The sequence below is a fragment of the Streptomyces sp. NPDC004788 genome (assembly GCF_053601115.1).
Genome location: NZ_JBSGBF010000037.1, coordinates 1 through 57239, shown reverse-complemented (window position 1 = coordinate 57239; position 57239 = coordinate 1). Strand labels below are relative to the sequence as shown.

Genomic DNA, 57239 nt, shown 5'->3' with positions numbered 1-57239 from the left:
GGAGGACTCCGTCCTGGTGGGGGTGGAGGCGGTGGCGGCGGGGGTGTTCACAGGCTCTGGGCCAGACGGTGGTAGGCCTGGTTCCAGCGCAGCTCGCGCGTGAAGCGCCGGACGGTGGTGTCCTCGTCGATGACGGCGAGTTCGGTCCGCAGCATCTCGGCGAGGTCCTCGATCTCCTCGCCGCCGAGGGCGGTGGTCAGGACGGTGTGGTGCGGTGCTCCGGCCGTCAGCCATGCCTCGGTGGAGGTACGCAGGTCGGGGCGCGGGCGCCAGACGGCCCGGGCGACGGGGAGCCGGGGCAGCGGCTCGGGCGGGGTGACGACGTCGATGTGGTTGGCGACCAGGCGGAACCGGTCGCCCATGTCGGCGAGACCGACGACGACGGCCGGGCCGGGATCCGCGTCGAAGACGAGACGGACCGGGTCCTCGCGTCCGCCGATGCCGAGCGGGTGGATCTCGCAGCCGGGGGTGGCCGTGGTGAGGGAGGGGCAGACCTCCAGCATGTGGGCGCCGAGGATGAGTTCCTGGCCGGGCGTGAGGTCGTAGGTGTAGTCCTCCATGAAGGAGGTGCCACCGGGCCGGCCGTGGGCCATCGCCTTCAGTGTGCGCAGCAGGGTGGAGGTCTTCCAGTCTCCTTCGCCGCCGAAGCCGTAGCCGTCCGCCATCAGGCGCTGCACGGCGAGCCCGGGGAGCTGGCGCAGGCCCCCGAGATCCTCGAAGTTGGTGGTGAAGGCCCGGAAGCCGCCTTCCGTGAGAAAGGCCCGCAGGCCGGCTTCGATACGGGCGGCGTAACGCAGGGATGCGTGGCGCTCGCCGCCGGGCCGCAGCTCCGGGGCGAGGGCGTAGAGGTCCTGGTACTCCTTGACGAGGGCGGTGACCGTGTCCTCGTCGGCGGCGTCGACCGCGGCGACGAGGTCGTTGACGCCGTACGTGTTGACCGAGACCCCGAACCGCAGCTGCGCCTCGACCTTGTCGCCTTCGGTGACGGCGACGTCGCGCATGTTGTCGCCGAACCGGGCGAGTTTGAGGGTGGTGAGTTCGGACCGGCCGACGGCGGCGCGGGCCCATCCGGCGATGCGGTCGACGACGTCGGGGGTGGAGACGTGGCCGGCCACGGTCTTGCGCGGGACACCGAGGCGGGTCTGGACGAAGCCGAACTCGCGGTCGCCGTGGGCGGCCTGGTTCAGGTTCATGAAGTCCATGTCGATGGTGGACCAGGGCAGTCTGCGGTTGGCCTGGGTGTGCAGGTGCAGCAAGGGCTTGCCGAGGGCGTCGAGGCCGGCGATCCACATCTTGGCCGGGGAGAAGGTGTGCATCCAGGCGATCAGGCCGATGCAGCGGTCGTCGGCGTTGGCCTCCAGACAGATCGCGCGGATGGCGGCCGCGTCGGTGAGCACCGGCTTCCACACCAGGCGCACGGTCATCTGGGGCTGGTCGGCGAGGGTGGCGCAGATCGCGCGGGACTGGTCGGCGACCTGGGCCAGGGTGTCGTCGCCGTAGAGGGCCTGACTGCCGGTCAGAAACCAGATCTCACGGTGGGGCTGGGCGGGCGTCATGTCGGGTGTGCTCCTCGGAGGTGCGGAGGCGGAGAGGTCGGGCCGAAGGAGAGGCCGCGGGGGCGGAGGGTGGCCCGGTCAGGCGGTGGTGGCCCGGGCGGTGTTGCGGATCCGTCGCAGGCGGTGCAGGAGGAGGTCCGCGCCGGTACCGAAGTGCTCGGACAGGGCGCGGTACTCGCCGAACAGCGCGTCGTAGGCGTCCGCCCGCGCGGGGTCGGGCACGTACGCGTGGCGCTGGACGCCGCCCATGACGGCGGCGGCGGAACGTACGTCGGGGTAGGCGCCCGCGGCGACGGCGGCGTGGATGGCCGAGCCGAGCGCCGGCCCCTGTTCGGAGGTGCCGACGGATACGGGGCGGCGGAGCACGTCGGCGTAGATCTGCATGAGCAGGGCGTTCTTCCGCAGTCCTCCGGTGACGATGAACTCCTCCACGGGGATCCCGCCGTCCTCGAAGGTCTCGACGATCAGCCGGGTGCCGTAGGCGGTGGATTCGAGCAGGGCCCGGTAGACGTCCTCGGGCCGGGTGTCGAGGGTGAGGCCGGCGATGACTCCGGAGAGGTGGTGGTCGACCAGGGGAGAACGGTTGCCGTTCATCCAGTCCAGGGCGACCAGGCCGTGCGCGCCGACCGGCTGGTCGGCGGCCTTGCGGGTCAGGAGCTGATGAAGATCCTCGCCCGAGGCCTGCGCCTCGGCGCGGTAGTGGTCCGGTACGCCCTGCCGGAGCCACCAGGCGAAGATGTCGCCGACCGCGCTCTGGCCGGCCTCGTAGCCGTAGGCGCCCTCGACGATGCCGCCGTCGACGACTCCGCAGATGCCGGGGACCTCGGCGAGGGTGGCGCCGTTGAGGACGTGGCAGGTGGAGGTGCCCATGATGGCGAGCATCCGGCCGTTCTCGACGGCGCCCGCCGCCGGTGCGGCCACGTGGGCGTCGACGTTGCCGACGGCGACGGCGATGCCCTCGGGGAGGCCGGTCCAGTGCGCGGCCCGGCCGCTCAGTCCGCCGGCACGGGAGCCCAGGGGTGACAGCGGGTGCTCCAGGCGCGTGGCGGGGAAGTCGGCGAAGTCCGGGTGGAGCCCGGCGAGGAACCCGGGCGAGGGGTAGGCGCCGTCCTGGTGGATGCCCTTGTAGCCGGCGGTGCAGGTGTTGCGGGACTCGCTGCCGGTCAACTGCCAGACGATCCAGTCGGCCGCCTCGATCCAGCGGGCGCAGGCGGCGTAGACATCCGGGTCCTCCTCCAGGACCTGCAGGGCCTTCGCGTACTGCCACTCGGCGGAGATCTTGCCGCCGTACCGCGCGATCCATTTCTCCCCGCGGGCGTGAGCGAGGGCGTTGATGCGGTCGGCCTGCTCCTGGGCCGCGTGGTGCTTCCACAGTTTGGGCCAGGCGTGCGGGCGGTCGGCCCACTCGGGCGTCAGGGCGAGCGGGGTGCCGTCCGCGGTGGTCGGCAGGACCGTGCAGGCGGTGAAGTCGGTGGCGAGGCCGATGACGCGGGCGGGGTCGACCCCGGCGTCGGCGAGCGCCGCCGGAACGGCGGTGCGCAGGACGTCGCGCCAGTCCTCGGGGTGCTGCAGGGCCCAGTCGGGGGGCAGGGCGGCTCCGGTGGAGGGAAGGCGGTCCTCGATGACGGCGTGACGGTACTCGTGGACCGACGAACCGAGTTCGGCGCCGTCCCGGACCCTGACCACGACGGCGCGCCCGGAGAGGGTGCCGAAGTCGACTCCGATGGTGCATGCCTCGGGATGGTGCCGGGCCGCGAGGCCGGAAGGGGCGTGTGGGGTCACGATGCGATCTCTCTCGTCCAGGAGCAGGGGTCAGAGGAGCACCCTGATTGTTAACGCTCACAATCGCGTGCGACAAGAGCTGGGTGCAGTTCTTTCGAACATCGGCCAAGAAATGAAAGCCCGGGGAGGTGAGCGTTCACGTGCATACGAGAAGGGGGCCCCGGCGTCGCGACCGGCCCGGCAGGATGCGGGGCGGTCGATCCGGCGGGCGGGGCGGCCGGTGGGGTGTGACAGTCCGCGGGGCGCCTGCGCGAGAACCGGGACGCGCCCGCCGCCGGACCGCGGACAGGAAGCGGGCCGCCGGCGGCCGGGAGGTGGCGGCGAGAGCCGCCCGTCGTGTCAGGCCTCGTGCGGAGGGCGCGTGCTCGCGCGCATGATGAGCTGCGGTTCCACCAGGAGGTGCTCGGGCTTCCGGGCGCGACCCTCGATGTGGTCCACCAACAGCCCGATGCTCCGGCGCCCGATGGCGGCGAAGTCCTGGCGGACCGTCGTCAGCGGCGGAGGGAAGTACTCGGCCTCCGGGATGTCGTCGAAACCGGCGACGGCCACCTGACCCGGTGTGCGGATCCCGCCCTCGCGCAGCGCCCGCAGGACGCCGAGCGCCATCTGGTCGTTGGCGACGAAGACGGCCGTGACCGGTGTCGCCCCGCGGCGGGCCAGGGCGAGTCCGGCGAGTTCCTGTCCCGCCCGGTACCCGGACAGCGGGCTCCAGTCCCCCGTCAGGACGCGCGGAGGCCGGATGCCGCTCTCCTCCAGGACGGCGCGCCATCCCGCGGTGCGGGCCTCGCTCTCCAGCCAGTCGTCGGGACCCGCCACGTGCCAGACGGTGCTGTGGCCGGCGGCGAGCAGGTGCTCCGTGACCATGCGGGCGCCGAGCTCCTGGTCGAGGGAGACACCGGGCAGGTCGAGCTGATGGCCGCCCTCGACGGTGACCACGGGGAAGGGCGCGTCCAGCTCGGCGAGCGCATGTACGTGCGAGCGTTGCGGGGTGATGGCGACGACGCCCTCCACGCCCCAGGACGCGAGGTGGTCGATGGCGTCCTTGAGCCCCTGCCCCTCTCCGCTGCGCAGACTGACGGTCGAGACGAGGTAGCCCTGCTCCCTGGCCGCCCCCTCCAGGCCGGTCAGGGTGCTGGCAGGCCCGTACAGGGCGGTGTTGACGGCGATGACGCCCAGCGTCCTCGTACGGCGCGTCACCAGGGCGCGTGCGGCGGAGTTGCGGCGGTAGCCCAGCCGCTCGATGGCCAGCGTGACCTGCTCGCGGGTGGCCGCGCGCACGTTGGGATGACCGCTCAGCACCCGGGAGACGGTCTGGTGGGAGACCCCCGCCTCTCGTGCGACATCGGCCATCGTCGGCGGGCGGACGTCTCCTGCGGGATGCGCCACGTTCGCCTCCCTTCTCCCTGCTTACGGCTGTGTGTCGATGCGAGAAAAACCTTAGCGTCTCTCGTACCACGCCATTGTGAGCGCTAACAACTGAACCGCAAAACCGTCCTCGACCGGTACTCCTCGCCGGGTCGCAGCACGGTGGACGGGTCACCGGGCCGGTTCGGGGAGTCGGGGAAGTGCTGGGTCTCCAGCGCGATGCCGGCGCCCGACCGGTAGGGGGTACCGCTCTTGCCGAGGACCGTTCCGTCGAACTGCCCCGCGGTGTAGACCTGGAGCCCGGGCTCCGTGGTCAGCACCTCCATGCGGCGGCCCGTGGACGGTGCGTGGAGGACGGCGGCCGGGTGGAGCGTGTCGTCGTTGCCGTACGGGTGCGGGCTCAGTACGAAGTTGTGGTCGTACCCGCCGCCCGCCTCGGACCGGGCCTGGGCCTCGGCGATCCTGAGCGGCCGGCGGAGGTCGAACGCGGTGCCGGTGACGGGGCGGTGGTCCCCGTAGGGGATGAGTTCCTCGTCGACCGGTGTGTAGTGGTCGGCGTGGACGGTCAGTTGATGGTCGAGGATGTCGCCGGCGCCCTCGCCTTCGAGGTTGAAGTAGGCGTGGTTGGTCAGGTTGACCGGGGTGGCCGCGTCGGTGACCGCAGCGTAGGAGAAGGAGAGTTCGCTGTCGCGGCCGATGAGACAACTGACGGTGACGTCCAGGTTTCCCGGGAACCCCTGGTCTCCGTCGGGGCTGCGGAGGTGCAGGAGCACACCGGTCCACTCCGCGGTGTGCACGCTTTCGGCTTCCCAGAGCCGGGCGTCGAAGCCGTCGGCCCCGCCGTGCAGGCAGTGGCCGTTCTCCTGTGTGGTCAGCTGGTACGTCTTCCCGTCCAGGGAGAACCGGCCCCGCGCGATGCGGTTGGCGTAGCGGCCGACGGTGGCGCCGAAGTACCGGGCGGCGGCCGTCTGAGCCGGGTCGCGGGGAGCGAGGACGACGTCGGCCGGGGTGCCGTGCCGGTCCGGCACCCACAGCCCGTGGAGGCGGGCGCCGCGGGTGTGCACCTCTGCCGTGAGTCCGCCGGGAAAGCCGAAGGTCCATCGTTGCCCGGCATCCGGGTCGGTGTGGCAGACCGGTGGGCCGCCGGTGAACGGCGGAAGGGAGGACGGGGTCATGGAAGGTCCTTGTCCGGAGTGCGACACGGCCGGGAAAGGAGGTGGAAGGCCCCGCTTTCCCGGCCGTGATCGCGGTGGTCGGTGGTGAGTGGTCCGCTCGGGACCCGGCCTGCCCGGGAGCCGGCCTGCCCGGGAGGTCTAGTGCGCCGGGCGGGAGCCGCCGAAGAGCCGTTGGAGGAGGATGAAGACGAACAGCAGGCCGCCGATGACGATGCGCGTCCACCATGAGCTGAGCGTGCCCTGGAAGCTGATGATGGTCTGGATCAGGCCGAGGACCATCACACCCAGCGCCGTTCCCAGGACGAAGCCGGAGCCTCCGGTGAGCAGCGTCCCTCCGATGACGGCGGCCGCGATGGCGTCGAGCTCCATGCCGACGGCGTGCAGGGCGTAACCGGACAGCATGTAGAAGGTCAGCAGCAGGCCGCCGAGGGCCGAGCACAGGCCGCTCACGGCGTACACCGCGATCTTGGTGCGTCCCACCGGCAGGCCCATGAGACGGGCCGAGGACTCGTTGCCGCCCAGGGCGTAGACGGTGCGGCCGAAGCGGGTGTGGTGGAGGACGACGAAGGCCAGCGCCAGCACGACCAGGGCGATGACCACGGCGGGTGAGACGAACAGGCCACCGGGCAGGAGCACCCGCGTCTGGGCGATCCGCGTGGTCGTCGGGTCCGTGATGGAGATGGACTCGGTGCTGATCATGTAGCAGAGGCCGCGGGCGAGGAACATGCCCGCGAGGGTGACGATGAACGGTTGGATCTCGAAGGCGTGGATGACCCAGCCCATGAGGGCGCCGCCGCCGGCGCCCACGAGCAGGACCACGGGCACCGCGAGGGCGAGCGGCAGGCCGTTCTCCTGGACGAGCCAGGCCGTCAGCATGGTGGACAGGGCCACCATGGAGCCGACGGACAGGTCGATCCCGCCGGTGAGGATGACGAAGGTCATGCCGATGGCGACGACGAGCAGGAAGCCGTTGTCGATGAGGACGTTGAGCAGGACCTGCGCGGAGAAGAAGCCTTCGTAGTTCAGGGAGCCGACCGAGAACATCGCGACGAGCAGGGTGGCCGTCACGATGAGCGGGAGGCGGGTGGCGTGCCGTACCGAGAACCGGTGGAGCGGCTTGGTGAGGGAACTGAGGGTGGTGCTCACGGGTGGACCTCCTGCCGGCGGGCCGCCACGTCGGCGGCGGGGGCCGGCTCCGGCGTGACCGGCCCGCGGCTGCCGCGCTTGCGGGAGAGCCGCGCGCGGAACGCGGGCGACTGGACGAGACAGACGACGATGACCACCAGGGCCTTGAACACGAGGGTGGTCTCCGGCGGTACGCCGAGGGTGTAGATCGTGGTCGAGAGGGTCTGGATGATGAGGGCGCCCAGGACCGTGCCGCCGAGGGAGAAGCGGCCGCCGGTGAGGGCGGTGCCGCCGACGACGACGGCGAGGATCGCGTCGAGTTCGATCCAGAGGCCCGCGTTGTTGCCGTCGGCGCTGGACACGTTGGAGCTGATCATCAGGCCGGCCACCGCGGCGCACAGGGCGCTGACCACGTACACGGTGACGAGGAGTCCGGTCGCCCGGATGCCGACGAGCCGGCTCGCCACCGGATTGCCGCCCACCGATTCGAGGAGCATGCCGAGCGCGGTCCGCCGGGTGACGAGGGAGGTGACGGCGACGAGGGCCGCGGCCAGCAGGACGGCGAAGGGCAGGGTGAGCCAGTAGCCGCCGCCGATCATCTTGTAGGCGGGGCTGGACACGCTGATGATCTGGCCGTCGGTGATGAGCTGGGCCACGCCGCGCCCGGCGACCATGAGGACCAGCGTGGCGACGATGGGCTGGACGCCGAGCCGGGCGACGAGGAAGCCGTTGAGCAGGCCGATCGCGGCGGCGACGCCGAGCGCGATCACCAGCGCCGTGAGGACGGTGGGCAGGCTTCCGGGGTCCTGGGCCGTGGCGATGTGCTCGCACGCGAGGGCCCCGGCGATGGCCACCGTCGAGCCGACCGAGAGGTCGATGCCCCGGGTCGCGATGACCAGCGTCATGCCGAGCGAGACGAGGATCAGCGGGGCGCCGAACTGGAGGATGTCGACGAGGCTGCCGTACAGGTGTCCGTTCTGGACGCGGACGGCGAGGAAGTCGTGGGTGAGCGCGACGTTTCCGAGCAGCAGGGCGGCGAGGACGGCGGCGGGCCAGAAGAGGGGGTGTCCGGTGAGCCGCCGGGTGCCGGGCGCCCGGGCCGGGCGCGTTCCGGCGCCGGTGTCGTCAGGTGGGGTCATGAGGTGGCTCCGGTGGCGATGGTGCCCAGGATGCGGTCGGGCGTCAGGGTCGTGTCGTTGGGGAGGGTGGCGACGAGGCGGTGGTCGCGCAGGACGCCGACCCGGTGGCTCAGCCGCAGGACTTCCTCGAGTTCGGCGGAGATGTAGAGGACCGCCGTGCCCTCCGCGGCGAGGCGGGTCACCAGGCGCTGGATCTCCGTCTTCGCGCCGATGTCGATGCCCCGGGTGGGTTCGTCCAGGATGAGCAGCTCGGGATCGGTGAGCAGCCACCGGGCGAGCAGCACCTTCTGCTGGTTGCCGCCGCTGAGGTTGCGGACCTGGGCCTCGGGGGCGGCCGGGCGGATGTCGAGGACCTCGATCCACCGGGCGGCGATCTCGTCCTGCCGGGTACGGGAGAGGGGCTTGGTCCAGCCGCGTGCGGCCTGGAGGGCGAGCACGATGTTCTCGCGGACGGTGAGTTCGCCGATGAGGCCCTCGGCCTTGCGGTTCTCCGAACAGAAGGCGATCTTGTGGGCGATGGCGGTGCGCGGGGAGCGCAGCACGGCGGGTTCGCCGTGGATCCGCAGCTCGCCCGCGTCGGCGTGGTCGGCGCCGAAGAGCAGCCTGGCCGCCTCCGTGCGTCCCGAGCCGAGGAGTCCGGCGAGGCCGATGACCTCGCCGCGGTGGATGTCGAGGTCGTACGGCTGGACGGCGCCGGCCCTGCCGAGTCCGCGCGCGCTCAGCAGGGGGACGTCCGCGGCGCCGGGGGCGGCGGCGGTGCCGGTCTGGGAGGTCTCGGCGAGCTCGTCCAGGCTGCGGAGTTCGCCGCCGACCATGCGGTGCACCAGGGTGACGGGTGTCAGCTCGTCGATCCGGTACTCGCCTTCGAGGCGGCCGTTGCGCAGGACGGTGACCCGGTCGCACAGGTCGAAGACCTGGTCGAGGAAGTGGGTGACGAAGAGGATCGCGACGCCCCGGTCCCGCAACCGGCGCACCAGGGCGAACAGTTGGGCGACCTCGTCCCGGTCGAGGCTGGAGGTGGGTTCGTCGAGGACGAGCACCTTCGCCTGGACGTCCACGGCGCGCACGATCGCGACGAGCTGCTGCACTGCGATCGAGTGCGCGCTCAGCGGCGCGCGGACGTCGAGGTCGAGTTCGAGCTCGGTGATGAGCTGCTCCGCGCGCGCGTGGAGGGCCGACCAGTGGACGAGTCCCAGGCGCCGGGGTTCACGGCCGATGAGGATGTTCTCGGCGACGGAGAGGTTGGGGCACAGGTTCACCTCCTGGTAGACCGTGCTGATCCCGGCATGCTGGGCTTCGAGGGGTTCGGCGAACCGCCGCTGTTCCCCGTCGATGGTGACGGTTCCGGCGTCGGGCGGGTGGACCCCGGTGAGCACCTTGATGAGGGTGGACTTGCCGGCGCCGTTCTCGCCCATCAGCGCGTGGACCTCGCCGGGGAAGAGGCGCAGGGCCACGCCGTCGAGGGCGAGGACGCCGGGGAAGGCCTTGCGGATGTCGCGGGCTTCCAGGACGGGCCGGCCGGTGGTGGCCGGTGTGCCGGGGGTGGGTGTGCGGGGGGTGGGTGGGGCTGCCATCCGCCCTCCTCTCCTGAGGTTCCGGGGGCGGCGCGAGGGCCGCCCCCGGTGCGTGCGGGCGAGGGGTCAGTACTGGCGGCTGGGCAGGGCGGCCTCGGCCTGGTCCTGCGTGAAGACGCCTTCCTTGGTCTCGACGCGGCGCGGGACGTCCTCGCCGGCCGCGACCTTCTTGGCGAGCTCCATCAGCTGGTCGCCGAGGAGCGGGTTGCACTCGACGACCACGTTGATCTTCTTGTCCTTCATGGCGACGAAGGCGTCCTTGATGCCGTCGATGGAGATCACCTTGATGTCGGTGCCCGGCTTCTTGCCCGCCTCCTCGATGGCCTGGATGGCGCCCAGGGCCATGTCGTCGTTGTGGGCGTACAGGACGTCGATGTCCTCGTGGGACTTGAGGAAGGCCTGCATGACCTCCTTGCCCTTGGCGCGGGTGAAGTCCCCGGTCTGGGAGGCGACGACCTTGAACTTGGGGTCGCCCTTGATGGCCTCGGCGAAGCCCGCCTTGCGGTCGTTGGCGGGGGCGGAGCCGGTGGTGCCCTGGAGCTCGACGACGTTGACCGTGTCGGAGGTTCCCGCGTACTCCTTCACGAGCCACTTGCCGGCCTCCTGCCCCTCCTTGACGAAGTCGGAGCCGAGGAAGGTCCGGTAGAGGGAGGTGTCCTGCGAGTCGATGGCGCGGTCGGTGAGGATCACGGGGATGCCCGCGTTCTTGGCCTCCTTCAGGACGGTGTCCCAACCGGACTCCACCACCGGCGAGAAGGCGATGACGTCCACCTTCTGCTGGATGAAGGTGCGGATCGCCTTGATCTGGTTCTCCTGCTTCTGCTGCGCGTCGGAGAACTTCAGCTCGACGCCGGCCTTCTCGGCCGCCTCGCGGATGGACTTGGTGTTGGCGGTGCGCCACCCGCTCTCGGCTCCCACCTGAGCGAACCCGATGACCAGCTTGCCGTGGGAGGAGCCCTTGCCGGCGCCGCCGGGGCTGCCGGTGGTCGCGGGCTCGGTGGTGCAGGCGGTCAGCATGCTGCCGGCCAGGGCGGCGGCGGCGATGACGCGGAGGGCTCTGTGGGCCATGTCGTGGTTCCTCTCGGGACGTGCGTCGTACCAGGCGGGGCCCTGAAGGCGATGGGCACCGTGAAGGGTGGCTGCGCAGGGGTGGTTGAGCCGGGCGAGGCAGGACGAAGCGTGAGCCCCGACGGCCGGCGAGCTGGCGGACGCGACATATTGTGAGCGTTAACAGAGCGGTTACTCAAGGGCTCGTACGGCCGTTACCGGTTCTTGATGCGCAGGAGGGGGCCGACGACGGGGCGCGGAGAGGCCCCCCGGAGCCCAGAGAAGCGCGCGGTTATCGAGGGAACTTGGCTCTCCGGGCCCCCTGCGACCTGGGCCGGATCACAGGGGCCCACTGCCCACAGGCCCCATACGGCAACGTGACACGGAGCGTCGACACCCCGAATTTGTGAGCGCTAACACTCATGATCAACCGCCGCCCGTTCACATGACGCGCCCGAGGCGTCAGGCGTACGACCGCAACCAGCGCAGCTTTGCCGCCTCGTGGTACGGGCCGCCGCCCTCGTGGTCGTTGAAGTCGTAGACCTCGATGGCCTTGTCGGAGCCGCCCCAGGCGTTGAACGCCGCGAAGACGGTCGACGGCGGGCAGGTCTCGTCCTCCAGCGCCGCCGAGAACAGCGCGGGTGCCCGACCGCGGGCGGCGAAGTGGACGCCGTCGAAGTACGACAGGGTGCGCAGGGCGTCCTCGGTGCGGCCGCGGTGCGTCCTGAGGTAGAGACCGATCTCGCGGTACGGGTGCCGGTCCGTCAGCCTCGTGGCGCGGGGGAAGTCGCACAGGAACGGCACGTCCGGCGCCACCGCGACCAGGTCCGGCACCAGACCGCCCACGGCGATGGTGATGCCGCCGCCCTGACTCCCGCCGAGCGCCACGGTCCGCGAGGCGTCCGTCAGCGGGTGCGAGCGGGTCGCCTCCACCGCGCGTACGGCGTCGGTGAACACCCGCCGGTAGTAGTAGTTCTCCGGGGCGTCGATGCCCCGGGTCATGAAGCCGGGATACGCCGGAGCGCCGCCCACCGGGTCGGCGGTGCCGCCCCCTCCGCCCCAGCTGCTGCCCTGCCCCCGGGTGTCCATCACGAAGTGTGCCCGGCCGCTGGACGCCCACAGCAGGCCCTCGTGGGGAAGACCGCGCCCGCCGCCGTAACCCATGAACTCCACGACCAGCGGCACCGGTTCCTCGGCCTCGGCCGGCAGCCGCAGCCAGCCCTTCACCGGGTGACCGCCGAACCCGGCGAACGTCACGTCGTACACCCGGACCGTCGACAGTCCTGCGTCGACCGGCTCGAAGCGGGCGTCCAGGTCGAACTCGCGTGCCTCCTGAAGCGTCTTGGCCCAGAAGGCGTCGAAGTCCTCGGGCGCGACCGAGTCGCTGTGATACTCGCGGAGTTCGTCGAGGGGGAGGTCGAAAAGGGCCATGCGGAGCCGCCTTCGGTAGGTGGGATGACCGACCACACCGTACGTGGGAGCGCGCCCAGCCCACCAGGGCGTCGCGGCCCGGGCATGCGGCCGGCGTCGGGCATACGGCCGGCGTCGGGCATGCGGCCGGCTTCGGGCATACGGCCGGCGTCGGGCATACGGCCGGCGTCGGGTTCTGCCGATTCCTGCCTGTGGTTCTGCCTGGAGACGGAGACGGCCCGCTGCTTGGCTGTTCCGTGCGGGCGGGAACCCCGGCAGCCGGCTACCGCGCAGGTGCTCGGCGTCCTTTTCCCGACCGCGGCTGTCCCGGAGTCAATCCCCCTGAGCGGAGAGAAATTGAGCGTGGTGTTGACGACCGCCTCCGTGCCGGACCAGGACAAGGTCGCGTACTGGAACGATGCGGTGAGCAGGACGCTGGTGCCGATGGAGGTCACCCCTCGGGGTGACGGGCCGTTCGACGGCCGGATCGCCACGTCCCGTCTCGGGTATCTCCAGGTCTCCACCGTGGAGGCCGACGCGAAGCGGGTCAGCCGCACGCCGAGACTGATCGCCAGGTCGTCCGAGGCGCTGGTGGCGGTCGGTGTCCAGATATCCGGAACGGCCACCTTCGTCCAGGACGGCCGGCGGGCCGAGGTGGGTGAGGGTGACCTGGTGGTGTACGACACGAACCGGCCGTACTCCTTCGACTATCCGCAGCGGTTCACCACGCACGTCTTCCAGCTTCCGCGCCGCACACTGGGCGTGCCGGACAGCGACATCCGACAGGTCACGGGCAACGCGATCGGCACCGGGGACGGTTTCGGCGCGATGCTGCTCCCGTTCCTCGCCACCCTGGCCTCCTCGCCTGCCGACGGCTACCCGCCGACCGTCGCGGACCGCCTGGCCGGCAACGTCGTCGAGTTGTTCGCCACCCTGATCGCCGACCGGGCCCATTCGGGCGGCACGGACACGGGCGCACCGAGCCATCTGGTGCTGCGCGTCCGTGACCACATCAACCGGAACCTGGGCGACCCGGACCTGTCACCGGAGCGCATCGCCCAGGCGCAACGGATCTCCGTCCGGTACCTGCACCGGCTGTTCGAAGGCGAGGAGACCACGGTCGGCCAGTTCATCCGGCAACGGCGCCTGGAGGAGTGCGGCCGCGAACTGGCCCGCCGCGGCAGGACCGCCCCCACGGTGTCCGCCGTGGCCCAGAGGTGGGGCTTCGCCAGCCCGGCGTACTTCAGTCGGTCCTTCCGCGCCGCCTACGGCGTATCGCCGCGTGAATGGCGCAACCTGCGTGCCGCCCAGGAAGACCTCGGGGGAGCCCCTGCGGTCACCCCGGCGCCCGGGATCGTTCCCGGGGACGCCCCCGGCGTCCCCGGGGACGACCGGCACGGGGCCGGCCTCCCGCCGTCCGGCGGATGAGGTCCTGCTCCGGCCGCCCCGTGCCTGCGGCGGCGGGGCCCGGACCGGCAGTCGCCGCACGGCGTTCCGCCGCCCGAGCAGGGACCCGCGCGCCGAACCGCCCTTTCGCTCAAGCCTCTCTCCGCAGGAGATCCGGTGTGACCGACTTCGTCTCTTCGTCCCCTCGACCAGTCCTGGACCATCCCACCCGGGCATTCGTGTCCCAGCACACCTGCTCGTCGTCGGCGCACCACCGGGACCTGGAACAGACCCGTCTGGACCTCGCGCGTCTCCAGGGCGCGGCCGCCGTCGACCCCCGCGACGAGGAAGCCGTCGCCACGGAGTGGTTCGCCCTGCCGGGCGGGCCGACCGGTCACGTGCGGGTGCAGGTGGTCAGGCCGGCCGACAGCGTGGGCGAGATCCCCGTGGTGCTGTTCCTGCACGGTCTCGGCTGGGCTCTGGGCGACGCCGACACCCATGGACGTCTGGTGCGCGCGTTCGCCCTCGGCACGGACGCGGCCGTGGTCTTCGTCGAGTACGAGCGCTCCCCCGAGGCGCGGTATCCGGTCGCCGTCGAGCAGTGCTACGCCGTCGCGAAGTGGGTCTGCGAGCGGGGCGGCGAAATCGGCCTGGACGGGAGCCGGATGGCTGCCGTGGGCGACTCGACGGGCGGCAACCTGGTGGCGGCACTGACCCTGCTCGCCAAGGAACGCGGAGGGGTGCGGCTGCTCCACCAGGTGCTGATCTGCCCGGTCACCGACGCCGGCTGCGACACCCCCTCGTACCGGGAGTTCGCCACCGGCTACTTCCTCAGCGGTGAGACCATGCGCTGGTTCTGGGACCAGTACCTGCCCGACGTACGGCAGCGGGATCAGGTCACCGCGTCGCCGCTTCGGGCAACCCTGGAACAGCTGGCCGGTCTTCCTCCGGCACTTGTGGTCACCGGCGAGGCCGACGTGGTGCGCGACGAGGGTGAGGCATACGCGACGAAGCTCCGGGCGGCCGGCGTACCGGTGGTGTCCGTGCGCTACCACGGGACGATCCACGGCTTCATGGTGCTGGATCCGCTCCGCGACACGGAAGCCGCCCGCGCCGCCCTCGTCCAGGCTCTCGACACCGTGCACGTCGCCCTGCACCGGCACCGGGGCTGAGCCCTCCGCGGCCGGCGCTCCTCACTCGGCGAGCGTGTCCAGGAGGTTCTGCGCGGTCTTCAGGTCCCTGTCGTCGGCCGCGTCACCGAGGGCGAGGACCTGGCGCAGGCAGTAGCGGGCCTCCTCGGTCTCTCCCAGTTCGATCAGGGCCTCTCCCAGATGCCGCAGTTGTTCGGCCTCCCTGTGGACGATCCCGATGCGACTCGACTGGACCTGGGCGTCGCGGAAGTGGTCGGCGGCCTCCCGCCACCGCCCCAGATCGGCGTAGACAAGACCGAGGCCCTGGGTCGTGTGGGTACGGAAGATGTCGGCGACGTGCCCGCTGACCGGAGAGTCGGGCGCATCCAGGAAGGCGATGACGCGCTGGTACTGCGTCAGGGCGTCCTCGGCACGGCCGAGCATGCGCAGGGAGGTTCCGTAGAGGCGTGCGGCCTGGGGCCAGACCGCGTAGTAGCCGGCTTCTTCCGACAGGTTGACGGCGGCGAGAGCTCTCTCCGCGACCATCTGGGCGTCGCCGAGTTCCCAGTACGCGCCGGCCGCGAGTACCAGTGCCGAGGCTTGCTGGTGAACGTCCTGTGCGCGGCGGGCGTGTTCCAGCCCTTCGTCGGCGCGTTCGACGGCCTCGCGGTGGCGTTGCTCGCAGATGCACAGGGCCCAGGAGAGGCAGTTGAGGTGGAAGGCCCGCAGGTACGGGTCGTCAAGCGCGGCAGCGGCCTCGGCGGCCAGGCTGAAGACCTCGGCCCAGTGTCCCCAGTGAACCCACAGGTCGCAGAACCAGTCCATGGCATGGGCGGTCTCGGCGACCCGGGTGTGCTCCCCCTTGCCGGCGGCACTGCGCAGCGCGGCGAGCCAGGAAGGGGCTTCGTTCTGAAGCCAGGTGCGGGCCTGCTCGGCGCTCTCCAGCGGGACCGGGCCCCGCCAGGAGGGCGGCGGCGCACCGTACTCGGGCTTGTACCAGCGGCCGGCGACCACCGCCGTCTCCAGCAGCCAGCCGCGCAGCCGGTCGTCGGCCGCTTCCCGCTCGCCGGGCTCCTCCTCGCTGGACAGCCGGGCGCGGGCGAACAGCCGCAGCAGGTCGTGCAGTTGGTAGCGGCCGGTGAAGGTGGCCTGCAACAGTCCGGCCTCGACGAGTTCCTCCATCACGTCCTCGGCCTTGAAGACGCTCGTGGCGGTCAGAACGGCGCCGTAGGCCGCGGTCATGTCCGGCCCCGGAACCAGACTCAGCAGCCGCAGCATGCGCGCCGCCTGGCCGGTCAGCTGACGGTACGACAGCTCGATCGCCGCCTCCACCCGCACGTCGCCGGCGGCGAGCGCGCCCAGGCGGCGTTCTTCGTCGGCCAGGCGCCGGACCAGGTGGTCGACGGTCCATCCGGAACGGACCGTCAGCCAGTTTCCCGCCACCCTCAGGGCCAGCGGCAGTCGCCCGCACAGCTCCGCGACCTGCGCCACGGCCTCGGCTTCCGCGTCCGCCCGCTCCTCGCCCAGAATCCGGCGCAGCAGATCGACCGCCTCGTCCTGTGCCATCTCCGACAGCGCAAGGCGGTCGACGTCCTCGAGGCCGGTCAGCGGCCGCCGACTGGTGACCAGCACCAGACTCCGCCCGCCCGCCGGCAGCAGCGCACGGACCTGCCCCTCGTCGCGGGCGTTGTCCAACACCACCAGGCACAGCCGGTCGCTCAACAGCGCCCGCAGCAGCCCCGCGCGGCCCTGCTGGTCCTCCTGCGCCAGCCGGCGGTCCGACACGCCGAGGGCCTTCAGCAGCTTCACCAGCGCCTCGCCCGTGTCCACGGGGCCGTCGACCCCGTGCAGGTCCACCACGAAACAGCCGTCGGGGAACCTCTCCGCCAGATCCGCCGCCGCCTTCAGTGCCAGCGTCGTCTTCCCGCACCCCGGAGGACCCGAGACGACCCACACCGACACCTCTCCGCCGGCCAGGGTCCGTTCCGCGGCCTCTCGCAGGAGGGCCAGCTCGGGCTCGCGCCCGGTGAAGTCCCCCACCGACCGCGGCGGCACGACCGTTCCCGCCACCGCGACCGCGCGCGTCGGACGCGCGGCCCGCGCCGTGCTCAGCAGCGCCTCCCGCTCGTCGTCCGTGAGTCCGAGCCCCTCCGCCAGCGCGACCACCGTGCGCCGCTGCGGAACCAGACTGCGCCCCCGCTCCATGTCGCCGATGGCGCGGACACTCACGCCCGACGCCTCGGCCAGCTCCTCCATCGTCAGGCAGCCGCGCCGCCGCAGGCCGCGCAGAACGGCACCGAAGGACTTCTTCCCGTACACCACTCCTCTTTCCTCCCCGTCCGGGGGGAAACCATCCGCCTGTCGTCCAGGAGGCCGGTCGGTCAGCTCGGCGGTCGTACCGCGGCCTGATCAGGTCGGCGACCCTCGGTGGCCCGGAGCGGGCGACGGCGCGCGAGGCGTGCGGAGTTCGGGGCTGCCAGGGCGGGCTCGCCGGAGCCTTGCGGTCATGCGCTGTTCCTCTCTCGATCGCGCGGCGGATTCCTCCGTTCCGCGACTCTTGATCATTTTGAGGAAGTGACGACGTCGGCACATCGCATGAATCGTCCATCGCCACGACACCCGCGTGGGATACGAAGCGACTACTCTCCGCTGTCACGATGCTTCACCAGCCGGGTCAGCTCGGCGCGCGAGGTGACGTCCAGCTTGGTGAAGGCCCTGCGCAGGTGTGAACTCACCGTGTGCGGGGAGAGGGAGAGCTGCTCGGCCACCTGTTGGTTGGTCAGCCCTCGGGCCACGAACCGCGCCACCCGTATCTCCGCGGCCGTCAGCTCGGGCCATGCACCGTCGAGGCCGGCCGGCGAGGGCCGCTTGCGGACACCGGCGGCCCGCAGGCGCCGGCGCACCCGTGCGACGTCCCGCTCGGCGCCCGATCGTGCGTACAGCGCGAGGGCCGTCTCGAAGTACGGCACCGCCTCGGACGTGCGGGTGGCCGCCAGCTTGCGTCCGGCGTCCTCCAGTGCCGACGCCCGGGCCAGCACCCTGGGGCAGTCCTCGTACAGCCGGACGGCGCGTCCGAGCGGGGCGAGGTCGTTGTCGAGGAGCCCCCGGGCGTGCGCGGCGGTGGCGGCGAGGAACGGGAGCCCGGGGTTGAGCGCGGCTCGCTGCTCCGCCAGGGCGACCGCCTGCGCGGCCCGTTCGTGCCTGCCCGCGCGCAGCGCCATACGCACGAGCACCGGGGCGTCGGCGGGGTCGATCAAGCCGGCGTAGGCGGGCCGGTCCACGGCGGGCGACGTCATCACCGCGTCGAGTTCTGCCATGGCGCGGTCGGGCCTGCCTTCGAAGTCGGCCATCAGGGCCAGCATCCAGGTGCCGAAGTGCCGGACGACGGGTGCGCCGTCGCTCCGCATGCGCCTCGCCTCCGCCGCGTACGCTTCTGCGGTCCGCCGGTCGTCGGTGTGGAGGGCGACGCGCAGCATCACGTACCGGAGCGTGACGTCGGCGAGGTTGCCCGGGCCGGGATCGTCGGCCGCCGGGGACGCCGCTTCGGCGTCGGCCCGGGCGTCCGACAGCCGTCCGGTTTCCAGAAGGATGCGGGTGCGGGTCATGAGCCACATGCGGGTGGCGGCCGTCCGGCCCTGCTCCCTGGTGATCCGGATGCCCTCCTCCGCGACGGCGAGCGCCTCCGCGGTGCGTCCGGTGGTGTTCGACAGGAGGGCGTGCCACAGCGCCTCCGGCACCCACAGCGAGGTGCTGACGCCCAGCGCGTCGGCCAGCGCGGCGGACCGCTCGGCCTGCCGGAACGCCTCGGTCAGGTCCATGCGGTGGAAAGCGACGGCCGAGCGGACCGTCGTCAGCGTGGCCTCGGCGGTGCGGTCCCCCGCTGCCGCCGCGGTCTCCCACGCCTCCGCGGCGACCTGCTCGGCCGCCGCGTGCTCGCCCGACATCGAAAGGCCGACGGCGAGCACGGCGAGCAGTCGCCCCCTCGCGGTCGCGGATGTCCCGGGCAGTTCCGCCCCGGCGCGCGCCTGCCGGACCGCCTCGGAGAAGTCGAACGGTACGGCGAGGCGTGCCATGGCCAGGCGTACGAGCGCTTCGTCCTCGGATCCGAGACCGCCGGCCGCCAGGACGGAGGATCCCAGCTCACGCGCCTGGGCGGCCCGGCCCGTCTGCCAGAGCAGCGGGATCGTCTCGGCGATGACCCGCGGCCTCTCCGGAGCGTCCGCCGTGGTGAGTTCCAGGGCCTTGAGGCTGAGCTCCGCGGCACGTCCGGGAGCGGTGGCCGCGAGTTCCGCCGCTTCGGTACGCAGCCGGTCGGCCTCCGCAGCGTCTCCGGGCCCCGCTGTTCCCGCCGACGGCGCGGGACCGTCGAGGGGGCAGACCGCGCCTCCCGACAGCAGCCCGGCGGTCTGCCCGCGAAGGGCCTGACGCGGGGACAGGGGCAGGCCGGCTTCCACCGCCTCGCGGACCAGCTCCTGGCGGAAGGCGAGGCGATCGCCGCTCTCGGCGAGCAGATCGGCGTCGAGGGATTCCTGCACCGCCGTGACGAGCGCCGCGGAGGACCTGCCGAGCAGTTCGGCGAGTTGTACGACGGTGACCGGGCCGTCCATGGCAGCCGCCGTCCGCACCAGCTCCCGGGCCCCGTCCGACAGCTGGTCGAGGCGGCGCACGACGGAGGGAAGCACCCGTGGGGCCGGGGGTCCGCCGGACAGCCTGGCCATGCCGTTCGCGATCGTCACCGCCGCGTCCTCCCGCAGCGAGCCGATCAGCTCGACCAGCAGCTGTGGCACCCCCTCGGCGCAGCGGGCGACGCGGAGGACGTCCGGGTCGGGAGGGGCGCCCAGGATGTCCTCGGTGATCTGTGCGGCCGCCCGGTCCCCCAGGGCGCCGAGGGCCAGCTCGTGTGCGCCTGCCCGCCGGATCCTGTCCAGGGTGGTTCGCACGCCCGACGGCACGCTGCCGCCGCGCACGGCGACCAGCCACAGGACGGCGTGCGAGGAGAGTCCGGCCGCGAGGGTGTGGAAGGTGAGGAGGGTCAGGTCGTCGCACCTCTGGAGGTCGTCGAGGAGGACGAGCAGGGGGCCCTTGCGAAGGGTCTCCCGCAGGCGGTCCGCCAGCTCCTGGAGCAGCCAGAACCGCTGGCCGGGTGTCGTGGCGAGGTCCCGGACCCGGACGGCGCCCGACAGCGGCCCGTCGCGGCCGAGCATGCCGTCGAGGAACGGGCCGAGCGGCACGCACTGTTCGTCGGCGTCCGCCGCCCCCTGGAAGACCCGCGTCCCGCGCCGCCGCGCGGCTGCCGCGGCCTCCGCGAGGATCCTGGTCCTGCCGATTCCGGCGGGGCCCTCCACGCGGACGATCCCGCCTTCGCCCCGGTCGAGCGCGTCGAGCCGCGCCTCGATGAACGCCAGTTCCGAGTCCCTGCCGCGGAGGGGTGCCCGTATGCCGTCGGGCTCCTCGGGCACGGTCCTCGTCGTCACTCGGTTCACGCTCATACGGCGGAACAGTATGAACCATGTGAACCACCCCGCCCTCGCCCGGGGCGGGGGCCCGTCTCAGTCGAAGCGCAGGTCGGCGAGTTGCCGTTCGAGAACGCTGACGTCGTCCTCGGGCTCCTCCTCGACCGGGCGTGCCGCCATGAGCGCGGCGAGCTCGGTGCCCGCCCTGCGGACGCGGCCGGGAAGGCCGTCGGTGTACTCGTCTCCCCCCGAGCCCCAGTCCTCGGAGGCCGCGAACACGGCGGTGGGGACGACGACGGCGCGGAGATAGGCGAAGAGCGGGCGCACGGCGTGCTCCAGCACCAGGGAGTGGCGGGCGGTACCGCCCGTCGCCCCGATCAGGACCGGCTTCCCGGAGAGGGCGTCCGGATCGATCACATCGAAGAAGGACTTGAAGAGACCGCTGTAGGAGGCCGCGAACACGGGAGTCACGACGATCAGGCCGTCGGCCGCCGTCACCGCGTCGATCGCGGCGCTCAGTCGCGGCGGCGGAAAGCCGGTCACGAGGTGGTTGGCGATGGCGCCGGCCAGTTCTCGCAGCTCCACGACCTCGGCCGGAGCCTCCTGCCCCCGGGCGGCGAGTTCGTCGCGGGCCGATTCGGCCAGCCGGTCTGCGAGCAGGCGGGTGGAGGAGGGGGTGCTCAGCCCCGCGGAGACGACGGTCAGCCTCATGCGGCGGACACCTCCCGGACGGCGCGGAGGGACGCGTGCGTGGGGGCCTCCGGCACGTCGGCCGGACGCCCCTCGGCGAATTCCCTGCGCAGTACGGGCACGACCTCTTCGCCGAGGATGTCGAGCTGTTCAAGCACGGTCTTCAGGGGCAGGCCCGCGTGGTCCATCAGGAACAGCTGGCGCTGGTAGTCGCCGACGGTCTCCCGGAACGACAGGGTCCGCTCGATGACCTGCTGGGGAGAGCCCACCGTCAGCGGGGTCTGCTCGGTGAAGTCCTCGAGCGACGGGCCGTGGCCGTACACCGGCGCGTTGTCGAAGTAGGGACGGAACTCCTTCACGGCGTCCTGGGAGTTCTTCCGCATGAAGACCTGTCCGCCCAGGCCGACGACGGCGTCCTCCGGCCGGCCGTGACCGTGGTGCGCGTACCGGCGCCGGTAGAGCTGCACCATGCGCCTGGTGTGGTCGGCCGGCCAGAAGATGTTGTTGTGGAAGAAGCCGTCGCCGTAGAAGGCGGCCTGCTCCGCGATCTCGGGGGACCTGATGGAGCCGTGCCAGACGAAGGGCGGGACGCCGTCCAGGGGCCGGGGGGTCGAGGTGAAGGCCTGGAGCGGGGTACGGAACGTACCCTCCCAGTCCACGACGTCCTCGCGCCACAGCCGGCGCAGCAGTGCGTAGTTCTCCTTGGCGAGGTTGATGCCCTGGCGGATGTCCTGTCCGAACCACGGGTACACCGGACCGGTGTTTCCGCGGCCGAGCATGAGGTCGACCCGGCCGTCGGCCAGGTGCTGGAGCATCGCGTAGTCCTCGGCGATCTTCACCGGGTCGTTCGTGGTGATCAGCGTCGTGGCCGTGGACAGGATCAGCTTCTCGGTGCGGGCGGCGATGTAGCCGAGCATGGTCGTCGGCGACGACGGCACGAACGGCGGGTTGTGGTGCTCGCCGGTCGCGAAGACGTCGAGACCGACCTCCTCGGCCTTGAGCGCGATGGCGACCATCGCCTTGATGCGCTCGTGTTCGGTCGGAGTGCGACCGGTCGTGGGGTCGGGGGTCACGTCCCCGACGGTGAAGATGCCGAACTGCATGGGGTGTCTGCTCTCCTGAGCTCGTCCGGCTCCCGCGCCGGGGAACCGGGGGGGCGGGTGACGCCGGGGGCTCCGGCGTCACCCGGCGGGTCAACGGCGGGGCGTCACTTCGCCAGGAAGGCGAGGAGGGCGGTGTTGACCTCTTCGGCGTGGGTCCACAGCAGACCGTGCGGGGCACCCTCGATCTCGACGTAGTCGGCCGCCGGAAGGGCCTTGTGGAAGGGGCGCGCGGTGCCCTCGGCCGGCAGGATCCGGTCGGCGGTGCCGTGCAGGATCAGGGCCGGCACGTCGACGGCGGGGATGTCGGCGCGGAAGTCGGTGTACCAGGTCGCCGGCGCCGCGGACGCGGCGAAGGAGCCGCCGCGGGCCGCGGTGTTCCAGCTGTTGCGGACGGCCTCCTCGCTGATGCGGGTGCCCAGGTTCTCGTCGAGGTTGTAGAAGTCGTTGAAGAAGGCCGTGTAGTAGGCGTACCGGTCGGCCTTGACGGCGGCGACGACGCCGTCGAAGAACTCCTTCGGGGCGACGCCGTCCGGGTTGTCGTCGCTCTTGAGCAGGCAGGGCTCGAGCGAGGCCAGGAAGGCGACCTTGGCGACGCGCCCGGAGCCGTACGTGGAGACGTAGCGGGCGACCTCGCCGGTGCCCATGGAGAAGCCGACGAGGACGGCGTCGTTCAGGTCGAGGGTCTCCATCACGGTGTTCAGGTCGGCCGCGAAGGTGTCGTAGTCGTAGCCGTCGGTCGGCTGCGAGGACTGCCCGAAGCCGCGGCGGTCGTACGTGATCACGCGGTAGCCGGCGTCGAGCAGAGCGGCGGTCTGGCGCTCCCAGGAGTGGCCGTCGAGCGGGAAGCCGTGGATGAGGACGACGGGCTGCCCGGCGCCCTGGTCCTCGAAGTACAGCTCGACGGGGTTGGTGTTCTCCTGGCCCACGGTGATGTACGGCATGGGGGTTCCCTCGTTTCGGTGGACTGGTCCGCGCGTCGGAGCGGCGCGGTGTGCCCGTCACGCTAGGACCGGTTCCGCGCCCCCGGTTGCCGTACCGCGCACCGCACCTTGCACGAGGGCGCAGAGTCCGCTCAGTCTCGGGTGGGCGTTCCGGCGTCGTCCTGCGCGAGGACGATCCGGGCCAGGTGGACCCGCGAGCGCACCGCGAGCTTGCGGAAGACCGACGCCAGATGGGTGTTGACCGTGTGCGGGGAGACGACGAGGGCCTCCGCGGCCGACCGGTTGGTGTGACCCGCGGCGATCAGCCGGGCCACCTTGCGTTCCGAGGCGGTGAGCGCGTCCCAGCCCTGGTCGACGCGTGGCCGGAGGCTTCCGGTGCGCCGGCCGGGGCGGCTCGTGGCCCGTGCCAGTTCGGCCCGGACGCGGTCGGCCTCGGCGTCGGCCCCGGCCTGGGCGTAGATGTCGTGCGCCCTGGTCAGGGCGGTTGTCGCGGCGGCGGCGTCGCCCGAGGTGAGCAGCGCGCGCCCGAGGTCGGCGGACGCGGCGGCGAGGGGCAGCGGCCTGGGACCCGTGAGGAGGATGCGGACGGCCCGCTCCAGGAGTTCGCGGTCGGCGTTCACGAGGGCGGACGCGTGGACGGCCATCCCCTGGGCGGTCGGCACGGAGGGGTTGCGGGTGGCGTGTTCGGCGGCCTGGGCGGCGAGGTCCTCGGCGAGGTGCCGGTCCCCGCCGCGCAGGGCGATCCGCACGGCCTGGACGACATGGGGACGCAGGAGCCGCCACCGGAGGAAGGGGTGGTCGCGCTGCACGGACCGGACGAGTTCGGCCGCCGCCGCGTGGTCGCCGTCGGCGTCGGCGACCACGGCCTCGAAGTACCGGTGGGTGGCGTGGTTGCCCCTGTTGGGCCGGTCGGCCACGGTCGCCCGCACGACGTCCAGGTGTTCCCCGGCGGCGGCGCGGTCGCCGCGCAGCACCGCGAGGAGGCCCCGGTTGACGCGGATGTTGACCAGGTTGCCGGGCACGTGGAGGTCCGCTTCCAGACGCTCCGCCGTCACGAGGTCGGCGTCCGCGTCGTCGAGCCGGCCGAGGCCCATGTTCAGGGTTCCCTGAGCCCAGATCAGCATGGCGGGGCGCAGGGGAGCGTCCCCCGCGGTCCGGAGCAGCCGCCGAACCGTGTCGAAGTCGTCCCCGTGGATCAGGGCGACGGCCTCCTCGGGGAGGAAGGCCGCGTCGAACACGCTCAGCGCCGTGTGGTGCGCGAGGGCGGCGGCGCAGTCGCCCGCGTTGAGGGCGATCTCGCCGAGGCCCCACAGGGCGAGCACGCGGGCCTCCCGGTCACCGGCCCGCTCCGCCTCGGCGAGCGCCCGCTCGCCGGTCGCGTGGGCGGCCGCGAGGTCGCGGCCGCGGGACTGTGCCAGGGCCTGCCGGGCGGTCAGCCGGGCCCGGATCACCGGGTCGGTGACGACGGCCAGTGCCGCCGTCGTGCGGCGGGTCAGCTCGTGGACGTCGTCGAGGTGCCACAGCGTGTCGCCGAGTACGGACTGCAGACGGGCGAAGACGTCGAGCGACGGCTGCCGGGAGAGCAGCGCGTCGCCGGTGTCCCGTGCCTGGGTGTACCGGCCCGCGCGGGTCAGCGCGACGACGGCCCGTTCTCCGACCTCGTAGGCCAGGGGCGCACGGGGCGGCACGAGTTCCAGGGCGCGTACGGCCAGGTCGGCGGCGAGGTCGGGCAGGACGGCGCCCATGTCCGCGGCGGCCGTGTCGAGCAGTCCGATCGCCTCCGTGTCGCCCGGTTCGGCGCTCTTCAGCAGGTGCGGGACCGCGTCGACGGAGCTCCGGCCCGCCGCGACGAGCCGGCTCGCGGCCTCCCGGTGCAGCGCCCGGCGTACGGAGGGGGCGAGGTCGGCGTACACCGCCTGGCGGAGCAGGTCGTGGCGGAACAGGAGGCGTTCGCCGTCGTCGTGGAGGAGGGCGGCGGCGATCGCCTCGTCGACTTCGGCGCTGAGCCCGGAGGCGGGCCGGCCGCACAGGGCGGCGGCGTCCGCGAGCGAGAACGCGCGGCCGAGGACCGAGCCGATCCGCAGGAAGTGCAGGGTGTCCGGCCGGAGGTCGGCCAGTCGGCCGCGTACGCCGAGGACCAGCCGCTCGGGCGGTTCCGGCCCGTCCTCGCCCGAGGCCGCGATGCCCGCGAGCATCTCGGCCGCGAGGAAGGGGTTGCCGCCGGCTCCGTCGAGGAGCTCCTCGACCCGCGCCGGCACGTCGCCGCCGAGGACGTCGCGGGCCAGCTCGGCCAGGGCCGTCTCGGACAGCGGCCGCAGCGGGAGGGTCGTCGTCCGCGGCCCGTGCCCGTACAGCTCCGGGTCCTCCCGGCCCGTGAGCAGCCAGAGGACCGGGGAGCTGAGCAGCCGGGCCGGCATGACGCTCAGGGCGAACCGGCTCAGCGGGTCGGCCCATTGGAGGTCGTCGACCGCGATCAGTACGGGGGTGCCCGCCGAGCGTTCCTCGATGAGCTGGGCCAGCCGTTCGACGAGCCAGATGCGCTGGTCGTGGTGGCCGGCGAGGTCCGCGAAGTCCGTGCCGGACAGCAGCGGCGGGTCCCCGTGCAGGAGGCCGGAGGCCAGTGAGGCGAGGGGTGCCAGTTCGTGCAGTTCCTCGGCTCGTCCGTGGCTGACCAGGAATCCGTGGGCCCGCGCCAGCGAGACGGCCTCCTGGAGGAGCACGGTCTTCCCGATCCCCGGCTCGCCAAGGAGCAGCGCGATCGCTCCTCCCTCGCCGTCGCGCACCGCCTCGACCAGGGCGCGCAGCCGCTCCAGCTCGGCTTCGCGGCCCCGCAGCCCGGGCCTGCTCAGCCCCGTCGCCACGCCCTGTCCCCCGGCCCGGTCGGGTCTCATCCCTTCACGGATCCTGCGAGCAGTCCCCGTGCCAAGTGCCGCCGGAGGGAGAAGAAGACGAGCAGCGGGACGGACGCCACCACGAAGGCTCCCGCGGTGAGCCGCTGCCACTCGTTGCCGTACGTCCCGGCCATGCCCGCCAGCCTGACCGTCATCGGCGCGGTCTCGGCCGTTCCGCCCGACAGGGTCAGTGCCACGAGGAGGTCGTTCCACACCCAGATGAACTGGATGACGGCGAAGCTGACCAGGGCCGGGCGGGCCAGCGGCAGCACGATCCGGAGCAGCAGCGTCCCGTGCGACGCGCCGTCGACGCGGGCGGCCTCGATCAGGTCCCGGGGCAGCGCGGCCAGGAAGTTGTGCAGGAGGAACACCGCGAACGGCAGCGCGAAGACGGTGTGGGCGAACCAGACCTGGCCGAACCGCGCGGGACCGGTGGCGTGCCACGCGGGCAGGAACAGCCAGCCCTGCGAGAAGAGCTTCAGGAGCGGGACCAGCACCATCTGGAGCGGCACGATCTGGAGCGCGAAGACGCCGACGACGAGCGCGTCGCGTCCCCTGAAGTCGATCCAGGCCAGGGCGTACGCCGCGAAGAAGGCCAGGACGAGCGGGAACAGCACCGAGGGAAGGGCGATGACGACGGAGTTGACGAAGTACTCCGCGAGCCGCCCCGGCCCGTTCGCGCCGCCGGACAGCACCTCGCCGTAGTTGTCGAGCGTGAGGTGCGGCGTACCGAACACGGTCCACCAGCCCGTCGTCTTGATCTCCTCCTCCGGGCGGAACGAGGAGAGCAGCAGACCGATGGTCGGTGTCGTCCACAGGACCGCGATCACCACGGCGACCGCCGTGCAGGCGCGGGAGCCCAGACGCTCGCGGACGCCGTTCACCTCGCCCTCCGCTGCACCCTGACCTGGTGGGCGACGAAGGGGGTGACGAGGACGAAGAGGAGCACGGCGAGCGCCGCGCCGCGGCCGGTCTCGCCGTAGCGGAAGGCCTGGTCGTACATCTCGTGGGCGACGACGCCCGTGTCGAACTGTCCGCCGGTCATGGTCCGGACGATGTCGAAGGCCTTGAAGGTGCCGATCGCCTGGGCGAGGACCACGACGAGCAGCGTGGGCCGGATCGACGGCAGGGTGATCCGCCGGAAGATCTGCCGGGGGGACGCGCCGTCGAGCAGGGCCGCCTCGGTCAGCTCACCGGGAACGGCCCTGATCGCGCCGGCCAGCAGGACGGCCGCGAAGCCCGCCTGTGTCCACACCATCGCCACGATGAGGAACAGGACGTTCCAAGGGGAGTCCACGAGCCATTGCCGCGGCTCGCCGCCGAACACGACGACGAGCTGGTTCAGCAGCCCGATCTGCCCGGCCTCCGGGGGCCGGTAGGCGTAGACGAACTTCCAGACGACACCCGCGCCGACGAACGAGATCGCCATCGGCGTCAGGAGGAGGGACAGCGCGAACGCTCTGAACCGCGACCGTACGACGGCCGCGGCGTAGAGCAGACCGACCGCGGTCGCCGTCAGCGGCACGAGCACCACCCACGCCAGGGTGTTGCGCAGCGCCACCAGCGCCCGGGGGTCGGTGACCATCCAGACGTAGTTGTCGAAGCCGGCCCAGGCGTCTCCCTCGCTGTCGGTGAACGACAGTGCCAGGGTGCGCAGACCGGGCAGGACGAGACCGACCGTGAGCAGCAGCAGCGCGGGGGCCAGCAGGAGGAGGGCAGCGGCCCTTCTCCGTACCGGCCCCCGGAGCAGTGCGAGCAGGATCAGGGAGACCACCGCCGCGAAGGCGGCGAGGCCCTGGAGCAGGTACAGCAGCTTGGGCTGCTGGGCGACGGCGTCGAACGACATCAGTGGCTCGGCCAGGACCGTTCGACGGAGTCGGCGACCTGCCGGGTGCCGGCGCCGCCGATCCAGTCGACGGCTCCCTTCCAGAACGTCCCGGCGCCGACCGAGGCCGGCATCAGGTCCGAACCGTCGAACCTGAACTGTGTCCGGGGGTCCTGGAGCAGCTGGATCGAGAGGCTGTCGACCGGGGTCGCGGCGTTCGCCGGATCCACGCCCCTGTTCGCCGAGACGAACGGGCCCTTCTTCATGCGCGCGTTCGCGAAGTCCGCGGAGGCCAGATACTCCTGGAACGCCCGCACTTCGGGACGGTCGGCGAACGCCGCGGTGAAGACTCCACCGCCCAGTACGGGGCGGCTGCCCGGATCGGCTCCCGGCAGGAGGAAGACGTAGACGTCCTTGTCCGGTCCGATCTCGGTGCCCTTCGGCCACATGTCGGCGTAGAACGAGGCCTGGCGGTGCATCGCGCAGTCGCCGGAGAGGATCGGTGTGCCGGCCTCCTGGAAGGAGATCGACGCCATGGACCGGGCCGAACCGAAACCGCCGTTGGCGTACCGGTCGTTCTTGAGGATGGACCCCACGGTGTCCATGGCCTTGATCACCCGCGGGTCGTTGAACGGGATCTCGTGGGCGACCCACTGGTCGTACACGTCCGTGCCCTGCTGGCGCAGCAGGACGTCCTCGATCCAGTCGGTGACGGGCCAGCCGGTAGCCTGGGCGGACTCGATGCCCGCGCACCACGGCTTGACGCCCGACGCCGCGACCTTCTCCGTCACGGCCATCAGCTCGGACCACGTGCGCGGAACGCTCAGTCCCCTGTCGCGGAAGAACTTCGGGGAGTACCAGACGAACGACTTCACGTTCGCGACCAGCGGCGTGCCGTAGAGGGTGCCGTTCACGGTCGCGTATCTGTTCCAGTCCGCCGACCAGCCCTGCTTCGCGAGGGCCGCGACCCCGGCGCTCACGGGCTTGAGCTTCCCCGCCCGCGCGAAGCGTTCCAGGAGCCCGGGCTGGGGGAAGAACGCCACGTCAGGGGCGCTCCCGCCGTCGACCCGCAGCTGGATCTGGGCCTCGAACTCCCCGTCCCCCTCGTACTGGACGTCGATTCCCGTGCAGTCCGCGAAGTCCGCCCAGGTCTCTTCGAACAGGTCGGCCTCCCGGTCCCGGTTCTCCGCGTAGACGGTGACCTTGGTGCCGGGGTGCTCGCCGTACCGGGCGTACGGTGCGCAGTCCGCGGTGGTGTGCGCCCGCGAACCGCTGCCCTGCGGGGTGCCGCAGGCGGTGGCGGTGACGGCGAGGGCGATGACGGCGAGCGCGACCCTCGCGCCGAACCTCATGGGTGTGCTTCCTCCGATCGCCCGCCGCATGTTCTGGGCGGACGTTTCGGAAAGCTACCGGGTTCGAACGACATAGACCAATCGTTCGACGTTCAAGTGCCGGGTCAGCTCCCCGTGGACCGGGCCGCGTCCAGGATCAGCTCGGCCACGGCCTTGGGCTGGGACAGCATGACCAGGTGAGAGGAGTCGACCTTCTCGGCGAAGGCCCGGGCGGCCAGGGGGCGCTGGGAGACGGCGAGCACCGCGGCGAGCCGGGGCTCGACGTCGGCCGCGAACAGCTCGGGGAACCGGTCGACCGCCACCGAGACGTCGGTGCCTGTCTCGGTGGAGCCGGCCACCGGGAACGGGGTGTAGACGAGCGCGTCGGCGAGACCGGAGTCGGGGAAGCCGCCCTGCAGCTCGCCCAGGCTCTCGCCTTCCTTCAGCGCGTACCCCGCGAGGTACACCAGCGCGCAGACGTTGTCCTCCGTACCGGCGAGGGTGATGACGGCACGGGCGAACTCCTCGGCGACGGGGCCGATTTGATGGGGCGAAGCCTGGTGCGTCAGAGGCCGAACCGGGCGCGCCTCGCCTCGGGCACCAGGTCGGCGTACTCGGGGTGCTTGCCGATCCAGCCCCGGATGAAGGGGCAGTACGGCAGGACGCGCAGCTCACGGGCCCGGGCGTCGTCGAGCGCTCCCCGGGCGAGGAGACCGCCCAAGCCCTGGCCGGCGAACCGGCTGTCGATCTCGGTGTGGATGAAGGCGATCTCGCCCTCCGAGAGGTGGTACTCGGCGAAGCCCGCGGTCTCGGTGCCGTCGTCGCCGGCGAGGATCTCGTACCGGGACTTCTCGGGCCGGTCCGTCACCTGCGGTTCCATGGGTGCTCCTGTGCGGTCGTGGTGCGACGGGGTGGGTGGGTGATCAGAGCGTGCGGCGCACGCCCGCCTGGCGTTCGAGGTTGCGCAGCTGGACCGACAGGTCGCCCTCCACGGCGAGGTGGGCGGGGCCGCTGCGGCCGATGGGCAGGACCTGCTCGCTGCGCATGTCCTCGAGCATCAGGGCGAACGCCGTGTACATCGCGACGAGCGCGACCACGAGGCCGAGCGCACCGGACGTGCGCGTGAGCCATTCGGCGCCGGTGATGCCCGCGAGGCCGGTGGCCGCCCAGCGGGGGAGGGAGACCGCGAGGACGAGCCACAGGGCGCGCTTCGGCCCGGTCACGGCGGTCATCAGCGCCCCGAAGCAGAGGAGCGCCAGGTTGAAGACGCCGAGGACCTTCAGACCGTCGGCCGCGCCGCTGAGCATGACGAGCGCGTAGGGCAGCCAGCTGCCGGCGAACACCGCCATCAGCGTCGCCGCGATCACGTCGCGGGCACCGAAGGCCAGGAAGCTCACGAGGAGTTGGAGGACGAAGGCCGGCAGCACGGTGAAGGCGACGGCGGCGCGGGCCTCCTCCTCGAAGACCCCGAGTTGGAGGCAGCCCGTCATCACGGAGGCGATGGCGATCGTGAAGAAGCCGAGCGGCATGGGCGAGGCGATGGGACGGAGGTTGATCCGTGTCATCGACCGCAGGTCCGGCTCGAAACGGCGTCCCGGCGGGGCGGCCGGGGCGTCGTCTCCGCCGGCGACGGGGGAGGCGGTACTCATGGTGTGGCCCTTTCAGTGTCCGAAGCAGGGGTCGACGAAGGACGGCGTCGTCTCGGGGACGGAGCCGCGCGCGACGCGCCACCGGCGGTGCTGCTCGGACTCGGCGGCGGCCTCGGCCACGGCCGACGCCTGGAGGGCACCGCTCTGGTAGCCGCCGAAGTGGGCCACGGGGCTCCACTCGGGGCTCACCGGCGGGACGGCCTCGTCGAGACCTTCGTACTCCGCCGTCGCGTAGACGATGCGGCCGCCGACGACGGTGAGGACGGACTCGATGCCGGGAATGACGTCCTCGGGCACGGTCAGGTAGTCGTCGGACAGGATCGCCAGGTCGGCGTACGAGCCTTCGCGCAGGGTTCCCTTGACGTCCTGTTCGCCGGTGAGCCGCGCTCCGCCCCGGGTGTAGAGGCCGAGGGCGGTCTCCCGGTCGAGCAGGTTCCCCGCCGGGTAGAGCGCGGTGCCGCCGACGGTCCGGCCGGTGACGAGCCAGTGGAGTGCGACCCACGGGTTGTACGAGGAGACGCGGGTGGCGTCGGTTCCGGCGGCGACGGTCAGGCCGCGGTCGAGCATGGCCCGGACCGGCGGGGTGTGGGCGGCGGCGTCGGGGCCGTAGCGGTCGAGGAACGCGGCGCCCTGGAAGGACATCCGGTTCTGGACCGAGACGGCTCCGCCGAGGGCGGCGATCCGGTCGAGGCTTCCGGCCGAGACGGTTTCCGCGTGGTCGAAGAGCCACCGGTTGCCGCCGGGGAAGAGCCCCTCCGCGGCGAGCTTCTCGAAGACGGCCAGGTCGCGGCGGATCGTCTCGTCGTAGGTCGCGTGGAGCCTGAAGCCCCAGCCGTTCTCCAGGAGGAGCCGTACGGCCTGCTCGAACTCGGTCTCGTAGCCCGCGGCGAGTTCGGGCCGGGGTTCGGAGAAGTTCTCGAAGTCGGCGGCGGCCCAGGTGAGGTTCTCACCCGCACCGTTCAGCCGGAGCCACTCGTCCCCGTCCCCGGGCTTGACCATCTCGGTCCAGCGCTTCAGGTCGGCGAGCTCCTGCCCGGCCGTCTGCGGGAAGAGGTGGTAGGCGATGCGGAGGGTCAGCTCCCCCGACCTGGCGAGGTCGACGACCGTCGCGTAGTTGTCGGGGAAGTTCTGGAAGCCGCCGGCGGCGTCGACCGCGGACGTCAGTCCGAAGCGGTTCAGCTCGCGCAGGAAGTGCCGCGTCGACGTCCGCTTGTCGGCCTCGTCGAGCGACGGCGCCTTGGCCAGGGTCGAGTACAGGACGAGGGCGCTCGGCGCCGCGAGGAGCACGCCGTTGGGCTCGCCGTCCCGGCCGCGGACGATCTGCCCGCCGCGGGGATCGGGGGTGTCACGGGTGAATCCGGCGGCCCTCACGGCGGCCCTGTTCATCAGGGCCGACTGGTAGAGGTGCAGGACGAAGACCGGGGTGTCGGGTGCGGCGGCGTTCAGCTCGGCGACGGTCGGCATCCTGCGCTCGGCGAACTGCTCGGCGGTCCAGCCGCCCACGACCCGGATCCACTGCCCCTTCGGGGTGCGCCCGGCCTGCTCCCTCAGCATCGCCAGGGCGTGCCGGAGGCTCCGCACGCCGTCCCAGCGCAGCTCCAGGACGTAGTTGAGACCGCCCCGGATGACGTGGAGGTGCGAGTCGTTCAGGCCGGGGATCACGCGGCGGCCCAGCGCGTCGACGACCCTCGTTCCCGGCCCGACGAGGCGGGCGAGGTCGTGGTCGTCGCCGAGGGCCGCGACCCGGCCGTCGCGGAGGGCGACGGCGCGGGCCTCGGGCCGGTCGGGGTCGCCCGTGAACACCTTGGCGTTGCGGACGAGGAGATCGGCGTGCTGCTGTTCCCGCCTCGGGGCGGGGACGAGACCCGCCACGGGCATGCTCGTCGACGGGCCGGTCATGCGAGGGCCTTGCGGAGGGTGTCGGTGGCGAGACCGATGGCGAGTTCCGCGGCCCGCGTCTCGCGCAGCGCGTTCAGCATCACGAAGTCGTGGATGACCCCCTGGACGCGCAGCGCGGTGACGGGCACCCCGGCGGCCCGGAGCTTCGCCGCGTACGCCTCGCCCTCGTCGCACAGGACGTCGGCCTCGGCGGTGATCACCAGGGCCGGCGGCAGGCCGGTCAGCTGCTCGGTGGAGGCGCGCAGCGGCGAGGCGGTGATCTGCGCCCGCTCGGCCTCGTCCGTCGTGTACTGGTCCCAGAACCACTTCATGGCGTCGCGGCGCAGGAAGTAGCCCTCACCGAACCGGTGGTACGAGTCGGTGTCGAAGCTCGCGTCGGTGACCGGGTAGAAGAGGACCTGCTGGACGAGCGTGACGTCGCCGCGCTGCTTGGCCATGAGCGTCAGGGCCGCGCTCATGTTGCCGCCGACGGAGTCGCCCGCGACGGCGATGCGGGCGCCGTCGAGGTCCTTGTGGTGGCCGTCGCGGGCGACCCACTGGGCGACGCTGTAGTTCTGCTCGATGGCGACGGGATAGCGCGCCTCGGGCGAGAGGTCGTACTCGGGGAACACCACGGCCGCCCCGGTGCCGACGGCGAGTTCGCGGACCAGCCGGTCGTGCGTGTGGGCGTTGCCGAAGACCCAGCCGGCGCCGTGGATGTAGAGGACGACGGGAAGCGGGCCGGTGGCGCCGCGGGGGCGCACGATCCGGGCGCGGACGTCGCCGGTCGGGCCGCCCTGGACGGTGATCCACTCCTCGTCGACCTCCGGCAGGGGAACGCCCTCGCCGCTCTGGACGTCGTCCACGGCCTTGCGGCCTTCGGCGACGGGGATCTGGTAGAGGTACGGCGGCTGGGCGGTGGCGTCGGCGAACGCCTGGGCGGCGGGTTCGAGGACCGGACGGTTCTTCATGAGGGGTTCTCCTTCGGGGGATGTACGGGACGGGACGGGTCGGAGCGTCAGCGAGTCGCCCGCGCGGCGGCGAGGATCACGTGGGTGACCACGGCCGGGCGGGAGACCGCCACTGCATGGGACGCGTCCACTTCGGTGATCTGCGAACCGGCGCGCCGGGCCATCCACCGTTCGGCAGCCGGCGGGATGTTCCTGTCGGCGGTGGCGATCAGCGCCCAGGACGGGATCGTCCTCCAGGCCGCCTCCCCGGCCTTCTCCTCCAGCGCGGCGGTGGTGACCGGGCGCTGGGACACGGCCATGACGGCCGCGTCCGCGGTGGGGACGTCGGCGGCGAACTGGCGAGGGAACTTGGACGGTTCGATGACGAGTTCGGTGCCGGTGCCACCGCCGGGCAGCGGGTACGACCGCGGGCTCACGGTGTCGCCGAGGGTGGAGCCGGGGAACCTGGCGGCGAGCTCGGCCGCGCTCTCGCCCTTGTCCGGGGCGAACGCGGCGATGTAGACGAGGGCCTTCACCCGGCTGTCGCCCACCGCGGCACCGGTGATGACGGCGCCGCCGTAGGAGTGGCCGACCAGGACGACGGGTCCGTCGACGGCGGCCAGCACGCTGCGCAGGTAGGCGGTGTCCTCGACGAGACCGCGCAGCGGGTTGGCGGGGGCCAGGACGGGGTAGCCGGCGTGCAGCAGGCGCGTGATGGTGCCGCGCCAGCTCGACGCGTCGGCGAACGCTCCGTGGACCAGGACGATCGTGGGCTTGGGAGCGCGCCGGTCGGTGTCGGTTTCGGCGGCGGCCGGGACGCGCGCGGGCCCGGTGGGCGCGGCGGGCGCGGCGCCCACCAGGGCGGCCAGCGCGGCCGGCAGGGCGAGGGCGAGGGTGCGCCTCTTGGGATGCATGGGGATTTCCTTGTCGGGTGGTGAGGCGTTTTTGGTGTGCTCGGGCGGGCGGGCGCGCCTGTCGGGCCGGCAGGTGGGCGGTCGAGCGGAAGAGCGCGCCGATTCGGCCGGTTGGTGCGTCGGTCGGGCGGGGCCTCGGCTCAGAGGCCGTACGCCTCCAGGAGCCGCAGCCAGACCTCGCTCACCGTCGGGAACGCGGGCACGGCGTGCCACAGGCGCTCCAGGGGGACCTCGCCCACGATGGCGACGGTGGCGGTGTGGATGAGCTCGGTCGCCATCGGGCCGGTGAGCGTACAGCCGACGACGACCCCTCGGGTCTCGTCGACGACGAGCTTGGCGAGGCCGCGGTAGTCGTCCGCGTGGAGCGCGGCACCGGCGACGTCGTCGATGCGGTACTCCACCGCCCGTACGACGAGACCCGCTTCGCGCGCCGCGCGTTCGGTGAGTCCGACGCTCGCGACCTCGGGACGGGTGAAGACGGCCTGCGGGACGGCGAAACGGTCGGCTTCCGCGCTCCACGACTGCATGCCGCCCGTATCGGCCGGGCGGCCCGCGGCTCGCTCGGCGATCGCCGCGGCGCAGGCGCGGGCCTGGTACTTGGCCATGTGGGTCAGCGGCGCGCGCCGGTTGACGTCGCCGACCGCGTAGAGCCAGTCGCCCTCGACCGCGGTGACCCGACAGGTGTCGTCGACCGGAAGCCGGTCGCCCGCCGGCAGTCCGACGGAGTCCAGGCCGAGGTCCGCGGTGCGCGGGCGTCTGCCGACGGCGGCGAGGACCTCGTCGCAGACGAGGGTGGTGCCGTCGTCGGTGTCCACGGTCACCGTGCGGGTGTCCTCGTCACGGGCGACTCGGACGGCCGACACCCCGAAGCGGATGGTGACGCCCAGACCGCTCAGCCCCCGGGTGACCTCTTCGCCGGCACACGGCTCCCAGCCGGTCAGCAGGGCCTGGTCGCGGACGAGCATGGTGACGGAGGAGCCGAGCGAGCGCCACGCGGTGGCCATCTCGCAGGCCACCACTCCCCCGCCGATGACGACGAGCCGCTCGGGCACCGCGTCGGCGGTGGTGGCCTGCCGGTTGGTCCACACACCGATCCGGTCGAGCCCCTCGACCGGCGGAAGGGCGGGTTCCGTGCCCGTGCAGACCACGACCGCGCGCCGGGCCCGCAGAGTGCGGACCGTGCCGTCGGCCCCGGTCACCTCCACGCGGCGCTCACCGGCGAGCCGTCCCCGCCCCCGTACGAGCGCGATGCCCGCACCGTCGAGCCATTCCGCCTGGCCGGTGTCGTCACCGCGCCCGGTGAAACGGTCACGGCGGGCCAGGACGCGCGCCGGGTCGAGTGCCGCCGTGACCGCCTGCCGGGCCCCGGCGACCGAGCGGGCCTCCGCTCGGGCGGCGCCGGGTCGCAGCAGGGCCTTGCTCGGCACGCAGGCGCGGTAGGAGCACTCGCCGCCGACCGCCTCGGCCTCGACGACGACGGCGGTCAGCCCCGACCGGACGGTCCGGTCGGCGACGACCTCGCCGGCCGGTCCGCCGCCGACCACGACGACGTCGTACGTGTCCATCAGCCGCGCACCAGAGGGGTGTCCACGAGGTGCTCGGCCAGGAACCACACCTGCGCCTCGCCGGTGCGGATGACATCGGAGACGAGCAGGTCGGCGCTGCCCTCGTCGCCCTCCTCGGAGAGCCGGGCGGCGGCGTCCCGCGCGTCGATCAGGATCCGCTCGTGCGCGTCGAGGAGCCGCGACAGCATGACGGGCACCGGCTCGACGCCGTCGGGCGGACGGGGGATGGTGGTCAGCTCCGCGACGTGGCGCGGGTCTCCGACGGCGACGCCGCCGAGGCTCTGGACCCGCTCGGCCAGCGCGTCCACGATGGCGAGCTGGGCGTCCGCGTGCTTGTCCAGCATGAGGTGGAGCGAGTAGAAGGTCGCCCCGCGCATGAGCCAGTGGTGCTTCTTGTAGAGGGAGTAGAGGATCTGGGTGTCGGCGAGGACCCGGTTCAGCCGCTGGCAGGCGTACATGCGGGTGTCGTGGCCGAGGCCGATCGGCAGCTGCTTGAGCGTGCCGAACGCCTGGGTCTCGGCGCCCTTCTGGTGCAGCAGCGGCTGGCCGCCGCCGTGCGGGGTCGTGAGGGTGTCCATCGGGTGCTCCTGTTCGGGGAGAGAGGGTGGGGAGGGTCCGGCCGCCCGGTCGGGGGTACGCGAGCGGCCGGACCCGGTCCGTGAGGCTCGTGCTCAGCGCTCGGCGATCGCCCGGTCGGCGGGGGGCCGGTGCAGGACGAGCCGGGTGAGGAGTCCGCTGCCGAGACCGGCCGCGAGCGCGAGGGCGGCCCACCACAGCGGGTAGGGCGTGAGGCCGAGGACCGCGTCGAGGGACCAGGCGCCGGGGCCGGTGGCGGCGAGGGCGGCGGCGGTGCCGATGAGGACGAGCGGGTACTCGTATCCGTCGTTCTGCACCCAGAGGCCGTGGGGCCGTTTCACGGTGAAGGCGACGGTCATGACCCCGATGGTCCCGGTCGCGGCGAGCGGGGTCAGGAGGCCGCAGGCGAGCAGCAGACCGGATCCGATCTGACCACCGCCCGCCGCCAGGGCGGTGACGGCTCCGCCGCGGAAGCCGTCCGCACGGAACTCCGCGGTGCCGCCTTCCAGTCCCCGGCCGCCCAGGTGCGTGCTGATCTTCTGCACCCCGTGGCCGGCGACGAGCAGTCCCACCAGCAGACGCAGGATCAGAATGCCGGTGTCCACAGGGGTCAGCCGGCCGCGTGCGCGCCGATGACGCTCTGCGCGTACACGACGCCCAGGCCGTACGCGCCCGCGTGGGCCTTGACGATCTCCATGACCGCGCCGTACGTCTCCTGGCGCGCCCAGTCGCGCTGCAGCTCGAGCAGCACCTGCACCCAGGTGACCGGGACGGCGCCGGCGGCGATCATCCGCTGCAGCGCGTGCTCGTGCGCAGCCGGGCTGACACCGCCGGACGCGTCGGTGACGACGTACACTTCGTACCCCTGCTCAAGGGCCGAAAGCGCGGGCAGCACCAGGCAGACCTCGGTCCACAGACCCGACAGGATGATCTTCCTGCGCCCGGTCGCCTTGACGGCCGCGACGAGCGCCTCGTCCTCCCAGGCGTTCATGGTCGTGCGGTCGATGATCTCGTTCTTGGGGAACACCTCGGCGAGCTGGGGCAGCAGGGGCCCGGAGAACGACTCGGCGGCGACCGTGGTCAGGACGGCCGGAACGTCGAACGCCCGGGCCGCCTTGGCCAGACCCACCGTGCTGTTGATGATCGCGGCACGATCGCCGCTGCCGGTGCCGAAGAACATCTGCGGCTGGTGGTCCACGAAGAGCATGACGGAGTTGTCGGGCGTGAGCAGATCCTTGCTCGGAGCGGCCTGCACCTTGGCGACGTCGAACATTGAGGGGTCCTCTCGAAGCAATCGGTGACGTGCCCGCCGCGTCCGCGGCTCGGCACGTCTTCAAGCTACGAACGACCCGACCGACCGAGTTGACCTCCTGCGCCCAGGGGTTGGCACGACAGCGCACAAACCAGGCAAGGCCGCGCCGACGCCCCGAGGTGACCGCGCGGTGAAGGTCGGCGTTTCAGCTGACCAGACCTGCCCGCACACGCGTTTGTGCCCCTGGGAGGGGTGGCGGAACAACCCCTCCCAGGGGCACACCGAAAGGCCCGGGCCCTCCTGCCTCGACCCTGGCTCGGGCGGCCCGGACCGGTGCGTCGGACGGTGCGGTCAGTGGTGGTGGGCGTGGAGGGCGGCGTGGCCGCCTCCGCGGCCGATCATCCACTTGTTGACCGGCAGTGTGGTGGTGAACGCGACGACGAGGGAGAGCGCGAGGGCGGCCCAGAAGACCGCCTCGCCCAGAGTCGCGTTCATGGCACCGGGGAAGACGACCATGGTGAGGTTGTCCGCGACCTCCATGACGGCGATCGACAGGGTGTCCGCTGCCAGCGCCACGCCGATCGCCCGCCTCAGTCCGACTCCGGACCCGAGGACGCTGCGGACTGTCAGCGAGTACCCGAACAGGAAGGCGAGGACGACGGACAGCGCGACGGAGCCGGCGTTCCCCCAGTGCAGTGCGGTCGACAGCACCATGCCGAGGACCTCTCCGATCGCGCAGCCGGTCAGGCAGTGCGCGGTGGCTCTCGCGGCCGTCCCCCAACCGACACGGCCGGGTTCGTGCCCCGGGTGCGCACCATGGGCGGCGGAACGGTGGTGACCGCCGTGGTCGTGATGCGCGTGGTGGTCGGGGTGGTGGACGTGTTCCGTCGTCGTCACGAGCGGGCCTCCATCGGCAGTGCCTGTTCGAAGCGCAGGTAGCGGTCGACCGACCGGGCCAGGACCTCGTTGCCGTCGCTGGTGACGACGCGGTCCCACCATGCCCCGTAGATCCGCTCGAAGCGGTAGCCGGCGAGCAGTTCTCCGGCGGCGCGCACGGCGTCGGGCCGCTCCGGGATGTGGTTGGCGTAGCTGTACATGATCGTGACCCAGCGGCGGTCCGGGCAGACGTTGACCACGTCGCCGGTGAACAGGGCGCCCGCTCCGGTGTTCCAGTGCATGACCGTGCTGCCCGGGAAGTGGATGCCGGGGTTGATCAGCGTCAGTTCGTCGGTCAGCCGGTGGGTCCGCCCGTTCCAGAAGCGCAGGGCGGGGTCGGGGCGGCCGACCCACTGCCGGTCGGCCTCGTGCAGGTACACGGGCGCGTCGAAGGCATGGGCCCACTCGACCATGGCGGAGTAGAAGTGCGGGTGGCTGATGACGATCGCGCTGATCCCGCCGGCCGCCTTCACCTCGCGGATCACCGCGTCGTCGAGGTAGGGCACGCAGTCCCACAGCACGTTGCCGCCGGCCGTGCGCAGCAGCAGGGCCCGCTGGCCGATGGCGAACTCGGGCGTGCAGCCGATGCCGAGCACGTCCGGGCCCTGCTCCTCGAAGCGCCCCTCGTGGCCCTCGGCGCGCAGTTCGGCGAGGCTGGTCCACCGCTGGCCGTCGGCCCCGACGTACTGGCGCTCGTCCAGGCAGACCGGGCAGTCGGGGCGGGCGGCGGCGTACTGGGTGCCGCAGGTGCGGCAGATGGGCAGGGTGGAACCGGTGAGGTCAGCCACGGTCGCCTCCGGCCAGCTCGGCCAGCTCGGTCAGGACGTACGGGCGGCGGGGCCGCCAGCCGAGGTCGGAGACGGCACGGCGCCCGGTCACGACCTGGTTCAGCGCCAGGGCCTCGGCGAACGGGGCACCCACGGCTTCGGCGGCCTGCTCCAGCGGCCAGGACTCCGCCCGGCCGGTGCCGCCCGCGGCGAGGTCGGCGGCCGCGGCGAGCGCGGCGACCGGCACCGCCTCGTGGGCCACGCCGTGCAGCACGGTTCCGGCCTCGGCCTTGGTCAGGGCCAGCACGAAGAGTTCGGCGAGGTCGTCCACGTGCACCATCGGCCAGCGGGTGGCGGGCGAGCCGACGTACCGGCCGATGCCGTGCTCCGTGGCCCATCCAGTCATCAGGCCGGGTATGCCGCCGCCGTGGCCGTACACGATGCCGGGCCGCAGCACCACGGACCGCACGTCCTCGGCGGCGCTCGCCAGGACGCGCTGCTCGATGCGCGGGCGGTAGCCGACGATGGCGATCGCGTCCGTTGCGGCGTCTTCGCCGACCGCGGTGTCCCCGGTGGCGCCGAGCACCCACACTCCGCTGGTGTAGACGAAGGCCCGCCCGGTGCCGCGCAGCCGCTCGGTCAGCGCGTCCACGGCCGCGGCGTCCACCGTATCGTCGCCGGTCGGCGTGGCGAGGTTCAGCACGGCGTCGATGTCGTCGGTGACGGCGGCCCGCAGCGAGGCCGGGTCGGCCAGATCACCGACGCGCGACGCCACGTCAGGTCCGAGGCGTCCCGCGTCCTTGACGAAGTGGACCACCCGGTGGCCGTCCGCCACCAGTCGCCGTGCCACGGCGGATCCGATGTAGCCGGTGGAACCCAGTACGAGTACGTTCATGTCTGTCCTTTCGAGTGCTTGACGACGTCGAGTGCTCGACGACGTCGAGTGCTTGACGTTCGAGTGCTTGACAACCAGGGAAAGGGCAAGGGCGAGCAGGCCCTCGCCCGGCGGGTCCGGTGCCGTTCAGGCGGACCCGGGCCTCTCGTGCGGGCCGACCGCGTCGAGCAGCAGCTTCGCGGCCACCGTCGCCCCGTCCGTGCGGATCGCGGCGGCCAGGTCTCCCGCCCGTGAGCGGATGTCGGGGGTCAGGGCCGCCCCGAGCGCGGCGGACAGGGAGGCGAAGGTCGGTGTCGGTCCGTCGTGGGCCACGCCGATGCCCAGCTCGGCCACCCGGCCGGCCCAGTACGGCTGATCAGCCATCTGCGGGACCACGATCTGGGGCGCGCCGGCCCGGGCCGCCGTGGTGGTGGTGCCGGCGCCGCCGTGGTGCACGACGGCGGCCACCCGGCGGAACAGCGCCTGGTGGTTGACCTCGCCGACCGGGAAGCAGTCGCCGTCCTCGTCGGCCACCGCCAGGTCGGCCCAGCCGCGAGAGAGGAGGACCCGGTGTCCCCGGGCACGGGCCGCCTCGACGACCGCCCGGGTGACGTCGTGCGCGTCGCGTACGGGCATGCTGCCGAAGCCCACGTACACGGGTGGCTCGCCGGCGTCCAGGAAGGCCTCCAGCTCGGCCGGGAGCGGCCGTTCGTCCGGCCTGGTCCACGCGCCGGTCTGCACCACGTCGAGGTCCGCCGGCCGCGGCCAGGGGCTGAGCAGCGGGTCGGCCGCCAGCCATGGGCGGTCGGTGAAGACGTGGTCGCGGACGTCGTCCACCGGCGGCAGGCCGATGGCGGACCGGTGGGTGTTGACCGCCTCGCCGAACAGCGCGTTCAGGTGCTCCGCGTTCTGCTCCCACAGCACCCGGTTGTCGGTCACGTCCGGTGGGAGCGGCCGGCCCGGCCACGCGAGCGGCGGGTGGTGCGGCGAGGGCAGGTAGGTCGGGAAGTAGGCGACGAACAGGTAGGGGATGCCCCGTTGCTCGGCGGCCGACCGGGCGGCGGCGGCCGCCGGGACGAGACCGGTCGCCATCACCGCGTCGCATCCCTCGGCCGCTGTGACGACGGATTCGTACGTGGTGGCGACCATCCGGGCCGCGCGCTGCGGCAGGCTCTCCACCGGGGGCCTCGCCGCCTCGGTCACCGCCTTGGTCGCCATGTCGCGCAGTGACGGGCCGAGCGGTACGAAGGGGATGCCGGCGCCGTCCAGCAGCTCGGCGAAATCCGGTGGGGCGCACACCCGCACGTCCGCGCCGAGTGCCCGCAGAGCCGTCCCGAGTCCGAGCATCGGCTCGACGTCCCCACGCGAGCCGTACGCCACCAACAACACGCGCATGTCATGACTCCTGATGATGTGCATGGATTCCGGCCTCGGCCGGCCGGTTGTCGTCCGGGGTCTTGCTGTAGCCGAGGCACTCGACGATCAAGCCGTCCCGGACGAGTGCGAGGGTCACGCCGCGGACGGTGTCGGCCGGGCCGTCGCCGAAGCGGCACCGCCAGCGGACCGTCGCCCGTTCACCGGTGACGACGACGGCCTCCGGTTCGTACTGCACGGTGCGGTTCTCGACGAGTGCGCGGCAGAACTCCAGGCAGGCGGCGCGGCCTTCGTAGCGGGCCCCGTCGGGGGACGGCCCTTTCGCCTCCATCACGCAGTCGTCGGCGAGCAGGTCGTCGAGCAGCGAGGCGTCGTGGTGGATGAAGGCGCGATTGAAGCGGTGCACGACCTCGGCCGTGGCGAGGAACGACATGTCGCTGCCTCCCGGGCGGTCACGCCGGGCCGGGGATCGCGTGTTCCGCGGCCCGGCTGACGCGCTCCCAGGCCGACCAGGTCTCCGCCCGGGTGCGGGCGATGTCGAAGGCCAGGTCGTAGACCATGCTGCCCAGCAGGAGGCGCAGCGGCGGCTCGTCGCTGTCGACCAGCTCCAGCAACGCGGCCGCGGCGAGTTTCGGGTCGCTGTCGACCGAGCCTTCGGCGAACTGCCGGGCGAGCTCCTCGCGGAGCGGGGCGTAGGCCTCCAGGGGGTCCGTGCTGCGCATCGCGGTGTAGAGGTCGGTCCAGTAGCCGCCGGGCTGGATGATGCTCAGCTTGATCCCGAACGTGGCCGCCTCCAGGGCGAGCGCCTCGCTGAGGCCTTCCAGGGCGAACTTGCTGGCGCTGTAGAGGCCGGTGCTGGGGAAGCCGCCCAGGGCGGCGATGCTGGAGACCTGCACGATGTGGCCGGAGCCCTGTTCGCGCAGCACGGGCATGACGGCCTGGCTCACCCAGAGGGCGCCGAAGAAGTTGACGTCCAGCTGGGCGCGCGCCGCGGACTCGTCGAACTCCTCGACCATGCCCATCGAGAGCATCCCGGCGTTGTTGACGACGATGTCGAGCCGTCCGAAGTGGCCGGCCGCCTCGGCGACGGCCGCGAACACGGCGTCGCGGTCGGTCACGTCCAGCGTCAGCGGCAGGACTCGGCCCGGATGGGTGCTCGCGAGCTCCTCCAGCGCGGTCGCGGTCCGGGCGGCGACCACGACGCGGTCGCCGGCCGCCAGGGCCGCCTCGGCGAATGCGCGGCCGAGGCCGCGGCTGGCGCCGGTGATGAACCAGACGCGGCTCTCGGGTCGGGCTGGGGTGTTCATGTGCGGTGCTCCTGTTCGAGGGATCATTGCAGGGGTCTGACCTGCTGACGATCCTTCAGGCCGGTGCCACGGCCATCAACGCCCAAGATCAGTAGGATCCGATAATCCAGGCTTATGACGGGGGTTCGGCAGCATGGAAATGCGCGAGATCGAGATCTTTCTGACACTGGCGGAGGAGCTGCACTTCGGCCGGGCGGCCGCCCGGCTGCACCTCACGCAGGCGCGTGTCAGCCAGGTGATCGGCCGTCAGGAGCGACGGCTCGGCGGTCTGCTGTTCGACCGGTCCAACCGCCGCCAGGTCAGGCTGACCCCGCTCGGCCGACAGCTGTGCACCGATCTGCGGCCGCTCCACGCGCAGCTGCGCGGCAGCCTCGAACGTGCCCGGCTGGCCGCCCGCGGCAAGACCGCGCGCCTGCGGGTCGGCATGATGCCCTTCAACGTGCCCGACCTGCACCACTACTGGGAGGCCTTCCGCTCCCGCCACCCCGAGTGGGAGCTGCAGATACGCACGGCGCCGTACGTAGAGCCGTTCGCCAGGCTCCGCGACGGCGACATGGACGTCTTCGTCACCTGGCTACCGGTGGACGAACCCGATCTCACCGTCGGCCCGGTCCTCTTCCACGACCCCCGCGTGCTGGCCGTCGCCGCGGACCACGAACTCGCCGGAAGACGCGAGGTCCCGTTCGAGGCCCTGGCTGACTTCGCCCATGCCATGATCCCCGACATGCCCGGCTACTGGGAGGACGCCTACCTGTCCTTCTACACCCCCCGGGGCAAGACGATCGAACGCATCGACTGGGTCACCAACTCCGACGAGCTGATCAACCTCGTCATCAACGGCGAGATCGTCCACCCCTTCCCCTCCCACGTCACCCGCTACTGGTCCATGTCCCACGTGCGCTTCGTGCCGGTACCCGAGATGGGGACGATTCCCTACGCCCTGGTCTGGCGCCGCGACGCCGAGAACGAGCTGGTCCGGGCCCTGGCCGGGACCGTCCGCGACATCGGCGCGCTGCACTTCTGAGTGCGGGTCCGTCAGTCCGCACGGCTGAGTGCAGGGCCGTCAGTCCGCACTTCTGAGTGCGGGTCCGTCAGTCCTCGAAGAGCCGCCGGAGCGCGACCCGCCGGTAGTAGCGCACATGGGCGAGCGCCAGCTGGGCGGCCGCCTCCGCGTCTCCGGCGCCGATCGCCTCGAACAGCAGCCGGTGCTCGTCCCACAGCGGTCCGGGCTCGTCGACCTGCTGGAACAGCCAGCGGAGCCGGCCCTCCAGCGACTCAAGACCGGTGACGAGGAGTTCGTTGCGCGACATGCGCACGATCTGGGCGTGGAAGGCCGCGTTGGCGCGCGACAGGCGCTCGGGTCCGCCCGCGGTCGTGGCGGCTCGGGCCTCGGCGAGCAGCCGGCCGAGGGTGTGGAGTTCGGCGTCGGTACGGCGCTCGGCGGCGCGGCGCACGGCGAGGACCTCCAGGGCCTCGCGCATGTCGAAGAGGTTCTCGACGTCCTGGCGGGTCATCTCCCGGACGACGATGCGGCGCTGGGAGACGGCCTGCAGGAAGCCCTCGCCGATGAGGATGCGGATGGCCTCGCGGACGGGCACCCGGGAGACGCCGAACTCCTCGGCGACCTCCCGTTCGACCAACCGGTCCCCCGGCTTGAGCCGTCCGGTGATGATGCGGTCGCGCAGTCCCTCGCAGACCTGGTCGCGGAGCCAGCCGCCGCCGTGGCCAGGTGCGGTGCCCGTTCCTGGGCCGGTCATCGGTCCTCCCGCCGTCGATCACCTCACGGTATGCCACCCCGGCGGATGCTCCCGGCCCCGGGGCGTGCGATACCCGTCACGGTCTACCCGACGCACACCCGTGCGATACTTAGCTTCGCCTTACCTAAGTTCCAGCTCCACCCGGGAAGACCTCCGCCATGCAGACGACAGCACCCGAGGAACCGCTCCGCCAGGACCTCACCCCCGGCTGGCTCCTGGCCGCCGCGGGCGTGCTCGCGGCCGGTGCGCTCGCCGTCTGCTGCTGGACCGCCGGGCACGTGCGGGCGGACCTGACGCTGCAGACCGCGGCCCGTTTCCTGCACGTGGCGAGCACGGTCACCGGACTCGGCTCGGTGCTCGCCGTCGACTGGTTCGCGGTGCTGTGGCTCACCGGCCGTCGCCCGCTCGCGAGCGTCCTCGACACCGCGTGCGCGCTGCAGACCCCGATCTGGGCGGGCCTCGGCGGACTGACCGTCACCGGGCTCTTCCTCCGCCCCGACCTCGGCTCCCCGCTCACCCTGGTCAAGCTCGGCCTGGTGCTCGCCGTCACCCTCAACGGCCTGTACGCGCACCGGCTCGGCCAGCTCCTCGCCCGCTTCCGGGATCGCGCCGAGGTGCCCCGCGGACTGCTCGTACGCTCCGGCGCCGCGGCCGCCGTCAGCCAGATCGGCTGGTGGGGCGCGGCCTTCATCGGCTTCCTGAACAGCCACTCCTGACCCTCCTTCAAGCTCCTTGCCCCTCCCCGTTTTGGATTGTCGGACGATCCTCCCTACGATCCTCCGATGATCACGAGAAAACGGCTGGCGACCGGGGCCTGCGCGCTCGTCGCCGCCCTGAGCGTCGGGCTCCTCCCGACCAGTGCCGCCGCCGACGACGGACCGGCGGCCGCGGACTCCGCCAAGGAATCGCCCAAGGTCGAGCTGGTGCTCGACGTCAGCGGCTCGATGCGCGCCCGCGACATCGACGGACAGTCCCGCATGGCCGCCGCCAAGCAGGCGTTCAACGAGGTCCTGGACGCGGTCCCGCAGGAGGTGCGGCTCGGCATCCGCACCCTCGGCGCCGACTACCCGGGCCAGGACCGCGAGCGCGGCTGCAAGGACACCAGGCAGCTCTATCCGGTCGGCCCGCTCGACCGCACCGAGGCCAAGACCGCCGTCGCCACCCTCGCCCCCACCGGCTGGACCCCGATCGGCCCGGCGCTGCTCGGCGCCGCCGACGACCTCAAGAAGGGCGAGGCGGCCAAGGGAGCGGACGGTCAGAACGGCGGTGCGACCAAGCGGATCGTGCTCATCACGGACGGCGAGGACACCTGCGCCCCGCTCGACCCGTGCGAGGTGGCGCGGAACATCGCCGCCCAGGGCATCCACCTGGTCATCGACACCCTCGGCCTGGTCCCGGACGCCAAGACCCGGCGTCAGCTGACCTGCATCGCCGAGGCCACCGGCGGCACCTACACCTCCGTGCACCGCACCGAGGAACTCTCCGGCCGCGTCCGGCAGCTGGTCGACCGCGCGGCCGACCCGGTCGTCACCCCGGTCGCCACGAACGGCGCCGAGCGCTGCGCCGACGCGCCGACGCTCAAGCCGGGCCTCTACACCGACCGGCAGGTCTTCGGCGCCCACCGCTTCTACAAGGTGGACGTGCTCCCGGGCCAGGAGCTGCGCGCCTCGGTGAGCATCGCCGCCGACCGCGCCGTCAACAACGACTACGGCGTGCTGCTGCGGGCCGTCACCACGCACGGCCGCGAGATCGTGCGCGGCTCCGAGGCGGGCGACGGGCGCACCGACGTCATATCGACCGGCCTGCGCTATCCGAAGAAGGACGACGCGGCCGCACTGGACGACGACACCAAGTCCGCCGCCGAGACGGTCTGTCTCCAGGTCAGCAACTCCTTCTCCGCTCCGCCGTCGGTCAAGACCACGCCCGGCATGCCGGTCGAGCTCGCGATCGACGTCGTCGACGGCCCCGGCGCGGCCTCCGACGTGGCCTCCTTCGGCCTCGGCCGCGGCTGGTGGCTGCTCGGCGCGCTGGTGCTCGCCGGCTTCCTCGGCGGCCTGCTCTTCGGCTGGCTGTCCCGCTGGCGCGTCGCCGTCTGGAGGACCAACTGATGCGAACCGTACGCAGCATGTTCGCGGCCGCCGTGCTCGCGGGCGCGGCCCTGCTCGGCCCGGCCGCCCCGGCGGGCCTCGCCGACACCGCGACGCCCACCCCGAGCGGCAGCGCGAGCGGCGCCGCGGCGGAGGCCGGGCCGACCGAGGCCGGCACCTCCTTCCGTACCGCCGCCTTCTTCCGGCAGGGCCAGCAGGCCACCGCGCAGGCGTCCACGGGTGACTACCTGTACTGGCAGTTCCCCGCCGACTCCGGCCAGCGGCCCACCGTCACCGCCACCGTCACGCTGCCCGACTCCGCGCTGCGGCACGGATCCTCGGCCTGGCGGATCGACGTGTACGACGGGCTGCGCCGCCGCCAGCCGTGCATGTACGGCATGCAGTCCCGCCTCGCGGCCAAGGACGCCGCGACGGTGGAGCTGGCCTGCACGCTGCGCCCGGTCCGGGCCGCCGCCGACACCTGGTCGAACGACCCGCTGCCGGGCAGCTACTTCGTCCGTCTGACGGTCACCGGGCTGCCCGAGGACGACCTGGGCCAGCCGTTCTCGGCGCGGATCGGGGCGACCTCGAAGGAGCTGGGCGGGGCGTACGCGGCGGACGGCGCGCTCGCCGTCCCGCTGGTGCCCGGCGCCACCACGCCCGAGACCGTCGAGGCACGGGCGCCGGAGGACGGCTGGTCCTCCGGCTGGTGGTCCGACCGCTGGCTGTGGACGGCCGCGGGCGGCGTGCTCGCCGCGCTCGCGGGCATCGGTGGTTACGTCCTGACGCGCGGCTCCGGCCGCCCGTCCCGGGTCCCGCCGGGCGTCTGAGCCCCTTGCCGAACCGGCCCCTGTCGCCCCGGCGGCGGGGGCCGGCCGTGTGTCCGGCCCCCGGGCCCTACTGCGCGCCGGGGCGGACCAGACCGCTCTCGTACGCGTGGACCGCGGCCTGGGTGCGGTCGCGGAGGCCGAGCTTGGTGAGGATGCGGCTCACATAGGTCTTCACGGTCTGCTCGGCGACCACGAGCCGGGCGGCGATCTCGGCGTTGGACAGGCCCTGCGCTATGAGCGTCAGGACCTCCGTCTCGCGCTCCGTCAGCGCGCCGAGCCGGTCCATCAGCGGGACCCGCGGGGCGGGGCTGAGCCGGGAGAACTCCGCGATGAGCCGCTTGGTCACGTTGGGCGCGAGCAGCGCGTCGCCGCGCGCCACGACCCGTACCGCCTGGGCGAGTTCCTCGGCCGAGGCGTCCTTGAGGAGGAAGCCCGCGGCGCCGGCGCGCAGCGCCTCGTACACGTACTCGTCCAGGTCGAAGGTGGTCAGGACGAGCACCTTGACGGTGGCGTCGGCGGGGGCGGTGAGCAGCCGGGTGGCCTCGATGCCGCCCATGCCGGGCATCCGGATGTCCATGAGGACGACGTCGGGGGCGAGTCCGGCGGCCTGCGCGACGGCGTCGGCGCCGTCGACGGCCTGGCCGACGACCTCGATGCCGGGTTCGGCGTTCAGCAGGACCGTGAAGCCCTGCCGGACCATGCTCTGGTCGTCCGCGATGAGAACCCTGATGTCGTCGCTGTCGCTGCTCATGAACGTGAGGCGTCCTTCGTGGAGAGGGGGGCGGGGAGCACCGCGGTGACCTCCCAGCCGCCGTCGGGGGTGGGTCCGGCGGCGAGCTCGCCGCCGAGCATGGCGGCGCGTTCGCGCATGCCGAGCAGCCCGTGGCCGGGTTCGCCGGACGCGCGCGGGGCGACGGGGGCGAGGGGCGCGGCGGCCGGGCCGTCGGGGGCCGTGTTGGTGATCCGCACGGTCAGTCCGTCGCGGTGGTAGCGGGTCTCCACGCCGGCCCGGGCGCCGGGGGCGTGGCGCATCACGTTGCTGAGGGCCTCCTGCACGATGCGGTACGCGGAGAGCTCGGCGCCCGGGGAGAGCGGCCGGGTCTCGCCGTGCGTCTCGGCGGTCACGTCGAGGCCGGCGGCGCGGACGTTGCCGAGGAGTTCGCCGAGCCGGTCGAGGGTGGGCTGCGGGGCGTGCCGTACGCCGGCGGCGGTGTCGCCCCGGTCGGCGTCGCCGCGCAGCACGCCGAGGACGCGGCGGAGTTCGGTGAGGGCGTCGACGGCGTTCTGCCGGATGCCGGCCAGGTTCTCGCGCAGCTCAGGCGAGGGGTTCTCGACCAGGTGCGGGGCCACCTGGGCCTGGATGGAGATGACGGACATGTGGTGCGCGACCACGTCGTGCAGTTCGCGGGCGATCCGGCCGCGCTCCTCCAGGAGGGCGCGCCGGGCGCGTTCCTCGGCGGTGAGCTCCTCCTGCTCGACGAGCCGGGTGCGCGAGACGCGGGCGGCGCGCAGGGAGCCGCCGACGACGGTGGCGGTGGTGAAGAACGCTGCGCCGATGGCGAGGACCGGCGGGTGCGGCACGGTGTGCGGCAGCAGGGCGCCGACGCCGGTGAGCAGGGTGATGCCGAGCGCGGTGGCGGCGGCGAGGGGCCGGACGCGCAGCGCGAGCAGCAGCAGGACGAGGGTGTGCAGCGCGACGGCCGCGCCGCTCCACGGCCAGGGGGCGCCGAAGAAGGGCGCCGCGAAGGTGCTGGTGAGCATCAGCGCGGCGGTGGACAGCCAGGTGGCGGCGGCGGGCCGGGTGAGGGCGAGGACGGGCGCGGCGGTCTGGGCGACGACGAACAGCGTGATGCTGCCGGGGGCCGGGTCCATGGCGTTCTCGTACTGCGTCATCTCCCACATCCCCATGAGGAGGCTGAAGAGGACCAGATGGGCGTGCGGCAGCCAGCTGAGGTAGCGGTGGCGGGGCAGCGGGTCGCGGCGCGGCGAGCCGAGGTCGGCGCGCAGGATCCCCGGGGCGGCGCGCAGCGCGCTCTCCCACCGTGCCGTGTCCCCCACCGTGCCCACCGTGCTTCCCCCGCCCGTGTGTTCGTCTCTCTGCCACAGCCTAGGCACGTCGTGCCTCCGTCCTTCTCCCAGGGCTGGTCCCGGGCCGCCGCCCGGGGGCCCGGGCGGTGCGGGTGGTGCGTTCGTACGCGTGGAAGACCGCGCCGCAGACCAGCAGCGCGGCGGCGAAGAGCGGGAGCCAGCCGAGCCGGGCGAGGACCCAGTCGTAGCCGTCGGGCACGGTGTGGAGGCCGGTGAGCGGGCCGTGGCCGAGGAGGCCGGCGGTGAACAGTCCACCGGTGGTGACGGCGATCATCGCGGTCTGGTGCCAGAGGAAGACCGTCATGGCGCAGAGGTTGAGCAGTGCCACGGCCGCCCAGGCGGCGGGCCGGCGCAGGGCGCGGCGCAGCGGCCCGAGGAGCAGCAGCGCGGCGCCGGACTGGGCAAGGCCGAAGGTGACGGCGGCGAGCGTGGGCGGGTTGAGGTTGGAGACCGGGGCGCCCGGCACGCCGACCATGGAGCCGGGGTAGCCGGCGAAGGCGACGAGGAGGCCGGTCACGGTGGCGCCGCCGAGCAGCAGGGTCCAGGCGGCGGCCGGGCCCAGCGGGCCGCGGCGGGCGAGCAGGGCGCCCAGGCAGTACGGGACGAGCCAGCCGGCCGGCAGGTTGAGCCAGCCGAGCCAGTCGGGGCCGTCGAACCCGAAGCGGAACAGGTCGACGTGGAGGACGACGGCGAGCGGCCACAGCGGGTGGACGCGGGCGACGAGCGGGGTGGCGGCGGTGAGGGCCGCGAGGACGAGGAGGAACCACAGCGGCGAGAGCACGAGCTTGCCGAGGGTGTGGACGGTCGCCCAGGGCACGCCGGAGGCGAGCATGGCGGCCGTGGCGACCAGCCAGACGAGGAGCAGCGGGACGACCGGCCGGAACAGCCGGCGCAGCCGGGTCGCGATCCACCGGCCGTGGCCCTCGCCGCGGGCGCGGGCGGCGGCATGGCCGCGGGCGGCGACGTGTCCGCCCACCAGGAAGAAGACGGCGAGGGTCTGGAACACCCAGGAGACCGGGGTGAATTCGGGCAGGTGGCCGAGCGGGCTCTCGACGTGCAGGGTGCCGCTGTCGGCGACGACGGCGGTGACCAGCCAGTGGCCGAGCACGACGCCGAGGATGGCGAAGGCGCGCAGCGCGTCGAGGGCGCGGTCGCGGCCGGGCGGGGTGGCGTCGGCTATCCGATGGGTGACGCGGCGCAGGGTGTCACGCACGGTCGGGCTCCTGTCCGTCGACGATCCGGGCGAGGTTGCGCAGCGGTACGGAGCCGGGCGCGAGGTAGTCGCTGTGGTCGCCGTCGCCGGTGGCGAAGCGGCGGGCGCCGAAGGCGGGATCCATGGGGTCGGTGCCGAAGCCGAGTTCGGTGCCGGGGAGCAGGGGCAGGCTGAGGTGGGGCACGTCGGCGACCCAGTCGCCGGTGGCGCGGCCGGCCCATACGGTGGCGCGGGTGTGCAGGTCGGCGGCGCTGTCGAGGCCGGTGCCGGGGCTGCCGTAGAGGACGACGGCGGCGACGGGCAGTCCATGGGCGGCGAGCGCGCACACCACGGAGCCGTAGGAGTGGCCGAGCAGGGTGATCCGGGCGTCGGGCCGGATGCCGCGCAACTCCTGGACGAAGGCCCGGAGTTCTTGGGCGGCCTGGTCGGCGCGGCCCGGGGTGAGGGAGGCGGCGCTGGCGGTGGCGGGCGTGCGGTAGCCGAGCCAGGCGACGACGGCGGCGCGGGCACCGAACTGCCGCTGCAGGGTGGCCTGCAGGGCGACGGCTCCGGTGCGGAACCGGCCGTAGCTGTCGACCGCGGTGTCCACGCCGGGGACGAGGACGGCGATCCGGTCGGCGCGGGCCAGGTCGCCGACGACCTCCACGCTGCGGCCGCCGTCCCGCCCGTCGAAGGCGAGGAACTGCCGGCCGGGCCCGGTCATCGTCCGCAGCGACCCGGCCCGCCGGTGCGCCCCGTACTCGTCCGCCATGCGCGCGGCCGCCGCCAGGTCCGCCCGCCCGGCCGCGTACCGCACGTCCAGCTGCGCGGCAAGCGCGGCGGGACCGCCCGCGCACCGCGGCCTTACGGCCCGCGGCGCGGGCGCCGGCACCTCGGCGGGCCGGGCGGCGCCCACGACCGGCACCGCGACGGCGGCGGTGACGAGCGCGGCGAGGAGGGTGCGGCGGAGGCGGCCGGTGCGGGTGGTGCGGACGGGGGGCGCCATGGGGGTCCTTCCGGGGCGTGGTGGTGACGCTCCGAAAGGTAGGAACCGGGCGCTGTCGTCGACGTCCCGCCGGAGAGCCAACCTCGCGGGTAGCTCTCAGGTATGACGGGTCGTCCGTAGGGTCGGCCCACCCCGTCATCGTTCACGCTGCCGATGCGGACGAGCCTGCTGCGCGTGCTGCGCGTCCGGCGCGCGGGCGCCGCCTCCTCGGCGCCCCACGGTCAGTAGCCGTAGATCATCTTGTAGGCCACCTCGGGCAGGAACTGTCCGGCGGTCGATCCGGCGCCCACGCCGCAGTCGCCGTCGGACTCGCCGGGCGCCTTGACCCACAGCAGCATCTCGGCGCCGCCGCCCCACTGGGTGGGGGTCCCGATCCTCCGCCCGGCCGGGTTGCACCATGCGCCGTTGGATCCGTTGCCGTTGCGGCTGGTGTCGATGACGTACGGCTTGGTGAAGCCCTTCGCCGACTTCAGTGCCGCGTTGACGGCGTTGCCGTAGGCGGTGTTCTCCGCGGTGGTGAGGTAGTTCGAGACGTTCAGGGAGAAGCCGTGGGCTCCGCTCACCCCGGCGGCGGCCAGGTGCCGGGCAATGGTGTCGGCGCTCAGCCAGCCGGGGTTGCCGGCGTCCAGGTAGACCCAGGTGTTGGGCGCCTTGGTGGTGAACTGCGCGATGGCGTCGCTCAGCAGCGCGTTGCGTTCGGAGATCTGGGCCGGGGTCATGCAGCTCTCGTCGCCGAGGGAGTCGGGTTCGAGGACGACCACGGCCGGCCGGTTGCCGATGCCGGAGGCGAACGCGGCGATCCAGCTCCGGTAGTCGGCGGCGCTGCCCGCACCACCGCCGGACTGACCGGCGCAGATGTCCCGGTTGGGGATGTTGTACGCCACCAGGACCGGCAGCTTGCCGGTGGCGGCCGCCGCGCCGGTGTAGGCCCCGGTCGCCGTGCCGATGGCGCCGCTCCAGTTGCCGAACCAGCGCGCCGTCGGCACGTTGGCGATCGACGCCTGGATGGCGGGGGCGCGGCCGTCGCCGCGGTTGGCGTCGACCCACCGCTGTGCGCTGGAGGCGGGGTCGACGTAGAAGCCGTTGGTCATGAGGGTGGGGTCGGCGGCCTGGGCGACGGCGGGGTGGACCGCGGCCAGGAGGGCGGTCAGCGCGGGGGCGAGGAGCAGGGACAGCCGGCGGCTCGACGAGCACATGGATTTCCTCCGCTACGGGGTGGGGGGACGGAAGGTCATGGAAGGGGGCGATCGAATATTTCGATCGACTTTCCGAATGCTGGGGGAAAACTAGGGTCGCCCTCGTTGCCCGTCAAGGCTCGCGGCAGGATCGGGGACCGACCTGCCGGCGGCGCTAGCATCCCTGGCGTACGGCCACCCAAGACGGACTCCGCCCGGCAAGGGCAGTGCAGGAGGAACCCGTGACCAGAGCGGCGACGCTCGCCGAGATCGCGCGGGAGGCAGGAGTCTCCGCGCCGACTGTTTCGAAAGTCCTGAACGGGCGGGCCGATGTCGCCCCGGCCACCCGGGAGCGGGTGGAGGAGCTGCTGCACCGGCACGGCTACCGGCGGCGGGGCGGCGGCCGCCAGGTGAGCCCGCTGCTCGAACTGGTCTTCCACGAGCTGGAGAGCGCCTGGGCGGTCGAGGTGATCCGCGGCGTCGAGAACGTGGTGCGCGAGGAGGGACTGAGCATCGTGCTCTCCGAATCCGCCGGCCGGCTCAGCCCCGGCCAGTCGTGGGTGGACGGGGTCCTCGCCCGCCGGCCGACCGGCGTGGTCCTGGTGCTGTCCGACCTGGAGCGCACGCAGCGGGAGCAACTGGCCGGCCGGGGCATCCCGTTCGTGGTGATGGACCCGGCCGGCGACCCCGGCCAGGACGTGCCCGCCGTCGGCACCACCAACTGGGACGGCGGCCTGGCCGCCACCCGGCACCTGCTCGACCTGGGCCACCGCCGGATCGGCCTGATCGGCGGCCCCGCCCGGATGATGTGCAGCCGGGCCCGGACCGACGGCTACCGGGCGGCGCTCGACATGGCGGGCATCCCGTACGACCCGGAGCTGGTGCGGGCGGGCGACTTCCACCACGAGTCCGGACGCCGGATCGGCCTGGAGCTGCTGGCCCTGCCCGACCGGCCGAGCGCCGTGTTCGCCGGGAACGACCTGCAGGCGCTCGGGTTGTACGAGGCCGCCCGTGAGCTGGGGCTGCGCATCCCCGAGGACCTCAGCGTGGTCGGCTTCGACGATCTGCCGCTGGCCCGCTGGGTGGGCCCGCCGCTGACCACGGTGCGCCAGCCGCTGACGGAGATGGCCGAGACCGCGGCCCGCCTGGCGATCGACCTCGCCCGGGGGGTGCGGCCCGGCACACTCCGGGTCGACCTGGCCACCAGCCTGGTCGAGCGCCGCAGCACCGCGCCGCCCGCGCACGGTTGACGGAGCGTCAGACCGACCCTGCGGTCCCTCAAGGATCAGTCTGGCAGTTCGAAACTTTCGACGACGACTTTCTCCGCTGCTCCGTCCGTCAGGCGTTCGGCTTCCAGGCGAACCACACCGGCGACGCCTCGTTCCCCGGCCGGTTCACCCTCGACGGCACTCCCTGCACCACCGCCTGATGATCGTGGCCCCGGATCACCCCGCCGGAAGCAGCGTGGGGTCGGCCATGATCCGGCGGATCGTCGTCTGCGCCGCTCCCAGCACGGGCCCGCGCCGCCCCAGCGCGGACGGGCGCAGCGCCTCCGGGCTCCAGGGCCGGACGGTGACCCGATCGGCCAGCTCGGCGTGGACCGACGGCAGCAGCCACTCGGCGAGTTCGGCGTAGGCGCCGCCGAGGACGAGGCCGTCCGGGTCGACGAGGTTCACCGCGGACACGAGGGCGAGGCCGAGGGCCCGCCCCGCGCGGTCCAGCGCCCGCAGAGTGGACGGGTGCCCCGCGCCCGCCCGCTCGGCCAGCAGGGCGACGGCGTCCGCGCCCGCCCCGGGACCCTCGGGTCCGAGTCCTGCCTGGAGCAGTACGGCCGCCAGGCCCGCGTACTGCTCCAGGCAGCCGCGCGCGCCACAGGCACAGCGGACGCCGGTCGGATGGACGGGGAGGTGGCCGAGTTCGCCCGCGAAGCCGCGGGCGCCCCGGAAGAGCTGTCCGTCGATGACCAGGGCGGCACCGATTCCGGCCTCGGCGGAGATGTGGACGAAGGTCTCCACCGCCTGCTCCGCGTTCCAGTACTCGGCCAGCGCCCCGAGGTTGGCCTCGTTCTCCGGCTCGGGCACCGTGTCCGGGTCGGGCCAGTGGTCGGCGACGCCGACCCGGTGCCAGCCGAGGTTGGGCGCGTGCTCGACCCTTCCGCCGGGTTCGTCGGGCACGACCCCGGGCACGGCGAGCACCCGTCCCCGGACGCGCAGCCCGAGCCCGGCGGCCTCGGCCTCCGCCTCGGCGGCCAGCGCGGCGGTCTCCGCCAGTACCTGCCCGGCCGTACGCCCGACGTTCGCCCGTTCCACCCGGCGCCAGACGCGCGGTTCTCCGCGCAGGTCCACGACGCAGGCGCCGAGGTGCGTGACGCCGATCTCCAGGCCGAGGCCGGCGGGGCCCTGGTCGCTCACCGACAGCGCGCGTCCGGGGCGGCCGACCCGCCCGCCGGACGCGGCCTCCTCCTCGGTCAGCGCACCCCGCATGATCAGTTCGTCGACCAGCGAGGAGACGGCCGCCCTGGTCAGTCCGACGCGTCCGGCGACGTCCGCGCGGGACAACGGGCGGGACGGCGGGTGGGACGACGGGTGGGACGGCGGGCCGTGCGCGGCGACCGTGCCGAGGACCACCGAGAGGTTCTGCCGGCGCATGTCCTGCTGCGACGCGGGCCCGCTCCCCGGCCCGCTCCTCGCCCTGCCGCCCACTGCCACGTGCCGCTCTCCTACCGCTCCTCGGCCGGGGCTCCCTGCAAGGCTCCGGCCCGACGCAGGGTATCGCCGATCCGTTCGAGCGCTGCCTCGTCCCGTGCCACCGGCTCCAGGACCGGGCCTTCGGCGGTCCGCCAGCGACGCGCCACGGCGTCCGCGGGCTCGCCGGTGAGCAGGGCGGCGGCCTGGGCGGCCGCCCCGAGCGCGACCAGCTCGCGCGCGTGCGGGATCCGGACCGCCCGGCCGGAGAGCCTGAGGACGGTCCGCTGCCAGGCCCGGCCGCGGGCGCCGCCGCCGATCAGGAGCAGCGGCTCGTCGTCCACGAGGCCCCCTCCGGCGCGCAGCACGTCGTCCAGAGCGGTGAGCAGGGCGTGGGCGGCGCCGTCGTAGGCGGCCTGGAGCAGCTGCCCCGGCGTGGTGTCGTGACGCAGTCCGTGGACCAGGCCGGAGGCGGCCGGGAGGTCCGGGGTGCGCTCGCCGTCCAGGTACGGCAGGACGACCGCGCTGCCGCCGTCCTCGACCTCGTCGCGGCCGCGGCCGAGGAGGGCGGCGAAGCGGTCGACCGCGAGGGTGCAGTTGAGCGTGCAGGCGAGCGGCAGCCAGCCGCCGAGGGCGTCGGCGAAGCCCGCGACCGTACCGCTCGGGTCCATGGGCCTGGTCCGGGCGACGGCGTAGACCGTCCCGGAGGTGCCGAGGCTGAGCACCGGCTGTCCGGGCCGCAGACCGAGGCCGAGGGCCGCGGCCATGTTGTCGCCGGTGCCGGTGGCCACCGGCACCCCTTCGCGAAGGACCGTCCCGGCGCGGACGGCGCCGGCCGGGGTGCCCGGCGCGAGGACCCGGGGCAGCAGGGCCGGGTCGAGACCGATGCGGTCGAGGATGTCCTCGTCGTAGCCGTCCGGTCCCCACCAGCCGGTTCCCGACGCGTCACCGCGGTCGGTCACCGCCTCGCCGGTCAGCCGTTCCGTGAGGAAGTCGTGCGGGAGGCGGACGGCGGCGGCGCGGTCGGCGGAGGCCGGCTCGTGGGTGCGCAGCCAGGCCCATTTGGCGGCGGTGAAGGCGGCGGTCGGCAGGCTCCCGGTGCGGCGGACGATCTCCGCCGGGCCGAAGGCGGCGCGCAGCCCGGCCGCTTGGGGGGCCGACCGGACGTCGTTCCACAGCAGCGCCGGACGAACCGGCGCTCCGGCCGCGTCGAGGGTGACCAGGCCGTGTTGCTGGCCGGCGATCGAGACGGCGGCCGCGCGCCCGGCCCAGCCGGTGCGGGCGGGGGGCGCGTCGGGCGCCCCCCCCCCCAGGTAGGGGGGGCGCGGCCGGCCGGGGCCCCCGCGGGCGGGGGGGGGGCCGGGGTGCCCCCCCCCGCCCCGGGGGGGGGGGGGGGGGGCCAGGGCGACCGACGTGTCCGGTTTCGCGTGTTCACATCTGCATTGACCGGATATC

At 73.0% G+C, this 57239-nt stretch carries 49 protein-coding genes; 7 read left to right on the top strand and 42 right to left on the bottom strand.

Annotated features, from left to right (window positions below):
- Positions 1 to 47: 47 nt before the first annotated feature.
- The 9 genes from araA to ACWEJX_RS18475 all read right to left on the bottom strand — a co-directional run bounded on the left by araA (position 48) and on the right by ACWEJX_RS18475 (position 12194).
- Entirely contained in the window at positions 48 to 1556 is a 1509-nt protein-coding gene (gene araA, locus ACWEJX_RS18515; RefSeq protein WP_451608497.1) for an L-arabinose isomerase, read from the bottom strand.
- Between the two features lie 78 nt (positions 1557 to 1634).
- A complete protein-coding gene (gene araB / locus ACWEJX_RS18510) occupies positions 1635 to 3338 on the bottom strand; it encodes a ribulokinase (protein ID WP_451608496.1) in 1704 nt (567 codons plus the stop codon).
- Positions 3339 to 3677: 339 nt separating this feature from the next.
- Entirely contained in the window at positions 3678 to 4688 is a 1011-nt protein-coding gene (locus ACWEJX_RS18505; RefSeq protein WP_451608513.1) for a LacI family DNA-binding transcriptional regulator, read from the bottom strand.
- Between the two features lie 119 nt (positions 4689 to 4807).
- A complete protein-coding gene (locus tag ACWEJX_RS18500) occupies positions 4808 to 5878 on the bottom strand; it encodes an aldose epimerase family protein (protein ID WP_451608495.1) in 1071 nt (356 codons plus the stop codon).
- Between the two features lie 138 nt (positions 5879 to 6016).
- A complete protein-coding gene (gene yjfF / locus ACWEJX_RS18495; RefSeq protein ID WP_451608494.1) occupies positions 6017 to 7024 on the bottom strand; it encodes a galactofuranose ABC transporter, permease protein YjfF in 1008 nt (335 codons plus the stop codon).
- Positions 7021 to 8142 carry an ABC transporter permease gene (locus tag ACWEJX_RS18490; protein WP_451608493.1) on the bottom strand — a complete coding sequence of 374 codons (1122 nt, stop codon included), beginning with the start codon at positions 8140 to 8142 and terminating at the stop codon, positions 7021 to 7023. Before ACWEJX_RS18490 ends, yjfF begins: the two co-directional genes overlap by 4 nt.
- A complete protein-coding gene (locus ACWEJX_RS18485; RefSeq protein WP_451608492.1) occupies positions 8139 to 9716 on the bottom strand; it encodes a sugar ABC transporter ATP-binding protein in 1578 nt (525 codons plus the stop codon). Before ACWEJX_RS18485 ends, ACWEJX_RS18490 begins: the two co-directional genes overlap by 4 nt.
- A 66-nt stretch (positions 9717 to 9782) precedes the next feature.
- On the bottom strand, positions 9783 to 10784 hold the full coding sequence (locus ACWEJX_RS18480) for an ABC transporter substrate-binding protein (protein WP_451608491.1): 1002 nt from the start codon (positions 10782 to 10784) through the stop codon (positions 9783 to 9785).
- Between the two features lie 441 nt (positions 10785 to 11225).
- Positions 11226 to 12194 (bottom strand): acetylxylan esterase, encoded by a 969-nt coding sequence (locus ACWEJX_RS18475; RefSeq protein ID WP_451608490.1) that lies wholly within the window; start codon positions 12192 to 12194, stop codon positions 11226 to 11228.
- A gap of 336 nt (positions 12195 to 12530) precedes the next feature.
- On the opposite strand from ACWEJX_RS18475, the gene ACWEJX_RS18470 reads away from it, so the two are divergent.
- Positions 12531 to 13601: an AraC-like ligand-binding domain-containing protein gene (locus ACWEJX_RS18470; RefSeq protein WP_451608489.1), complete on the top strand. Its 1071-nt coding sequence runs from the start codon at positions 12531 to 12533 to the stop codon at positions 13599 to 13601.
- Positions 13602 to 13798: 197 nt separating this feature from the next.
- Positions 13799 to 14731, top strand: a complete 933-nt coding sequence (locus ACWEJX_RS18465; RefSeq protein ID WP_451608488.1) for an alpha/beta hydrolase — start codon at positions 13799 to 13801, stop codon at positions 14729 to 14731.
- A gap of 21 nt (positions 14732 to 14752) precedes the next feature.
- On the opposite strand, the gene ACWEJX_RS18460 is transcribed toward ACWEJX_RS18465, so the two are convergent.
- From ACWEJX_RS18460 to ACWEJX_RS18340, 25 genes are all read right to left on the bottom strand, one after another.
- Positions 14753 to 17011: an NB-ARC domain-containing protein gene (locus ACWEJX_RS18460; protein WP_451608487.1), complete on the bottom strand. Its 2259-nt coding sequence runs from the start codon at positions 17009 to 17011 to the stop codon at positions 14753 to 14755.
- Positions 17012 to 17328: 317 nt separating this feature from the next.
- Positions 17329 to 20178 (bottom strand): helix-turn-helix transcriptional regulator, encoded by a 2850-nt coding sequence (locus tag ACWEJX_RS18455; protein WP_451608486.1) that lies wholly within the window; start codon positions 20176 to 20178, stop codon positions 17329 to 17331.
- Between the two features lie 60 nt (positions 20179 to 20238).
- On the bottom strand, positions 20239 to 20853 hold the full coding sequence (locus ACWEJX_RS18450; protein ID WP_451608485.1) for an FMN reductase: 615 nt from the start codon (positions 20851 to 20853) through the stop codon (positions 20239 to 20241).
- Positions 20850 to 21935, bottom strand: a complete 1086-nt coding sequence (locus ACWEJX_RS18445) for an LLM class flavin-dependent oxidoreductase (RefSeq protein WP_451608484.1) — start codon at positions 21933 to 21935, stop codon at positions 20850 to 20852. The genes ACWEJX_RS18450 and ACWEJX_RS18445 overlap by 4 nt, the downstream gene beginning before the upstream one ends.
- 104 nt (positions 21936 to 22039) lie before the next feature.
- The gene (locus tag ACWEJX_RS18440; protein WP_451608483.1) at positions 22040 to 22876 is read right to left on the bottom strand and encodes an alpha/beta fold hydrolase; all 837 of its coding nucleotides are present in this window, start codon (positions 22874 to 22876) and stop codon (positions 22040 to 22042) included.
- 131 nt (positions 22877 to 23007) lie between these two features.
- Positions 23008 to 25767, bottom strand: a complete 2760-nt coding sequence (locus ACWEJX_RS18435; RefSeq protein ID WP_451608482.1) for a helix-turn-helix transcriptional regulator — start codon at positions 25765 to 25767, stop codon at positions 23008 to 23010.
- Positions 25764 to 26651, bottom strand: coding sequence for a carbohydrate ABC transporter permease (locus ACWEJX_RS18430; RefSeq protein ID WP_451608481.1), 888 nt, complete (start codon positions 26649 to 26651; stop codon positions 25764 to 25766). The genes ACWEJX_RS18435 and ACWEJX_RS18430 overlap by 4 nt, the downstream gene beginning before the upstream one ends.
- A complete protein-coding gene (locus tag ACWEJX_RS18425) occupies positions 26648 to 27613 on the bottom strand; it encodes a carbohydrate ABC transporter permease (RefSeq protein ID WP_451608480.1) in 966 nt (321 codons plus the stop codon). The genes ACWEJX_RS18430 and ACWEJX_RS18425 overlap by 4 nt, the downstream gene beginning before the upstream one ends.
- A complete protein-coding gene (locus ACWEJX_RS18420) occupies positions 27613 to 28944 on the bottom strand; it encodes an ABC transporter substrate-binding protein (protein ID WP_451608479.1) in 1332 nt (443 codons plus the stop codon). The genes ACWEJX_RS18425 and ACWEJX_RS18420 overlap by 1 nt, the downstream gene beginning before the upstream one ends.
- 104 nt (positions 28945 to 29048) lie before the next feature.
- Positions 29049 to 29576, bottom strand: coding sequence for an alpha/beta hydrolase (locus ACWEJX_RS18415; protein ID WP_451608512.1), 528 nt, complete (start codon positions 29574 to 29576; stop codon positions 29049 to 29051).
- Positions 29489 to 29803: a GNAT family N-acetyltransferase gene (locus ACWEJX_RS18410; protein ID WP_451608478.1), complete on the bottom strand. Its 315-nt coding sequence runs from the start codon at positions 29801 to 29803 to the stop codon at positions 29489 to 29491. The genes ACWEJX_RS18415 and ACWEJX_RS18410 overlap by 88 nt, the downstream gene beginning before the upstream one ends.
- A 43-nt stretch (positions 29804 to 29846) precedes the next feature.
- The gene (locus ACWEJX_RS18405) at positions 29847 to 30572 is read right to left on the bottom strand and encodes a GPR1/FUN34/YaaH family transporter (RefSeq protein WP_451608477.1); all 726 of its coding nucleotides are present in this window, start codon (positions 30570 to 30572) and stop codon (positions 29847 to 29849) included.
- A 12-nt stretch (positions 30573 to 30584) separates the two neighbouring features.
- Complete coding sequence (locus ACWEJX_RS18400; RefSeq protein WP_451608476.1) at positions 30585 to 32471, bottom strand: amidohydrolase; 1887 nt, start codon at positions 32469 to 32471, stop codon at positions 30585 to 30587.
- Entirely contained in the window at positions 32468 to 33421 is a 954-nt protein-coding gene (locus ACWEJX_RS18395; protein ID WP_451608475.1) for an alpha/beta hydrolase, read from the bottom strand. The genes ACWEJX_RS18400 and ACWEJX_RS18395 overlap by 4 nt, the downstream gene beginning before the upstream one ends.
- Positions 33422 to 33468: 47 nt before the next feature.
- Complete coding sequence (locus ACWEJX_RS18390; RefSeq protein WP_451608474.1) at positions 33469 to 34314, bottom strand: alpha/beta fold hydrolase; 846 nt, start codon at positions 34312 to 34314, stop codon at positions 33469 to 33471.
- A 140-nt stretch (positions 34315 to 34454) separates the two neighbouring features.
- Positions 34455 to 35879: a dihydrolipoyl dehydrogenase family protein gene (locus ACWEJX_RS18385; protein ID WP_451608473.1), complete on the bottom strand. Its 1425-nt coding sequence runs from the start codon at positions 35877 to 35879 to the stop codon at positions 34455 to 34457.
- Positions 35879 to 36457 (bottom strand): Dps family protein, encoded by a 579-nt coding sequence (locus tag ACWEJX_RS18380; RefSeq protein ID WP_451608472.1) that lies wholly within the window; start codon positions 36455 to 36457, stop codon positions 35879 to 35881. Before ACWEJX_RS18380 ends, ACWEJX_RS18385 begins: the two co-directional genes overlap by 1 nt.
- Positions 36458 to 36550: 93 nt before the next feature.
- Entirely contained in the window at positions 36551 to 37060 is a 510-nt protein-coding gene (locus ACWEJX_RS18375) for a DoxX family protein (RefSeq protein WP_451608471.1), read from the bottom strand.
- 5 nt (positions 37061 to 37065) lie between these two features.
- Positions 37066 to 37728 (bottom strand): hydrolase, encoded by a 663-nt coding sequence (locus ACWEJX_RS18370; protein ID WP_451608470.1) that lies wholly within the window; start codon positions 37726 to 37728, stop codon positions 37066 to 37068.
- A gap of 330 nt (positions 37729 to 38058) precedes the next feature.
- Positions 38059 to 38604, bottom strand: coding sequence for a DUF4396 domain-containing protein (locus ACWEJX_RS18365; protein WP_451608469.1), 546 nt, complete (start codon positions 38602 to 38604; stop codon positions 38059 to 38061).
- Positions 38601 to 39431, bottom strand: coding sequence for an MBL fold metallo-hydrolase (locus ACWEJX_RS18360; protein WP_451608468.1), 831 nt, complete (start codon positions 39429 to 39431; stop codon positions 38601 to 38603). Before ACWEJX_RS18360 ends, ACWEJX_RS18365 begins: the two co-directional genes overlap by 4 nt.
- Positions 39424 to 40305 (bottom strand): NAD-dependent epimerase/dehydratase family protein, encoded by an 882-nt coding sequence (locus ACWEJX_RS18355; protein ID WP_451608467.1) that lies wholly within the window; start codon positions 40303 to 40305, stop codon positions 39424 to 39426. The genes ACWEJX_RS18360 and ACWEJX_RS18355 overlap by 8 nt, the downstream gene beginning before the upstream one ends.
- Positions 40306 to 40431: 126 nt before the next feature.
- Entirely contained in the window at positions 40432 to 41679 is a 1248-nt protein-coding gene (locus tag ACWEJX_RS18350) for a glycosyltransferase (protein ID WP_451608466.1), read from the bottom strand.
- Position 41680: 1 nt separating this feature from the next.
- Positions 41681 to 42091, bottom strand: a complete 411-nt coding sequence (locus ACWEJX_RS18345) for a nuclear transport factor 2 family protein (RefSeq protein WP_451608465.1) — start codon at positions 42089 to 42091, stop codon at positions 41681 to 41683.
- 19 nt (positions 42092 to 42110) lie between these two features.
- Complete coding sequence (locus ACWEJX_RS18340; RefSeq protein WP_451608464.1) at positions 42111 to 42965, bottom strand: SDR family NAD(P)-dependent oxidoreductase; 855 nt, start codon at positions 42963 to 42965, stop codon at positions 42111 to 42113.
- 133 nt (positions 42966 to 43098) lie between these two features.
- Here ACWEJX_RS18340 and ACWEJX_RS18335 point away from each other — a divergent pair, with 133 nt between their 5' ends.
- The gene (locus tag ACWEJX_RS18335) at positions 43099 to 43989 is read left to right on the top strand and encodes a LysR family transcriptional regulator (protein WP_451608463.1); all 891 of its coding nucleotides are present in this window, start codon (positions 43099 to 43101) and stop codon (positions 43987 to 43989) included.
- Between the two features lie 67 nt (positions 43990 to 44056).
- Here the strand turns inward: ACWEJX_RS18335 and ACWEJX_RS18330 are convergent, their stop codons facing one another.
- The gene (locus tag ACWEJX_RS18330) at positions 44057 to 44722 is read right to left on the bottom strand and encodes a GntR family transcriptional regulator (RefSeq protein ID WP_451608462.1); all 666 of its coding nucleotides are present in this window, start codon (positions 44720 to 44722) and stop codon (positions 44057 to 44059) included.
- Between the two features lie 158 nt (positions 44723 to 44880).
- Between ACWEJX_RS18330 and ACWEJX_RS18325 the strand changes: the two genes are divergently transcribed.
- The 3 genes from ACWEJX_RS18325 (at position 44881) to ACWEJX_RS18315 (ending at position 47639) form a co-directional block, all read left to right on the top strand.
- Complete coding sequence (locus ACWEJX_RS18325; protein ID WP_451608461.1) at positions 44881 to 45438, top strand: hypothetical protein; 558 nt, start codon at positions 44881 to 44883, stop codon at positions 45436 to 45438.
- A 66-nt stretch (positions 45439 to 45504) separates the two neighbouring features.
- Positions 45505 to 46830, top strand: a complete 1326-nt coding sequence (locus ACWEJX_RS18320; RefSeq protein WP_451608460.1) for a VWA domain-containing protein — start codon at positions 45505 to 45507, stop codon at positions 46828 to 46830.
- Entirely contained in the window at positions 46830 to 47639 is an 810-nt protein-coding gene (locus ACWEJX_RS18315; RefSeq protein ID WP_451608459.1) for a hypothetical protein, read from the top strand. Before ACWEJX_RS18320 ends, ACWEJX_RS18315 begins: the two co-directional genes overlap by 1 nt.
- 67 nt (positions 47640 to 47706) lie before the next feature.
- Here the strand turns inward: ACWEJX_RS18315 and ACWEJX_RS18310 are convergent, their stop codons facing one another.
- The 5 genes from ACWEJX_RS18310 to ACWEJX_RS18290 form a co-directional block, all read right to left on the bottom strand.
- Complete coding sequence (locus ACWEJX_RS18310; RefSeq protein WP_403788141.1) at positions 47707 to 48390, bottom strand: response regulator; 684 nt, start codon at positions 48388 to 48390, stop codon at positions 47707 to 47709.
- Positions 48387 to 49706, bottom strand: a complete 1320-nt coding sequence (locus ACWEJX_RS18305) for a sensor histidine kinase (protein ID WP_451608458.1) — start codon at positions 49704 to 49706, stop codon at positions 48387 to 48389. Before ACWEJX_RS18305 ends, ACWEJX_RS18310 begins: the two co-directional genes overlap by 4 nt.
- A 40-nt stretch (positions 49707 to 49746) precedes the next feature.
- Positions 49747 to 50940 (bottom strand): acyltransferase family protein, encoded by a 1194-nt coding sequence (locus ACWEJX_RS18300; protein WP_451608457.1) that lies wholly within the window; start codon positions 50938 to 50940, stop codon positions 49747 to 49749.
- A complete protein-coding gene (locus ACWEJX_RS18295; RefSeq protein WP_451608456.1) occupies positions 50933 to 51925 on the bottom strand; it encodes an alpha/beta hydrolase in 993 nt (330 codons plus the stop codon). Before ACWEJX_RS18295 ends, ACWEJX_RS18300 begins: the two co-directional genes overlap by 8 nt.
- 221 nt (positions 51926 to 52146) lie before the next feature.
- A complete protein-coding gene (locus tag ACWEJX_RS18290; RefSeq protein WP_451608455.1) occupies positions 52147 to 53121 on the bottom strand; it encodes a glycoside hydrolase family 6 protein in 975 nt (324 codons plus the stop codon).
- Between the two features lie 221 nt (positions 53122 to 53342).
- Here ACWEJX_RS18290 and ACWEJX_RS18285 point away from each other — a divergent pair, with 221 nt between their 5' ends.
- Positions 53343 to 54350 (top strand): LacI family DNA-binding transcriptional regulator, encoded by a 1008-nt coding sequence (locus ACWEJX_RS18285; protein WP_451608454.1) that lies wholly within the window; start codon positions 53343 to 53345, stop codon positions 54348 to 54350.
- 195 nt (positions 54351 to 54545) lie between these two features.
- On the opposite strand, the gene ACWEJX_RS18280 is transcribed toward ACWEJX_RS18285, so the two are convergent.
- Complete coding sequence (locus ACWEJX_RS18280) at positions 54546 to 55748, bottom strand: ROK family protein (RefSeq protein WP_451608453.1); 1203 nt, start codon at positions 55746 to 55748, stop codon at positions 54546 to 54548.
- A 71-nt stretch (positions 55749 to 55819) separates the two neighbouring features.
- Positions 55820 to 57187: an FGGY family carbohydrate kinase gene (locus ACWEJX_RS18275; protein ID WP_451608511.1), complete on the bottom strand. Its 1368-nt coding sequence runs from the start codon at positions 57185 to 57187 to the stop codon at positions 55820 to 55822.
- Positions 57188 to 57239 lie beyond the last annotated feature (52 nt).

Excerpts from the sequence above, each read along its gene's own strand:
- ACWEJX_RS18400 (WP_451608476.1), bottom strand. The coding sequence starts at position 32,471 with ATGACCGGCCCGTCGACGAGCATGCCCGTGGCGGGTCTCGTCCCCGCC.
- ACWEJX_RS18410 (WP_451608478.1), bottom strand. The coding sequence starts at position 29,803 with ATGGAACCGCAGGTGACGGACCGGCCCGAGAAGTCCCGGTACGAGATC.
- ACWEJX_RS18455 (WP_451608486.1), bottom strand. The coding sequence starts at position 20,178 with ATGAGCGTGAACCGAGTGACGACGAGGACCGTGCCCGAGGAGCCCGAC.
- ACWEJX_RS18310 (WP_403788141.1), bottom strand. The coding sequence starts at position 48,390 with ATGAGCAGCGACAGCGACGACATCAGGGTTCTCATCGCGGACGACCAG.
- ACWEJX_RS18330 (WP_451608462.1), bottom strand. The coding sequence starts at position 44,722 with ATGACCGGCCCAGGAACGGGCACCGCACCTGGCCACGGCGGCGGCTGG.
- ACWEJX_RS18500 (WP_451608495.1), bottom strand. The coding sequence starts at position 5,878 with ATGACCCCGTCCTCCCTTCCGCCGTTCACCGGCGGCCCACCGGTCTGC.
- ACWEJX_RS18485 (WP_451608492.1), bottom strand. The coding sequence starts at position 9,716 with ATGGCAGCCCCACCCACCCCCCGCACACCCACCCCCGGCACACCGGCC.
- ACWEJX_RS18315 (WP_451608459.1), top strand. The coding sequence starts at position 46,830 with ATGCGAACCGTACGCAGCATGTTCGCGGCCGCCGTGCTCGCGGGCGCG.
- ACWEJX_RS18475 (WP_451608490.1), bottom strand. The coding sequence starts at position 12,194 with ATGGCCCTTTTCGACCTCCCCCTCGACGAACTCCGCGAGTATCACAGC.
- ACWEJX_RS18370 (WP_451608470.1), bottom strand. The coding sequence starts at position 37,728 with ATGTTCGACGTCGCCAAGGTGCAGGCCGCTCCGAGCAAGGATCTGCTC.
- ACWEJX_RS18320 (WP_451608460.1), top strand. The coding sequence starts at position 45,505 with ATGATCACGAGAAAACGGCTGGCGACCGGGGCCTGCGCGCTCGTCGCC.
- ACWEJX_RS18435 (WP_451608482.1), bottom strand. The coding sequence starts at position 25,767 with ATGAGACCCGACCGGGCCGGGGGACAGGGCGTGGCGACGGGGCTGAGC.
- ACWEJX_RS18295 (WP_451608456.1), bottom strand. The coding sequence starts at position 51,925 with ATGGCGCCCCCCGTCCGCACCACCCGCACCGGCCGCCTCCGCCGCACC.
- ACWEJX_RS18390 (WP_451608474.1), bottom strand. The coding sequence starts at position 34,314 with ATGCATCCCAAGAGGCGCACCCTCGCCCTCGCCCTGCCGGCCGCGCTG.
- ACWEJX_RS18395 (WP_451608475.1), bottom strand. The coding sequence starts at position 33,421 with ATGAAGAACCGTCCGGTCCTCGAACCCGCCGCCCAGGCGTTCGCCGAC.
- ACWEJX_RS18505 (WP_451608513.1), bottom strand. The coding sequence starts at position 4,688 with ATGGCCGATGTCGCACGAGAGGCGGGGGTCTCCCACCAGACCGTCTCC.
- araA (WP_451608497.1), bottom strand. The coding sequence starts at position 1,556 with ATGACGCCCGCCCAGCCCCACCGTGAGATCTGGTTTCTGACCGGCAGT.
- ACWEJX_RS18405 (WP_451608477.1), bottom strand. The coding sequence starts at position 30,572 with ATGAGTACCGCCTCCCCCGTCGCCGGCGGAGACGACGCCCCGGCCGCC.
- ACWEJX_RS18355 (WP_451608467.1), bottom strand. The coding sequence starts at position 40,305 with ATGAACGTACTCGTACTGGGTTCCACCGGCTACATCGGATCCGCCGTG.
- ACWEJX_RS18290 (WP_451608455.1), bottom strand. The coding sequence starts at position 53,121 with ATGTGCTCGTCGAGCCGCCGGCTGTCCCTGCTCCTCGCCCCCGCGCTG.
- ACWEJX_RS18340 (WP_451608464.1), bottom strand. The coding sequence starts at position 42,965 with ATGAACACCCCAGCCCGACCCGAGAGCCGCGTCTGGTTCATCACCGGC.
- ACWEJX_RS18280 (WP_451608453.1), bottom strand. The coding sequence starts at position 55,748 with ATGCGCCGGCAGAACCTCTCGGTGGTCCTCGGCACGGTCGCCGCGCAC.
- ACWEJX_RS18420 (WP_451608479.1), bottom strand. The coding sequence starts at position 28,944 with ATGAGGTTCGGCGCGAGGGTCGCGCTCGCCGTCATCGCCCTCGCCGTC.
- ACWEJX_RS18325 (WP_451608461.1), top strand. The coding sequence starts at position 44,881 with ATGCAGACGACAGCACCCGAGGAACCGCTCCGCCAGGACCTCACCCCC.
- ACWEJX_RS18480 (WP_451608491.1), bottom strand. The coding sequence starts at position 10,784 with ATGGCCCACAGAGCCCTCCGCGTCATCGCCGCCGCCGCCCTGGCCGGC.
- ACWEJX_RS18385 (WP_451608473.1), bottom strand. The coding sequence starts at position 35,879 with ATGGACACGTACGACGTCGTCGTGGTCGGCGGCGGACCGGCCGGCGAG.
- ACWEJX_RS18440 (WP_451608483.1), bottom strand. The coding sequence starts at position 22,876 with ATGCCGTACATCACCGTGGGCCAGGAGAACACCAACCCCGTCGAGCTG.
- ACWEJX_RS18350 (WP_451608466.1), bottom strand. The coding sequence starts at position 41,679 with ATGCGCGTGTTGTTGGTGGCGTACGGCTCGCGTGGGGACGTCGAGCCG.
- ACWEJX_RS18425 (WP_451608480.1), bottom strand. The coding sequence starts at position 27,613 with ATGTCGTTCGACGCCGTCGCCCAGCAGCCCAAGCTGCTGTACCTGCTC.
- ACWEJX_RS18345 (WP_451608465.1), bottom strand. The coding sequence starts at position 42,091 with ATGTCGTTCCTCGCCACGGCCGAGGTCGTGCACCGCTTCAATCGCGCC.
- ACWEJX_RS18450 (WP_451608485.1), bottom strand. The coding sequence starts at position 20,853 with ATGAGGCTGACCGTCGTCTCCGCGGGGCTGAGCACCCCCTCCTCCACC.
- ACWEJX_RS18490 (WP_451608493.1), bottom strand. The coding sequence starts at position 8,142 with ATGACCCCACCTGACGACACCGGCGCCGGAACGCGCCCGGCCCGGGCG.
- ACWEJX_RS18335 (WP_451608463.1), top strand. The coding sequence starts at position 43,099 with ATGGAAATGCGCGAGATCGAGATCTTTCTGACACTGGCGGAGGAGCTG.
- ACWEJX_RS18380 (WP_451608472.1), bottom strand. The coding sequence starts at position 36,457 with ATGGACACCCTCACGACCCCGCACGGCGGCGGCCAGCCGCTGCTGCAC.
- ACWEJX_RS18445 (WP_451608484.1), bottom strand. The coding sequence starts at position 21,935 with ATGCAGTTCGGCATCTTCACCGTCGGGGACGTGACCCCCGACCCCACG.